Here is a 56,311-nt window from a genome sequence, read left to right on the forward strand (position 1 = left end):
GCTTCCGCCACGCTTCCCGAGGCTGTTATTTTTTCCGCTGCCGCCCTCAGCGCTCGCTATGCAGGGCCGGCCCAGAGCGAAACAGGATTCTGAATGTTCGGTTTTTTGCGCAGCTACTTCTCCAACGATCTCGCGATCGACCTCGGCACCGCAAACACCCTGATCTACATGCGCGGCAAGGGCATCGTGCTCGATGAGCCCTCCGTCGTGTCGATTCGCCAGGAAGGCGGCCCCAACGGCAAGAAGACGATCCAGGCGGTCGGCAAGGAAGCCAAGCAGATGCTCGGCAAGGTGCCGGGCAACATCGAGGCGATCCGCCCGATGAAGGACGGCGTGATCGCCGACTTCACCGTCACCGAGCAGATGATCAAGCAGTTCATCAAGACGGCGCACGAGTCGCGCATGTTCTCGCCGTCGCCGCGCATCATCATCTGCGTGCCGTGCGGCTCGACCCAGGTCGAGCGCCGCGCGATCAAGGAAGCGGCGCACGGCGCCGGCGCATCGCAGGTCTACCTGATCGAGGAGCCGATGGCCGCCGCGATCGGCGCGGGCCTGCCGGTGTCGGAAGCCACGGGCTCGATGGTCGTCGACATCGGCGGCGGCACGACCGAAGTCGGCGTGATCTCGCTCGGCGGCATCGTGTACAAGGGCTCGGTGCGAGTCGGCGGCGACAAGTTCGACGAAGCGATCGTCAACTACATCCGCCGCAATTACGGGATGCTGATCGGCGAGCAGACCGCCGAGGCGATCAAGAAGGAAATCGGCTCCGCGTTCCCGGGCTCCGAAGTCAAGGAAATGGAAGTGAAGGGCCGCAACCTGTCGGAAGGCATTCCGCGCAGCTTCACGATCTCGAGCAACGAAATCCTCGAAGCGCTGACCGATCCGCTGAACCAGATCGTGTCGTCGGTGAAGATCGCCCTCGAGCAGACGCCGCCGGAACTCGGCGCCGACATCGCCGAGCGCGGGATGATGCTGACGGGCGGCGGCGCGCTGCTGCGCGATCTCGATCGCCTGCTCGCGGAAGAAACCGGCCTGCCGGTGCTCGTCGCCGAAGACCCGCTCACCTGCGTCGTGCGCGGCTCGGGCATGGCGCTCGAGCGCATGGACAAGCTGGGCAGCATCTTCTCGTACGAGTGATCGCCGAGTGATCGCCTAAGCAGTCCCGTTTGATATGACGCACCCGCGGCGTGGCCGGATCGCTCGTTCAGAACGAACCGCCACGCCGTTTGCGCGTCTGAGCATTATTTAACCGATCACCACGCGCCCGGCGCCGACCATGGAATACAGTCCGCCGCCCCTCTTCAAGCAAGGTCCGCCCGCGCTCGCGCGGCTCATCTTCTTCGTCGCCCTCGCCATCGCGCTCCTCGTGTCGGACGCGCGCTTCAGCACGCTCGAAATCGTGCGCGGCGTGCTCGGCACCGTGCTGTACCCGCTGCAGCGCGCGGCGCTCGTGCCGCGCGACCTGTTCATGGGCGCGGCCGACATCGCCGTCACGGGCGCGTCGCTGCGCCACGACAACGACGCGCTGCGCAAGCGCAACCTGCAACTGTCCACGCAAGCCAACCAGGCCGCCGTGCTCGCGCAGGAAAACATGCATCTGCGCGCGGTGCTCGAACTGCGCCAGCACATCGCGACGCAGTCGACCCCGGTCGAGATCCAGTACGACACGAGCGACCCGTTCACGCAGAAGATCGTGATCGGCCAGGGTTCGCAGCAAGGCATCCAGGACGGCTCGCCGGTCGTCAGTGAAGACGGCGTGGTCGGCCAGATCACGCGCGTGTTCCCGCTGCAGGCCGAAGTCACGCTGATCACCGACCGCGATCTCGCGATTCCCGTGCAGGTGCTGCGCACCGGCCTGCGCAGCGTGATCTACGGCACGCCGAAGGGCGATTCGCTCGATCTGCGCTTCGTGCCGACGAGCTCGGACCTCGTCGCGGGCGACGAGCTCGTCACGAGCGGCCTCGACGGCGTCTATCCGCCGGGCCTGCCGGTCGCGAAGGTCGTGCACGTCGACAAGCTCGCCGATACCGCGTTCGCCCGCGTGACCTGCGCACCGGTCGCCGCCGTGCGCGGCGCGCGCCAGATGCTCGTGCTGCATTACCAGAACGACGTCCCGCCGCGTCCGGCGGAGCCCGAGCCGGCCGCCGACAAGAACGCGAAGGGCAAGAAGGGCGCGAAGGCCGCCGCGAAAGCGGAGAAGGCCGAGAAGGCCGACGCGAACGCGAAGCCGGCCGCTGCGGCCGCACCCGGCGCGAAACCCGCGCCGGCGGCGCCCGCCGCGCCGGCCCAGCCCGCTGCCGCGCCCGCGAAGCCCGCGGCCGGGCAACCAGGAGCCCCGCGATGAACCGTCCGCAATACATCCTGCAGCCGGTCAACCCGTACTTCATCGTCTTCAGCCTCGCCGCCGCGTTCCTGCTGAACCTGATGCCGTGGGGCCGCCTGCCCGGCGTGCCCGATTTCGTCGCGCTCGTGCTGCTGTTCTGGAACATCCACCAGCCGCGCAAGGTCGGGATGGGCGTCGCGTTCGTACTCGGCATCCTGATGGACGTGCACGACGCGGGGCTGCTCGGCGAGCATGCGCTCGCCTATACGCTGCTGTCGTACGGCGCGATCACGATCCACCGCCGCGTGCTGTGGATGCCGATCGGCGTGCAGGTGCTGTATGTCACGCCGCTGCTCGTCGCCGCGCAGCTGGTGCCGTTCGTGATCCGCCTGATGATGGGCGCCGCGTTTCCCGGCTGGCGCTATCTGGTGGACGGCTTCGTCGAGGCCGCGCTGTGGCCGATCGCGAGCCACCTGCTGCTGATGCCGCAACGCCGCCCGGTCGACCCGGACGATACGCGCCCCATCTGAGCCGCACCGGAACCGACCTTGAACACGCGCCGCCCCCACGCCCGCCGCGCGCCGCGCTCCGGGGCGGCCCCTCGCCCACGCGCGCTCGCCGTGCACAGGCAAGACCGACCGTAACCGCATGACCGAATTCAACGACACCCAACAGCAGCTCTCGAAGTTCCGCCTGCGCGTCGCGGCGGCGGGCGTGTTCGTGTTCGTCTGCTTCGGGCTGCTCGCGAGCCGCTTCTTCTACCTGCAGCTGATGCAGCACGGCAAATACGCGCTGCAGGCCGAGGAAAACCGCATCTCGGTCGCGCCGATCGTGCCGAACCGCGGGATCATCACCGACCGCAACGGCGTGGTCCTCGCGAAGAACTATTCGGCGTATACGCTCGAGATCACGCCGTCGAAGCTCGACGACACGCTCGACAACACGATCGACAAGCTGTCCGAGATCATCCCGATCGACGCGCGCGACCGCCGCCGCTTCAAGAAGCTGCAGGAAGACTCGAAGAACTTCGAGAGCCTGCCGATCCGCACGCGCCTCACCGACGCGGAAGTCGCGCGCTTCACCGCGCAGCGCTTTCGCTTCCCCGGCGTCGACGTGCGCGCGCGGCTGTTCCGGCAGTACCCGCTCGGCATGACGGCCGCGCACGTGATCGGCTACATCGGCCGGATCTCGAAGCGCGACCAGGATCGCATCGATGCGATGAGCGACGAGAACGACAGCGATCAGGAACATTACGATCCGCGTCGCGACGCGAACAACTACAAGGGCACCGACTACATCGGCAAGATCGGCGTCGAGCAGAGCTACGAAGCCGACCTGCATGGCCTCACGGGCTTCGAGGAAGTCGAGGTGACGGCCGGCGGCCGGCCCGTGCGCACGCTGTCGCGCACGCAGGCGACGCCCGGCAACAACCTGGTGCTGTCGCTCGACATCGGGTTGCAGCAGGTCGCCGAGCAGGCGTTCGCCGGCAAGCGCGGCGCGCTCGTCGCGATCGAGCCGAAGACGGGCGACGTGCTCGCGTTCGTGTCGTCGCCGAGCTTCGACCCGAACTCGTTCGTCGACGGCATCGACCAGCAGACCTGGGACGAGCTGAACAACTCGCCCGACAAGCCGCTGCTGAACCGGCCGCTGCACGGCACCTACCCGCCCGGCTCGACGTACAAGCCGTTCATGGCGCTGGCCGGCCTGACGCTCGGCAAGCGCACGCCGGGCTGGGGCTTCCAGGATCCCGGCTACTTCACGTTCGGCGGCCACACGTTCCGCAACGACGTGCGCTCGGGCCAGGGCTGGGTCGACATGAACAAGGCGATCATGGTGTCGAACGACACCTACTTCTACATGCTCGCGCGCGACCTCGGCGTGAACGCGATCGCGAACTTCATGAAGCCGTTCGGTTTCGGCCAGATCACCGGCATCGACATCCAGGGCGAGGCGCGCGGGATCCTGCCGTCGACCGACTGGAAGAAGAAGGCGTTCAAGAAGGCCGCGCAGCAGAAGTGGTTCGACGGCGAGACGATCAGCCTCGGGATCGGCCAGGGCTACAACTCGTACACGATCCTGCAGCTCGCGCATGCCACCGCGACGCTCGCGAACAACGGCGTCGTGATGAAGCCTCACCTCGTGAAGGAAGTCGAGGATCCGATCTCGCGGGCGCGCCACCTGACCGTGCCGAAGGAAAGCGACGTGATCCCGCTCAAGCAGGGCGACATCGACGTCGTGAAGCGCGGGATGGAAAACGTGATCGAGAATCCGTCCGGCACCGCGTACAAGGTGTTCCGCGGCGCGTCGTACCTCGCGGCCGGCAAGACCGGTACCGCGCAGGTGTTCTCGCTGCAGGGTTCGAACTACAAGGGCCACCTGCTCGCCGAGCACCTGCGCGACCACGCGCTGTTCATCGCGTACGCGCCGGTCGACCATCCGCAGATCGCCGTCGCGCTGGTCGTCGAGAACGGCGGCTGGGGTGCGCAGGCCGCAGGCCCGATCGCGCGCCGCGTGCTCGACTACTACCTCGTCGAACGTCAGAACCCGAAGAACGAGGCCGCGGCCGTGGCCGCCGCCGCGTCGGCGACCGAGCCGGTGAGCGCGCCCGTGGTCGGCGACGCATCGAAGCCCGCCGCCGTCGCGGCCGGCTTCACCGCGCTGCCGCAGCCGGTCGTGCCGACCGCGGCGAGTGCGGCGAGTGCGGCAGACGCCGCGTCGGCGCCCGACGCGTCGAGCGCGGCGCAGCCGTCCGACGCGAGCGCCGCGGCGCCGATGGCCGCGAGCCTGCCGCCGATCCGGCGCCCGCACCGGCCGCACCGGCCCGCGAGCGGCGCACAGCCAGTCGCCACCGCGCCGCGCGACGACAACTTCCGTGCCTCGGCCCCCGCGAAAGCGGTGAACGCCGGCACCGCTCATTAACGGAGAAAGGCATGCAATTCGACAAGCGCGCCTGGCTCGACAAGATCAAGCAGATGTTCGCGGGTTTCGACCGCCCGCTCGCCCTCATCGTGTTCCTGCTGCTGTGCGTCGGCATCGTCACGCTGTACAGCGCGGCGATCGACATGCCGGGCCGCGTCGAGGACCAATTGCGCAACATCCTGCTGACGTTCGTGCTGATGTGGGTGATCGCCAACATCCCGCCGACGACGCTGATGCGCTTCGCGGTTCCGCTATACACGTTCGGGGTCGCGCTGCTGGTCGCGGTCGCACTGTTCGGGATGACCAAGAAAGGCGCGAAGCGCTGGCTGAACGTCGGCGTCGTGATCCAGCCGTCGGAAATCCTCAAGATCGCGACACCGCTGATGCTCGCGTGGTACTACCAGCGCCGCGAAGGCGGGCTGCGCTGGTACGACTTCGTCGTCGCGTTCGGGATCCTGCTCGTGCCGGTCGGCCTGATCGCGAAGCAGCCCGACCTCGGCACCGGCCTGCTCGTGTTCGCGGCCGGCTTCTTCGTGATCTACCTCGCCGGCCTGTCGTTCAAGCTGATCGTGCCGGTGCTGGTCGCGGGCGTGATCGCGGTCGGCTCGATCGCCGTGTTCGAGGATCGCATCTGCCAGCCCGAAGTGCAGTGGCCGCTGATGCACGACTACCAGAAGCACCGCGTGTGCACGCTGCTCGACCCGACCTCCGACCCGCTCGGCAAGGGCTTCCACACGATCCAGGCCGTGATCGCGATCGGCTCGGGCGGCGCACTCGGCAAGGGCTACCTGAAGGGCACGCAGGCCCACCTCGAATTCATTCCGGAGAAGCACACCGACTTCATCTTCGCGGTGTTCTCGGAAGAATGGGGGCTCGCCGGCGGCCTCGTGCTGCTGACGCTGTACATGGCGCTGATCGCGCGCGGGCTCTACATCGCCGCGCAGGGCGCGACGCTGTTCGGCCGGCTGCTCGCGGGCTCGCTGACGCTCGCGTTCTTCGTCTACGCGTTCGTCAACATCGGGATGGTGAGCGGCGTGCTGCCCGTCGTCGGCGTGCCGTTGCCGTTCATGAGCTATGGCGGCACCGCGCTGGCAACGCTCGGCGTCGCGATCGGGATGATCATGAGCGTCGGGCGACAGCGGCGGCTGATGAAGAGCTGACGCTGCGGCGCGGCACGCGGCTGCAAGCAGTCGCAGCAAAGGAAAACGGCGCCGCGGGCGCCGTTTTTTCGTTGGGCAGGCCGAATTCAGCCGGCCGCCGTCATTGCGGCGTCGCGCGCGGGCTCGTGTGGTCCGCACCGGCGCCCGATGCCGGCTCCTGCGTCTTCAGTCGCGCGCTCAGCTCCTTGAATTTCAGCTCGGCCGTCTCGTCGCCCTGCGCGGCCGCGGCCGCATAGTACGCGCGCGCGATGTTCAGGTTCTGCGTGACGCCGTCGCCGCCGCGCTCGTAGAACGACGCGGTCACGTACTGCGCGGTCGGCTCGCCCGCGTCGGCCGCCTGCTTGTACCACGCGAACGCCTGCCGGTTGTCGCGCGGCGTGCCGCGCCCGTCGAGGAACTGGTTCGCGAGCGACAGCGCGGCCTGCACGTGCCCCTGCTTCGCCGCGCGCAGGAACCAGCGGTGCGCTTCGGCCGGATTGCGCGCGACGAATTCGCCGTCGTCGAACATCCGTCCGTACACGTACTGCGCATGAGACATGTTCGCGTCGGCCGCCCGCTTCAGCCAGCGCAGCCCTTCGTCGACCTTCGCGGTCACGCCGACGCCGGTGAGCAGCATCATCGCGTAGTTGAACTGCGCGAGCCGGTCGCCGCGTTCGGCTGCGTCGTGGAACTGCACCAGCGCCGCGCGATAGTCGCCGGCGTTGTAGGCGGCCACCGCCGCTTGCGTCTCGTGTGCCGGATCCGGTTTCGCGTGCGGCGCATTCTGCGCCGACGCCGCGATGCTCACGACCCACAGCCCGAGCATCGCGCCGATCCGCCCACGTACACCGGTCGTGCGCCGCGCGCGTCTCGTCCCCGCGCCGTCGTCGTCGTTCATGACCGCACCTCCTGCAGCGCCTGGCGCGTCGCGCGCAGCAGCCAGGTCACGTCGGCCGACAGCGTGATCATCCGGTAGCCGGCCTCGCGATACTGGCGCGCGATGGCCGTATCGCTCGCGAAGATGCCGACCGCGACGCCGGCCTGCTTGCCGGCCGCGAGCACGCGTGCCATCGCGGTCTCGACATCCGGGTGGCGGCTGTCGCCGAGATGCCCGAGGCTCGCCGCCAGATCGGCCGGGCCGACATACAGGCAGTCGACGCCCGGCGTCGCGGCGATCCGTTCGACTTCGTCGATGCCGCGCGCCGATTCGATCTGCACGATCACCGCGATCTGGGCGTTCGCCGTCTGCAGGTAATCGCGGCGCATGCCGAACGCCGCCGCGCGCACCATGCCGGCCACGCCGCGCAGCCCGTCCGGGGCATCCGGCGACGGAAAGCGCGTGAGCCGCACCGCGTGCGCGGCCTCGTCGGCCGTCTCGATGCACGGGAACATCAGCGTGCGCGCGCCGGCGTCGAGCGCGCGCTTCACGAGCCACGGCTCGCGCCCCGGCACGCGCACGACAGGCTCGCTCGGCAGGTGCGCGGCGGCCAGCGCGCGCAGTTGCGACGCGACGTCCCGGCTGTCGTTCGGCGCGTGCTCCATGTCGATGCAGAGCCAGTCGTAGCCGGCGTGCGCGAGCGCTTCAGCCGCCGAATCGCAGCCGAGCGACAGCCACAGGCCGTACAGCGGCTCGTCGCCGTCGTGCAGACGTTGTTTGAGGGAATTGGTGAGCGTGCTCATCGATACGGCCTCCTGACGGACAGGCAATCGAACGGAACAGGCAACGGGGGACGGCCGGACGGCAGCAGCCCGATCGCGGGCGCGCAGGCTGCGCCACGCAACGATCATAGCGCGCCGTCGGGCGAAATGTGGGGAGACAGGCGCAGCGGGCGCGATCGGGCACCGTGGCGCGCGACCGGCTTCAGGTGACCTGCTGGGTGACCGGCGGCCGGCCGCCGAGCGCACGCTCGGGCGGGTAATGCCGCGTCAGCGGGCGGGATCGCGCTCGACGTCGGCCCAGCAGTTCGGCGTTTCGTACAGGCGCACGCGCTCCAGCCGCAGGTTCACGCCGTAGTGCGCGTCGTACACGTTCGCGAGGATGTCGAACGCGATCGCCGCGAGGTTCTCGACCGTCGGGATCCGGTCGAGCACGACCGTCTTGTGGTCGGCCATCTGCTCGAGGAACGAGCGCACGACTTCGTCGCGCGCGTAGACCAGGAACGCGTGATCCCACTTGTTGACGAGGTGCTCGACCGCGAGCGCCTTCACGTCGGCGAAATCCATCACCATGCCGCGGTCCGGCGCCCCCTCGGTATCGACGAGATCGCCGCGCAGCGTGACTTCGAGCACGTAGCGATGGCCGTGCAGGTTCCGGCACTGGCTGCGGTGATCGGGAATGCGGTGGCCCGCGTCGAATTCGAGTTTTCGAGTAATCAGCACGATGTCAAAGGCCGTGGCTCAGGGAATGTTCAGGTATTTGTGGGTCTGCATCGACAGCCGCCACTGCGGATGCCGCTTGCACCAGTCGATCGCGAGCTTCGTGTTGAGATCGCGCGACGGGCCGTCCATCGGCTGCACGAGAAAATACTCGAAATCGAGCTTCGCGTAGTCGGCAAGCCGCTGGTTGTCCTGCGGGATCACGACCTTCAGTTCGTTGCCCTTCGTGACGACGAGCGGCGCGTCGGCCTTCGGGCTCACGCAGATCCAGTCGATCGATTCGAGCACCGGCAGCGAGCCGTTGGTCTCGATCGCGATCTCGAAGCCGGCCGCGTGCAGCGCGTCGACGAGCGGCTGGTCGAGCTGCAGCATCGGCTCGCCGCCCGTGCAGACGACGAAGCGATGCGCTTCGCCGTCCGGCCAGAGGCCGGCGATCGTCGCGACGAGTGCTTCGGCGTCCTTGAACTTGCCGCCGTTCTCGCCGTCGGTGCCGACGAAGTCCGTATCGCAGAAGCGGCACACGGCCTCCGCACGATCCTCTTCGCGGCCCGACCACAAATTGCAGCCGGCGAACCGGCAGAACACGGCCGGACGGCCCGCGTTCGCGCCCTCGCCCTGCAACGTGTAGAAAATTTCCTTGACCGCGTAAGTCATCGTGCTTCGTCCGGCTCGCGCCGCCCGTTGTCGATCAGAATCCGTTATTCATCAAGCGCCGCCGGCGCACCGCGTCACAGCGGCGCTTCGGTCACCCGCTCGCCCTTCAGGTAGGCCTCGTAGCCGCGCTTGCGCAGCTTGCAGGCCGGACATTCGCCGCAGCCGAAGCCCCAGTCGTGCAGTTCCGCGCGCTCGCCCACGTAGCACGTGTGCGTCTCGACGCGGATCAGCTCGACGAGCGCGTCGCCGCCGAGTAGTTCGGCGAGCTGCCAGGTCTGCGCCTTGTCGAGCCACATCAGCGGCGTCTCGAGCACGATGCGCGTGTCCATCCCGAGGTTCAGCGCGACCTGCAGCGCCTTCATCGTGTCGTCGCGGCAGTCCGGGTAGCCCGAGAAATCGGTCTCGCACATCCCGCCGACCAGCACGCGCAGCCCGCGGCGATAGGCAATCGCGGCCGCGATCGTCATGAACAGCAGGTTGCGGCCCGGCACGAACGTGTTCGGCAAGCCATTCGCGGTGGTCTCGATCTCGATCGTGCGCGTCATCGCGGTATCGCTGATCGCGCCGAGCACCGACAGGTCGATCATGTGATCGTCGCCGAGGCGGCCGGCCCAGGCGGGAAACCGATGCTTCAGCGCGTCGCGCACGCCTTCGCGACATTCGAGTTCGACGCGGTGGCGCTGGCCGTAATCGAAGCCGAGCGTCTCGACCGTCTGATAGCGTTCCAGGGCCCAGGCCACGCACGTGGCCGAGTCCTGCCCGCCGGAAAACAGCACGAGCGCGCCGTCTTTAGCGTCTGTCCGAATCACCGTGATACTCCGTGAATGTATAGGCTCGCGTCGCGCTGCGCCCCGGGGCCGGCTGCCGCCGGGCGGCCCGACACGTGCCGACGCGCGCCGGCTCGACCAGTATAGGCAGCGCGGTTGGGCGCGAATGCGGCGGAGCGCTTATACCGCCCATCGCGCGGCATCGGTGCCGCGCGTCACGGCGGCGCCTGCGGGCAGCGCTGCCGTGCGCATGAAGCGATGCGCTAAGTCATTGAGCGGGCACGGATTTTATCACGCTCCGGCGAATACTGCCGGCCGCACCACCGATGCCGCGCAAACCCACCACAAACGAAAAACCCCAAGAACCTTCCGATTCTTGGGGTTGGAACTGCTGGTGGCCTGGGACGGAATCGAACCATCGACACGCGGATTTTCAATCCGCTGCTCTACCAACTGAGCTACCGGGCCAACGAAGAAGGCAAAGTATATCCAGCCCTGTTACTTTGCGCAAGTAGTTTTCGCAAAATATTTTACGCGGCGCCTTCCGACGGCTTCTTGCCGAGCTCGACGCCCAGCTGCTTGAGCTTGCGATACAGGTGCGTGCGCTCGAGGCCCGTCTTCTCCGCGACGCGCGTCATGCTGCCGTTCTCGCGCGCGAGGTGATATTCGAAGTACGCGCGCTCGAACGCATCGCGCGCTTCGCGCAACGGGATGTCGAACGGAATCGCGGCCGTCTGGCCCGCGAGGCCCAGGGCCGCGGCCATGTCGTCGCCGAGCGTCGGCAGCGCGGCCGCGGACGCGACCGCCGCCGGGCCCGAAGCCTGGCCGACGCCGGCCTTCGCCGCCGCGTTGACGGACACCGGCGCCGCGCCGCGCACGAGACCGTGCTCGACCGACTTCAGCAGCTTCTGCAGCGCGATCGGCTTCTCGAGGAAATCGAGCGCGCCGATCTTCGTTGCCTCGACGGCCGTGTCGATCGTCGCGTGCCCGGACATCATGATCACGGGCATCGTCAACAGGCCCTGCGCCGCCCATTCCTTGAGCAGCGTGACGCCGTCGGTATCGGGCATCCAGATATCGAGCAGCACGAGATCGGGCGCCTGATTCAGACGGTATTCCCGCGCGGCCTGCGCGTTCTCCGCCGCCTCGACGACATGTCCTTCATCGCTGAGGATTTCCGAGAGCAATTCCCGGATGCCCATTTCATCATCTACCACCAGGATGGTTGCCATTTACGCTGCCTTTGTCTGCACACTTGCTTTTGTCTTAGCGGGGGCCGTCCCGACCTGCGCGCCGGGTTCGGCGCCTGGCGTATCGCTCGCCATCTGCAGGAACAGGATCGACACCTGCGCACCCTCGACGGTCTCGCCGTGCATGCGATTGCGCAGATCGATCCGCGCGCCGTGCTCGTCGACGATTTTCTTGACCATGGCCAATCCGAGCCCCGTGCCCTTCGCCTTCGTCGTCACGTAAGGCTCGAACGCACGGGTCAGGATGCGTGCCGGAAAACCGGGCCCGTTGTCGGACACGGTAAGACGTACCGCGACGCGCGTTTTGCCCTCGGCGTCGGGATCGCCATATTCTACTGTCTTGGTTTCGATCAACACACGCGGATGCGCGACTTCCGCAACCGAATCCTGCGCATTCTGCAGCAGGTTGTGAATCACCTGGCGCAATTGCGTCGCGTCGCCGCGAATCACCGGCAGCGACGGCGCGAGTTCGGCGACGATCGCGCTCTTGCCTTCGCCGACACCATACAGCCCGAGCACCTCGCTCGCCAGTTCGTTCAACTGCAGGTTGCCGAGCACCGCCGGCGGCGTGCGCGCATATTCGCGGAAGTCGTCCACCATCCGCTTCATCGCGGCCACCTGATTGACGATCATCGTCGCGCCGCGCTTGAGCACGTCCGCATCGGGCGGCGCGAGCTTGTCGGACAGCTTCATCTGCAGCCGCTCGGCCGACAGCTGGATCGGCGTCAGCGGGTTCTTGATCTCATGCGCGAGCCGCCGCGCGACCTCGCCCCATGCAACGGAACGCTGCGCGGAAATCACGTCGGAGATGTCGTCGAACACGACCACGTAGCCGGACGTCTGCGGATCGTCGGCCTCCCCCTCCACCGTCGACACGAGGCGCGTGCCGCGCACGAGCAAGGTCAGCGGATCGGCTTCGCCCGGCACTTCGACCGCGAACTGCTGCTGCCAGTGGCCGCGATCGCCGCTGGCGCCGTCGGAAGCCGCCTCGCGATCGGCGAATGCCTTGCGCACCATCGCGCCGAATTCCGCGACGACGTCGATCCGGTCGAGCGCCGTGCCGATCATCGCGCCGAACGGCTGCCGGAAGATCCGCTCGGCGCCGCGGTTGGCCGTCGTCAGCCGGAACTGGCGGTCGAGCACGAACACGCCGGCGGTCAGGTTCGCGAGGATGCTTTCGAGATATGTTTTCGAGTGCTCGAGCGCGATCCGGTTCTTCTCGACCGCGAGCCGCGCCTCGGACAGCTGACGCGTCATCGCGTTGAACGACTGCGTGAGGAAGCCGAGCTCGTCGCGCGACTTGATCTCGCGTTTCGGCGTGTAGTCGCCTTCGGTGATCTCCTTCGTGCCCTGCGCGAGCAGGAACAGCGGCCGCGCGAGCTGCTGGCCGAGCGCGAGCGCGAGCATCATCGCGATGAAAGTCGCGAGGAACAGCGCGAGCGTCAGCGTGCCGATATACATCTTGCGCAGCCCGGTGCGGCCGAGCGCTTTTTCCTGGTACTCGCGATACGCGCGCTGCACCGCGTCGGCGTTGTGCGCGAGCGTGGGCGGCACCGGCTGCGTGAGCTGCAGGAAGCGCTCCGCCGGCTGCAGCAGCGACGTCGTCGCGTCGGGGATCGGCCGCACGACGCGCAGCCGCAACGCGCCCTTCGCGCCGTGCGCGCGCGGGTCGCCGTCGACTTCGCCCTCGATCGCCGCGTAGGCGCCATGTTCGCGCGCCTGGCTCAGCATCAGCGGCGTGGGCAGGTCGTCCGGAATCAGCACGGCGAAATTGCCCGATGCCTGCGCAACGATGTGCAGGTCGGGCGCCGCACCCGAGCCGCCGCGGCTCGGCTCGACGATCGTCGCGTCCTGCACGCCGAACTGGTCGCGCAGGCGCAAGAGCGTGAGCGTCGTGCCGTTGGTGTTCGCATCGACGCTCGCGAGCTGGTCGGACATCAGGCGCGCCTTCGTCTGCAGGTCGGACAGCGACGCGTCGAGCATCCCGCGGCCGAGGTTCAGGCCGGCCGTCAGCGCGGTCTCGACGTTCACGTCGAACCACGACTCGATGCTGCGCGACACGAACTGGTACGACACGATGTAGATGATCCCGCCCGGCACCACGCCGACGAGCGCGAAGAACACCGCGAGCTTCGCGAGCAGCCGCGTGCCGAACTTGCCCTTCCTCAGGCGCACGACGATCATCCCGATCAGCCCGAGCACCACCAGCAGGAACACGAGCGCGACGATGATGTTCATCGCGTACAGCCACGAGTAGTAGCGATCGAAGAACTCGGTGTTCGCACTCGCGGCCGCGAGCAGCACGAGCAGCAGCAGCGCGGTGAGCGCGACGGTCGCTACGATCACGCGAACGAGGAGGCTCTTCCCGCTGGCCGCGCGGCGCACTTTATTTAGCACGTTCGGTCACCGTGAAGTTGAAGCGCTTCCAGTCCGAGCCGAGCGTCCAGTCGCGGTTGTTCACCGCGTCGACCTGGAACGGCTTCGGCATCAGCGCCGTATCGAGCTGCATGCGCACCGAGGCCATGTAGGTTTCGCCGGCCCGCACCTGGTTGCGATCGATCACGTGCCACGACGTGATGTGGCGGACGACCGCGAGCGCGTCTTTCAGCGACGGGAAGCCGAGTTGCAGCCCGCCCGTCGACACGCGGTACTCGCGCGTGAGCGGCTGGAACGACAGGCGGATCGTCTGCGACACCGACACCGGCTGCTCGTCGAACCAGTACCAGCGCGCGCGGCTCAGTTCGAAGTCGGTCGTGAAGTAGAGCGGGATGCCTTTGTTGACGGCATCCTCGAGGTTCGGGTTCAGCTCGAAATCGAAGCGGGCATCGAGGCTCCAGCCGCTTCCGTCAGCCTGCAGCGATGCGCGCTGCACGGCGATCGACTCGGCGGCGCGCGCCGGCCGAACGACAGTCAGGCACAGCGCCAATGCGACCAGCAGGACGGCCGCAAGCCGAAGTGGAAAAAGGTGTTTGATCGTCACCGTTTCTGAAACCGCGCGTAGAAAAATCCGTCGTGATCGGTGTTCTGGTCGAGTGCGCCGGCCGCTCCGGCGGGCACGCCGCCCGGCAGCAGTTGGCCGGGCGCGTCCAATCGTACCGCATCTTCACAGGCCGCTTCAAACCAGCGGGCCTGCAATTCGCCCTCCTCGGGGAAGATCGAACAGGTCACGTAGAGCAGTTCGCCGCCCGGCTTCACGAGCGGCCACAACGCCGTCAGGATGCGACGCTGTTCCGCGACGAGTGCCGCGATGTCGGCTTCGCGGCGCAGCCAGCGGATGTCCGGATGACGGCGCACGATGCCCGACGCCGAGCACGGCACGTCGGCGAGGATGCGATCGAACGGCCGGCCGTCGTACCACGCATCCGGCGCGCCGGCATCGCCGACGCACACGTCCGCCGCGAGCGACAGGCGCGCGAGGTTCTCGCCGATGCGCGCCGCGCGGGTCGCGTCGCTTTCGAGCGCAACGACCTCAGCGCCGGCCAGCTCGAGGATATGGCCGGTCTTGCCGCCCGGTGCCGCACATGCATCGAGCACGCGCATGCCGTCACGCGCGCCGAGCCATTCGGCGGCGAGCTGCGCGCCGGCATCCTGCACCGACACGACGCCGTCCGCGAAGCCCGGAATGCGATTGACCGGCAGCGCCGATGCGAGCCGCACCGCATGGCGGCCGATCGCGGTCGCGTCGATCCCGTTCGCGCGCAGCGTGTCGAGATACGCGTCGACGCTCGCGCGGCGCGCGTTCACGCGCAGCGTCAGCGGCCCCTGGCGCTCGCCGGCCGCGAGGATCGCCTGCCATGTGTCCGGCCATGCGCGCTTCACCGCATCGATCCACCACGGACGGTAGTTCCAGCGAGCGACCGGATCGTCCTGCAGCGCCGCGACGAGCGCGTCGCGCTCACGCTGGAAACGGCGCAGCACCGCGTTCACCAGCCCCTTCGCGAACGCGAATTCGCGCCGCGCGCCGATCACGGTCACGGCCTGGTCGACGATCGTAAACGCCGGATACGCGGCCGTCTCCTCCGGATCGAGCAGCAGCGCAAGCGCGGCGGCGAGTACCGCCTGCACGTGCGCGGGCGGCGCCTTGCCAACGAGCCGGCCGATCAGCCAGTCCGCGCTGCCGAGGCGCCGCATCGTCCGGTAAGCGACGTCCTGCGTCGCGCCGCGCGCCAGCGCCTGCGCATCGGCCGGCATCTGCGCGAACACCGCGGCCAGTGCCGCCGGCAGCGCGGTACCGCGCCGCACCGCATCGACTGCCTGCGCGGCCGCGTCGAGCGCGAAGCCCAGCGAATCGGGCGCGAGACGCAGCGCGGACAGGCGCGCGGGGCGGCCGGAGGAAGACGGAGCGGAGGAACGGGTTCGTGTCATCGGAGCAAAATCGGCAAACGGGCGCCGCGAGCGGCGGGAACCCTGCGGCCGTGCGCGGCCGCCGCGATTCCAAACCGCGCATTGTAGCGTGAGGCCATGCGGCCCCTTTACGGGACGCACAAATGAAACGCCCCGCAGCGCGAGGCGTGCGGGGCGAGGTGCAAATGCGACGCGAGTTAGTCGAAGCGGCCGGTGCGCGCCATCTCCATCAGACGCGCGATGCGCTCCTCGGTCGCAGGGTGCGTGGAGAACAGGTTCTGCAGGCCGCCGCCGTGCAGCGGGTTCATGATCATCATCTGCGCGGTGGCCGGATGCGCTTCGGCCGCCTGGAACGGGATGCCCGCCGCATAGCGATGGATCTTGTCGAGCGCGGTGGCGAGCGACTGCGGATCGCCGGAGATCTGCGCGCCGCCGCGATCGGCCTCGAATTCGCGCGCCCGCGAGATCGCCATCTGGATCAGCGCGCCGGCGATCGGCGCGAGCAGCGCGACCGCAATCCCCGCGATCGGGTTGGCCGGACGGCCGTTTTCATCGCGGCCGCCGAAGAACATAGCGAAGTTGGCCAGCGCAGAAATCGCGCCCGCCATCGTCGCGGTGATCGTCGAGATCAGGATGTCGCGGTGCTTCACGTGCGCGAGCTCGTGCGCCATCACGCCGCGCATCTCGCGCTCGGACAGCACGCGCAGGATGCCCGTCGTCGCGGCGACCGCCGCGTGCTCCGGGTTGCGGCCCGTGGCGAACGCGTTCGGCGCGTCCTCGTTGATCAGGTAGACGCGCGGCATCGGCAGGTTCGCGCGCGTGGCAAGCTCGCGCACCATCCGGTAGAACTGCGGCGCCGTGTTCTCGTCGACTTCCTGCGCGTTGTACATGCGCAGCACCATCTTGTCGGAGAACCAGTACGAGAAGAAATTCATGGCGAGCGCGAACAGCAGCGCGATCGTCATGCCGCGGGTGCCGCCGATCATGCCGCCGATCACGATGAACAGGGCCGTGATCCCGGCCATCAGCATCGCCGTTTTGACCCAATTGAACATACCCACTCCTTATCCGTCAGGGGACCCGCCGCATCACAGGGCGCGGTGGAAAATTGTAAGCGATTTGTTAGATAAGGTCTTGCGCGAAAAATTCAATCTCAGCGTTGCGATGTTGCAAGACGAAGGCCCAGCCCGACGAAAGCGCTGCCCACCGTACGGTCGAGCCACTTCTTGACGCCCGGCTTGCCGGAAAAGCGCTGCGTGACGCTGCCCGCGACCCACGCGACGAGGCTGGTCCACACCGTGCTCATCGCGACGAATACCGCGCCGAGGGTCAGGAATGCCCAAGCCTTGTGTGGACTGTCGGCCGACACGAACTGCGGGAAGAACGACACGAAGAACAGCACGACCTTCGGATTCAGCACGTTGGTCCAGAAACCCTGCATGAACAGCTGGCGCAGCGGCTTTGCGGCCGTGCCCTGCGCGGCTGCGGCGCCCGACGGCTCGGCGGCCTGCCGCGCGACGATCATCCGCACGCCGAGGTAGATCAGGTAGGCGGCGCCGACCAGCTTGATCACCGTGAACGCGGTGGCCGATGCCGCCAGCAACGCGGTCAGGCCGAATGCGCATGCGAGCGCGTGAACGCAGCAGCCGGCCGAAATGCCGAACGCCGACATCAGCCCCGCGCCGCGCCCCTGGGCGACGCTGCGGCCGACGATGTAGGCCGTGTCGGGGCCAGGCGTGATGTTCAGCAGGAACACCGCGAACACGAAGAAGCCGAAATGGGTGATGCCAAGCATGAAGACCTCGAAACCGGACAGCGCAGGGAAATTCTACGCGCGCCTGCGGCGCCGTGCGACTCGGCCGTTCGGCCGATTGCGCGCGGCCGGCAGGTCAGGTCGAATAACGCTCAGGCCCCGTCGGGCAACGCGAAGCGCTGGCCTGCGGCGAGCGGCGAGCCGGCCAGGAATTCGCGCGCGGGCAACCGCTTGCCGCCCGGCTTCTGCAGTTGCGTGACGCGCAGCGCACCGCTGCCGCACGCGACGATCACGCCTTCGGGCGCCGCGTCGACGATCGTGCCGGGCACCGCGTCGCCGCGCGCCGCCACGGGCTCGGCCGCCCAAAGCTTGATGGCCGCGCCGTCGAGCGTCGCGACGCCGCCCGGGAACGGGTCGAACGCGCGCACCTGGCGCGCGAGCACGTCGGCCGGCTGGCGCCAGTCGAGCGCCGCCTCGTGCTTGCCGATCTTTTCCGCATAGGTCACGCCGTCGGCCGGCTGCGGGGTGGCAGGCAGCGCGCCGTCGCGCTCGAGCCGCACCAGCGCGTCGACGATCAGCCGCGCGCCGTCGGCGGCCAGCCGGTCGTGCAGGGTGGCGGTCGTATCGTCGGGCGCGATCGCGACGCGCGCTTCGTCGATCATCGCGCCGGTGTCGAGGCCGACGTCCATCTGCATCAGCGTGACGCCCGTCTCGGCGTCACCGGCCTCGATCGCGCGGTGGATCGGCGCGGCGCCGCGCCAGCGCGGCAGCAGCGACGCATGGATGTTGATGCAGCCGGCGCGCGGAATGTCGAGCACCTCCTGCGGCAGCAGCAGGCCGTACGCGGCGACCACCATCACGTCGTGCGGGGTCGTGCGCAGCAGCTCGATCGCGTCGGCCGCCTCCGCCGGGTACTTGCCCGCGCGGCGCAGCGACGGCGGCTGCGCGACGGGCATCCCGTGCTCGACGGCATAGCGCTTCACGGCGCTCGCCTGCAGTTTCATCCCGCGCCCGGCAGGGCGATCGGGCTGGGTGAGCACGAGCGGCACCGGAAAACCGGCCTCGTGGATCGCGGCGAGTGCGGCCGCGGCGAATTCCGGCGTGCCGGCAAAAATCACGCGCAACGTATGGGTCATAAAGCGTTCGGGAGCGGGCTTGGCGAATACGCGTCACATCGCGCGTTCGAGTTTCTTCATCTTCGTCTTGATGCGCGTCTGCTTCAGCGGCGACAGGTATTCGACGAACACGCGTCCCATCAGGTGATCCATCTCGTGCTGCACGCACACGGCCAGCAGGCCCTCGCAGTCGAGCTCGAAGGTCTCGCCCTGCTCGTTGAGCGCACGCACGCGCACGTGATCGGGACGCTCGACCTCGTCGTAGATCCCGGGCACCGACAGGCAACCCTCCTCGTAGATCTGCTTCTCGTCGCTCGACCAGATGATCTCGGGATTGATGAACGCGCGCAGCTCGTTCTTCTCCTCGGAGATGTCGATCACGATCACGCGCTCGTGCACGTCGACCTGCGTCGCCGCGAGGCCGATGCCCGGCGCCGCGTACATGGTTTCGGCCATGTCGGCGACAAGCTTGCGAATCCGGTCGTCGACCTTGGCGACGGGCTTGGCGACCTTGTGCAGCCGCTTGTCGGGGTAATGAAGAATGTTCAGCAATGCCATGGTGTTCGGTATTCGGTGGAGCGGCGGGCCGCATCGGCCATCCGGCCGGCTGGCGCCACTGCCGGGATGCAATGAAGATGAGGCGGACGCGCGGCATATCAATGCCGCAGGTCATGCCTCCTGCAAATGGCCGGACGCCGATGGCGCGCGGCCCTGTCAAGTATTTCGGATGATGAAAATTTTATCATGGCGCCACGCCGTTCGCTGGCCGTCGCATTCGAGGGGAACCTCATGTCCCCGCAAGCGCTGACCCCTTCCGCGCTGCGCGCGTGGCTGCAGCTCGCGCATGCGCCGGGCCTCCCGCCTGCCGTGCTGCACGCGCTGCTCGACGCATTCGGCTCGCCGGCCGCGCTGCTGCGCGCATCCGACGAGGCCATCTGCGCGGAGAGCAGCGCAGCCGCCGCGCGGGCGGTGCGCGCCAGCGAGCAGCACGACCTCGACGCGCGCACCGATGCCGCGCTCGCGTGGCTCGATGCACCGGGCAACGCGATCGTCACGCTCAACGATCCGGTCTATCCGCCGCGGCTGCGCGACCTGCACGATCCGCCGCCGCTGCTATATGTAAAGGGCAGGCTCGACCTGCTGCACGCACGGGGGCTCGCCGTCGTCGGCAGCCGCCACGCGACGCCGCAAGGGCTCGCCGACGCAACGCGCTTCGCGCATGCGCTGTCCGATGCGGGGCTCGCGATCGTCTCGGGCCTCGCGCTCGGCATCGACGGCGCCGCGCATCGCGGCGGGCTCGCCGGCCGCGCCAGCACGATCGCGGTGATCGCGACGGGCGCCGACCTCGTCTATCCGGCGCGGCACCGCACGCTCGCGCACGAGATCGCCGCGCGCGGCGCGCTCGTGTCCGAATGGCCGCTCGGCACGCCCGCGCGGGCGTCGCATTTCCCGCAGCGCAACCGGCTGATCGCCGCACTCGCCGTGGGCGCGCTCGTCGTCGAAGCCGCGCCGCGCTCCGGCTCGCTGATCACCGCGCGGCTCGCGAACGAGCTCGGCCGCGACGTGTTCGCGATGCCGGGCTCGATCCACGCGCCGCTCGCGCAGGGCTGCCACGCGCTGATCCGCGACGGCGCGAAGCTCACCGCTGCGCCGCTCGACGTGCTCGAGGAATACGGGCTGGGCGAAGCGGCTGCTCACATCGCCCAGCATTCGGGATCGAGCCCCGATAACGCCGACGCAGCCGGCACCGCAGAGCAACGCATGGGCGAGCCTGCCGCGAAGGCCGGCTCCGCCGTGGCGGCCACCACGTCCGTCGCAAGCGAAGGCGTACCACCCGACACCCCCGCCGAACGATCCGTGCTGGCCGCACTGGGATACGGCCCCGTGACCTACGAGTGGCTCGCCGAGCACAGCGGCCTGTCCGACGACGTGCTGCATAGCGCGCTACTCGCGCTCGAACTGGCTGGCCGCGTCGCGAGCGTGGCCGGCGGACGCTTCGCACGGCTTGACGCGCCCCCCACCCCGCCCCCGTGCGGCGTGCTACATTCCCCCGAATAGGGGCGGCCGTGCCGCCGACGTTACCCAAGGAATTCCATGCCCGCGCTGAATCTCGACACCGATGCCGATCGGATCGCCGAGCGCCTCGCCGATCCCGACACGCTGCTGGTCGCCTGCCTGTGCGCCGAGTGGTGCGGCACCTGCCGCGACTACCAGACGGCCTTCGACCAGCTCGCCGACGCCCATCCCGACGCCTGCTTCGCGTGGATCGACATCGAAACCCACGCCGACCGGCTCGACGATCTCGACGTGGAGAATTTCCCGACGATCCTGATCGAGGACGCGAACACCGCGCGCTTCTTCGGCACGGTGCTGCCGCACGCGGCGATCGTCGAACGGATGCTGTCCGACCTGAGCGCGGTACCCGGCGCGCCGCACGCACCGAAATTGCGCAATATCCTGAACGTCGAGGCGTAAACCGCGCACCGGCCAGGCGGCGTCGCGCGACCTTGCGCGTGCCGCCAGGCCGGGCGCTTGCCGCCATTGCGGGCCCCCTCTATGATGAGCCGCTTTTTACACGCCGCGCCGCCGTCGCCGCGGCGTGTGCTATAAAGCCGTCGTAAAAGGGACCCACGCCGGCGAACCCGGTCTACCAACACACACCTGTCATGTCCAAAGCTCTGATCATTGCGGAAAAGCCTTCTGTCGCGAACGACATCGCGCGCGCTTTGGGCGGCTTTACCAAGCATGACGAATACTTCGAAAGCGACGAATTCGTCCTTTCGTCCGCGGTCGGCCACCTGCTGGAAATCGCCGCCCCGGAAGAGTACGAGGTCAAGCGCGGCAAATGGAGCTTCGCTCATCTGCCCGTCATCCCCCCGCATTTCGACCTCAATCCGATCGCAAAAAGCGAATCGCGCCTGAAGGTCCTTACCAAGCTGATGAAGCGCAAGGACGTCGACCGCCTGATCAACGCATGTGACGCGGGGCGCGAGGGCGAACTGATTTTCCGCCTGATCGTCCAGCACGCGAAGGCGAAGCAGCCGGTCCAGCGCCTGTGGCTGCAGTCGATGACGCCGCAGGCGATTCGCGACGGTTTCGCGCACCTGCGCAGCGACACCGACATGCAGCCGCTCGCCGACGCCGCCCGCTGCCGTTCCGAAGCCGACTGGCTCGTCGGGATCAACGGCACCCGCGCGATGACTGCGTTCAATAGCAAGGGTGGCGGCTTCTTCCTGACGACCGTCGGTCGCGTTCAGACGCCAACGCTGTCGATCGTCGTCGAACGTGAAGAGAAAATCCGCCGCTTCGTCCCGCGCGACTACTGGGAAGTGAAGGCCGCGTTCGCATGCGCGAGCGGCTTCTACGAAGGCAAGTGGTACGACCCGAAATTCAAGCGGGACGAGTTCGATCCGGAAAGGCGCGATTCCCGCCTGTGGAGCCTGCCGGCCGCCGAAACCATCGTCGCCGCATGCCGCGACCAGGTCGGCACGGTCTCCGAGGAATCGAAGCCGTCGACCCAGCTGTCGCCGCTGCTGTTCGACCTGACGAGCCTGCAGCGCGAGGCGAACAGCCGCTTCGGCTTCTCCGCGAAGAACACGCTCGGCCTCGCGCAGGCGCTGTATGAAAAGCACAAGGTGCTGACGTACCCGCGTACCGACGCGCGCGCGCTGCCGGAAGACTACATTTCGACGGTGCAGTCCACGCTCGAGATGCTCAAGGAGAGTCACAACTACCTGCCGCATGCGAAGCGGGTGCTCGACCAGGGCTGGGTGAAGCCGAACAAGCGCATCTTCGACAACTCGAAGATCAGCGACCACTTCGCCATCATCCCGACGCTGCAGGCGCCGAAGTCGCTGTCCGAGCCTGAGCAGAAGCTGTACGACATGGTCGTGAAGCGCTTCCTCGCGGTGTTCTTCCCGGCAGCCGAATTCCGTGTCACGACGCGGATCACCGAAGTCGCCGGCCATCACTTCAAGACCGAAGGCAAGGTGCTCGTCGAGCCGGGCTGGCTGCAGGTGTATGGCCGCGACGCCGAAGGCGCGGACGCGAACCTCGTGCCGGTGCAGAAGGACGAGAAGGTGAAGACGGACGAGATCGCCGCCGTCGCGCTCGTCACCAAGCCGCCCGCACGCTACTCGGAAGCGACGCTGCTGTCCGCGATGGAAGGCGCCGGCAAGCTCGTGGAGGACGACGAGCTGCGCGAGGCGATGGCCGCGAAGGGCCTCGGTACGCCGGCCACGCGCGCGGCGATCATCGAAGGCTTGTTGGGCGAAAAATATCTCGTCCGTGAAGGCCGCGAGCTGATCCCGACCGCGAAGGCATTCCAGCTGATGACGCTGTTGCGCGGGCTCGGTGTGAAGGAACTGACCGCGCCCGAACTCACCGGTGAATGGGAATACAAGCTGTCGCAGATGGAGCGCGGCAACCTCGGGCGCGACGCGTTCATGCAGGAAATCGCCCGCATGACGCAGCAGATCGTCAAGCGCGCGAAGGAATACGATTCCGACACGATCCCCGGCGATTACGCGACGCTCGAGACGCCGTGCCCGAACTGCGGCGGCCAGGTGAAGGAAAACTACCGCCGCTTCGCGTGCACGAAGTGCGAGTTCTCGATCTCGAAGATTCCGGGCAGCCGGCAGTTCGAGATCGCGGAAGTCGAGGAACTGCTGCAGCAGAAGACCATCGGTCCGCTGTCCGGTTTCCGCAGCAAGATGGGCCGTCCGTTCTCGGCGATCCTGAAGCTGTCGTTCGACGACGAAACGAAGAACTACAAGCTCGAGTTCGACTTCGGCCAGGACCAGGGCGGCGAGGAAGGCGAGGCGCCCGACTTCTCCGAGCAGGAACCGGTCGGCGCGTGCCCGAAATGCAACGGCCGCGTGTTCGAACACGGGATGAGCTATGTGTGCGAGCACTCGGTCGCGAATCCGAAGACCTGCGACTTCCGTTCGGGCAAGGTGATCCTGCAGCAGGAAATCACGCGCGATCAGATGGCCAAGCTGCTCGCCGACGGTCGAACGGATCTGATGCCGAACTTCAAGTCGTCGCGCACGGGCCGCAACTTCAAGGCGTTCCTCGTGAAGCAGCCGGACGGCAAGATCGGTTTCGAGTTCGAAAAGAAGGAGCCGAAGGCGGCTGCCGCGAAGAAGACGGCGAAATCGGCGACGAAGGATGCTGAAACCGTGACGGAAGGCGCCGACGAGAAACCGGCACCAGCCCGCAAGACCGCCGCCCGCAAGACAACGGCGCGCAAGACGGGCTCGTAACGCCCCGGCCGCCGGGGAGTTCCCCGGCGCATCGCACGCCGGTCAAACGGCGATAAAAAACGCGGATCGATCGCTCGATCCGCGTTTTTTCTTTTGGCGCCGGGGCCGCGTCAGTGCGCGGCCGCCGCGCCGTTACAGCGGCGACGGCACCGCGACGCGCGGGCGCGCCGAACGCGCGACGCGCGGCTGCAGGTTCGGGTCGGTCGATTCGGGCTGCTCGGCACGCATCTCGACGCCGATCGGCGCCGGCATCGCACTCTGTGCGGCCCACTGTTCGCCAATCACCGCGTCGGTCGCGTGGCTGAAATATTCGACGAGGTGGTCGATGAACGTGCGCACCTTCGCGGGCAGATGGCGCCGGCTCGGGTATGCGATGTTGATCTCGACCTGCGGCAGCCGGAAATCCGGCAGCAACCGCACCAGCGCGCCGCGCGCGATGTCGCCGCCGATCAGGTAGCTCGGCAGGATCGCGACGCCCATCCCGAGCAGCGCGAACTGACGCAGCATCGCGGTGTTATTGGCGACGATCACGTTGGTCGGGCGCACGCGCACCTCGCCGTCGGGCCCCGTGAACACGCGCTCGTCGCCCCAGTATTCGGTCGGCAGGCTCAGCGCCGGGTGCTCGGCGAGTTGTTCCGGATGAGTCGGCACGCCATGCTTTTCCAGGTAGCTCGGCGTCGCGCACACGGTCATGCAGCCCGTGGTCAGGCGCCGCGTGACGATGCTCGCGCTGCGCATCTGGCGCGTGACGACGATGCCGACGTCGAAACCTTCCTCGACGAGATCGACCTGGCGGTCGACCAGCGTCAGATCCGGCACGACTTTCGGGAAATTCTCCGTGTACGACTGCAGGACGGGCGCAAGGTTATGCAGGCCGAACACGACCGGCGCGACGATGCGCAACGTGCCGACCGGCTCGTGATTGCGCGCGACGACCATCTGTTCGACATCCTCGAGCTCATCGAGAATCTGGCGCGCCCGCTCCAGATAGACCTGGCCCGACTCCGTCAGCGAAAGGCTGCGGGTGGTGCGGTTCAGCAACCGTGTGCCGAGGCGGCCCTCCAGATCGGCGACGTGACGTGTCGCGACCGCGTTGGAGATATCCATAGCACTCGCGGCCCGCGCGAAACTGCCGAGATCCGCAACCTTGACGAACACGCGCATCGACTGCAAATGATCCATAAACGACTCCTGCCGCTGTTACAACTTCAAAAAGTTGAAGCCTATGCGTAATTCTCCTACGACAGCGGAAATGATGCAGAGTTGCTCAACAAGGTGGCCGTTGACGATAAAAATAGTCAAAAATCCTCACTCATCGCGAACGGATGATCCAATTATTCTGATCGAAGCAACAATTGGGTGAACCTCGTCGGGTAAACGGGCGAATCAGAAAGGACGTATTTGGTGCGACACAACAGCGCAACCCGCCTCCTGGCACGGGAGCGGCGCCGCATCAGGCCGGCACGATTGCGGCGGAGCGTAACAACCTGTTAAAAAGACACCATGACGGACACCGACGTAGCATCATGTCGGCCCCGGCCGGGCGGGACGGGTGCGCCACACGCGCGCCGCCGCCACCGCCGCCGCTTTCAACGCGCGACTCCCGCTGATCATGAAAATTGCCATTCTCGACGACTACCAGGACGCCGTCCGCAAGCTGAACTGCTTCGAGATGCTCGCCGAGCACGACGTGAAGGTCTTCAACAACACGGTGCGCGGCCTGGGGCAGCTCGCGAGCCGTCTCGCGGAAGTCGAGGCGCTCGTGCTGATTCGCGAGCGCACGCCGATTTCGTCGCAACTGCTCGCCAAGCTGCCGAACCTGCGCATGATCAGCCAGACCGGCCGTATCTCGACCCACATCGACCTCGAAGCGTGTACCGACCGCGGCATCGCGGTGCTCGAGGGCACGGGTTCGCCGGTCGCGCCGGCCGAACTGACCTGGGCACTCGTGATGGCCGCCCAGCGCCGCATTCCGCAATACGTCGCGAACCTGAAGCAGGGTGCGTGGCAGCAGTCGGGCCTGAAGACGTCGGCCATGCCGCCGAACTTCGGCCTGGGCCAGGTGCTGCGCGGCCAGACGCTCGGCATCTGGGGCTATGGCAAGATCGGCCGGCTGGTCGCCGGCTATGGCAAGGCGTTCGGAATGAACGTGCTGATCTGGGGCCGCGAGCATTCACTCGAGGCCGCGCGCGCCGACGGCTACACGGCCGCCGAAAGCCGCGAAGCGCTGTTCGAGCAGAGCGACGTGCTGTCGCTGCACTTGCGCATGCACGACGACACGCGCGGGATCGTCAAGCAGGAAGACCTGATGCGGATGAAGCCGACGTCGCTGCTCGTCAACACGAGCCGCGCGGAGCTGCTCGAGGAAAACGCGCTCGTGAACGCGCTGTCGCACAACCGTCCGGGGATGGTCGCGATCGACGTGTTCGAAAGCGAGCCGATCCTGCAAGGCTACAGCCTGCTGCGGATGGAAAACGTGATCTGCACGCCGCATATCGGCTACGTCGAACGCGAAAGCTACGAGCTCTATTTCAGCGCGGCGTTCCGGAACATCCTCGCGTTCGACCAGGGCGACATGTCGAGCGTGGTCAACCCGGAAGCGCTGACGCCGCGCCGCGTGCGCTGACCGGCGCGGGCCGCGCCCGCCGCGCGGCCCGGTTCTCCCTTCCCGCCTTCAGGCAGCCACGCGGCCGCCTGTCATCGCGTCGACGCGCGTGAGGAAATGCTCGCCGTCGCGCCGCCCGAGATCGTACGCATGCCGCATCTGCGACGGACTCGTGTAATCCCAGCTCGAAATCGGCACCTTGCTCGACGGCTGTACATAGAGCCGCCGCTGCTCGCCGTGCGCGACCGTAAACATCTGCGGGCGCGGATACAGCCGCGTGACGAGCACCAGCACGTCGCCCGGCGACGGGTCGAGCGCGCCGACCGGCACGTTGTCGACCATGCCGCCATCGAGCACCGGCCGGCCGCCGCGACGCAGCACCGGCGTGAACGGCGGCGTGCACGACGACTGCAGGATCAGGTCGGCGAGTTCGTCGACGCTCGTGCAGGCCTGCGCGCGCACGAACTCGGGCCGGAAACCGAGCGTGCGCCCGAGCGTCGGATGCAGCGTCTTGCGCACGTACTTTTCGATGTTGTACGCGACGAGGCCCGCGGCGACCGCGCTGCGCGCGCCGAGCCAGCGCGGCACGTGCGACACGCCGACGCGGATTTCCGGCGCGTCGGCGAGTTGCGCGAACGGCTCGCCGTAGATGTCGAGCAGCGCCTGGCGGTAGATCCGGTAATGCGGAAACACGGGCTCGCGCCCGAACAGGTTGCCCCAGTACGCGTTCTTGCGGTTGTGGCGCAGTGCTTCCTCGTAATAGCGCATCACCCACGCGGCGTCGCGCGTATACAGCATGCAGGCGGTCGCCGCGCCGGCCGAGATGCCGGCGATCACGCGCGGGCGCAAACCGAGCGCCGGCTGCGCGACATCCCAGAAGCCGGCCTGCCACCAGCAGCGATTGCCGCCTCCCGCGAAGACGATCTGGTCGAACATCGCGCCGCTCAGCTGACGAGCGCGTAGGTCGACGTCGCGTGAACGGCCATCTTGCCGTCCTCGTCGAACAGTTCGACTTCGCCGAATACCAGGTTGCGGCCCATCCGCAGCACGCGCGCGGTGACGAGCACGTCGCCCTTGCGCACCGGACGCATGAAGTTCGTGTTCAGCGATACGGTCGTCATCGGCCGGAATTCGCCGAGCGATACGGAGATCGCGACCACCATCGCGGTGTCGGCGGCGGCCGTGAACACCTGGCCGCAGATGATGCCGCCCGAATGACGGAATTCGCCGGAAAACGGCAGACGCATCGTCACGCTGTCGTCGCCGATCGATACGGGGACCAGACCGAGCGAGCGGACCCACGGGGCCAGCAGGCGATCCAGCAATTCGCGGACTGCGTTTTCGTCCATCTTCGAATGTCCAGAAAACGTTGCGCGACCGCCGCGCAACAGGTGTGGACGTCATCATACCGGGAGCGCGCCAACTGCGATCGCTCGCCGCCGCACGGACGGCCGCGGTCGGGGTGACGAAATATTTTCGGGAAATTCGCAGAAAGGTGTTGCAAAGACCGAAATACCCGTGCATAATCTTTCTTCTGTTGGGGGCGTTAGCTCAGTTGGTAGAGCAGCGGACTCTTAATCCGTAGGTCGAGTGTTCGAGTCACTCACGCCCCACCAGGAATTCCGAAGCCCGGTTAGCGAAAGCTAACCGGGCTTTTTCCATTTCCGGGCGCCCGCACGGCGCTCCCGCTGCACGGCATGCGCATACATACATGCCCCGCTCCCGCGCTTTCCCGCTAGAATCGTCCGACAAATATCACACAACCGGCACGGTGATCGCCGTATCGCCGCCGGCACTGAGAGAGCATGGGACGTCGAACATGGAATCATGTGAGCGAGACGCGACCATTCAGAGGCCATGGTCACGCCGATATCGGTGCGCACGTCGAGTCGCACCCTCCACCCGATCGCATCCGGATGCATCACCCGACGCACGAAGCGAAGCCGGTCATGCTGCGTAAGGACGCACTCGTCGCGTTCGCGCTCGGCATTGCGCTGCTCGTGGCCGCGGCCGCGCTCGCCGTCACCGCGGGCGGCGCGGTCGGCCATCTGGTCCGCGCGCCGGGCACGGTCGTGCGCATCGTGCAGGACAGCGACGCGATGCGTGCATATCGCCCGATCGTCGCCTATCTCGCGAACGACGGCCGGCGCCGCGAAGTCGCCGGCAATACCGCGTCGATGGTGCCGGCTTACGACATCGGCGAAAGCGTCGACGTCCTGATCGACCCCGACCATCCGAACCGTCCCGCGCTGATCGACGATTTCGCGCAACGCTGGTTTCCCGTCGCGGCGCCCGCCCTGCTCGCGCTCGCGTCGCTTGCGATCGGCAGCCTGCTGTACGTGAACGAGCGCCGCACCCGGCAAGCCGACGCGTTTTCCGCACCGGCCGACCGCAAGGCGATGCGGCGCCGCTGGAACATCGCGATCGTGCTGATCCCGATCGCGATCGGCACCGGTTTCCTGGCCGGCGCCGGCGCTGTCGGGCTGCGCCAGTGGCAGATCGACCGCCATTACGCGCGCTCGACCGGCCATGTCGTCGAGATCGCCGAAACGGCCCACTCGCCGCCCGCCCGCACGTCGCTCTACTCGGTGAGCATCGCGTTCAAGACCGACAGCGGCCGCCAGGTCACGTTCGCGCAAGGCTCGGCGTCATCGAATCCCGGGCTGTACGAAGGCGAGATCGTCGACGTGCTGTACGACCCCGTCACGCCCGAGCGCGCGGTCGTCGACCGGTTCTGGGATCGGTGGGCGCTCACGGCGATCCTGTTCGCGATCGGCGCGCCGTTCCTGGCGGCCGGGTTGTTCATTGCCGGCACCCTGTGGCCCGACCATCGGCCGCACGAAATCGCTGAATGACCAACAACGAACCGGGCCGCCGACACCGCGGCCCCCGCCTCACCGCTCCCTGAACGCCTCCACCTTCGCGCGGTTCCCACACGTACGCATGTCGCACCAGCGTCGCCCGACGCCGCGGCCGCGATCGATGAAGAACCACGTACAGCGGCCGCACTGCCGCACACGCGCGAAATCGTCACCGCGCAGCAGATGCTCGAACCCGAGCGCGGCCGCGTCGATCCAGCGCGACGCGGCGCGCGCATCGGGGCGCCACGCGAAGCGGCCGTCGATGGCCTCGAACGTGCTGCGCCCGATCGCATCGCGAATCGCCACGGCGAGCCGGTCGGCCGCTCGCGCGCCGACGCTGCCGCCGTCGCCGGCCGTCAGGTACGCGAGCGCCGCATACGCATCCTCGCGAAAGCCGTGCAGCGCAGCCAGCTCGTCGGCGCCGTCCTGCCGCGGATGACGCAGAAACCGTGTCAGGTCGGCCGCCGCCAGCAACCCGGATTTCGCGGCCCACGCACGCACGGCCGGCCAGTCGACGAGTTTGTCCTCGTCGCGCGTCTTGCCCGTGTCGGCCACCGTGTTCAGGAAGTCGAGCGCCGGATGGCCGCCGACGAAGTCAGCCGCGCGCCATGCGTGCGCCTGTCGCGCAGGCTCGTATCGAGTAACCATTTATTTGCACCTATCGGTTTCATATCCGGACGAACCGGCGTAACCTGTTAACAACCAATACAGGTTAGCACGGAGGTACCGATGCTCGATCTCGCCAATCGCTTCAATTTCGAAGGTCACCGGATCGCTTGGGGCACGCTCGGCGAAGGGCCGCCGCTCGTGCTTGTGCACGGCACGCCGTTTTCATCGCAGGTGTGGCGCCGGATCGCGCCGTGGCTCGCGCGGCGCCATCGCGTGTTCTTCTACGACCTGCTCGGCTACGGCCAGTCCGACATGCCCGACGCGGACGTATCGCTCGGCCGGCAGAACGTGTTGTTCGGCGCGCTGCTCGACGAATGGAAGATTTCGCGCCCGCGCGTGCTGGCGCACGACTACGGCGGCGCGACGGTGCTGCGCGCGCATTTCCTCGACGGCATCGCGTATTCCGACCTGACGCTCGTGAATCCCGTCGCGATCGCGCCGCAGGGCTCGCCGTTCGTGCGGCATGTCGCGCAGCACGAGGCCGCGTTCACCGGGTTGCCGGCCTATGCGCATCACGCGCTCGTGTCGGCCTATATCGGCCAAGCGGTCGCGCAGCCGTTGAGCGACGACGTGCTGTCGATCTACCGCGCGCCATGGCTCACGCCCGCGGGCCAGGCCGCGTTCTATCGGCAAATCGCGCAGATGCGCCAGCGCTACATCGAGGAAGCGGAGGCCCGCTACGCGCCGCCGGACTTTCCGGTGCGCATCGTCTGGGGCGAGGACGACCGGTGGATTCCGCTCGAACAGGGGCAGGCGCTGGCCGATCGCATCGCGAACGGCAGGCTGATCAGGGTGCCGCGCGCCGGTCATCTGGTCCAGGAAGATGCGCCGGAGGCGATCGTCGCCGCCGTGCTCGACCGGTAGGCGCATCGGCGCGAGTGCAACGTGCGGTGCCGCTTACCAGGGCAGCGAGTAGGTCTTCGTATTCGTGAAGCTCTTCATCGCTTCCTGCACGCCCTCCTTGTAGCCGAGGCCCGAATCCTTCACGCCGCCGAACGGCGTCAGCTCGAGCCGGTAGCCCGGCACCTCGCGCACGTTCACGCTGCCGACCTCGAGCTCCGTGATGAAGCGCGTGATGCTGTCGAAGCGGTTCGTGCAGACCGATGACGACAACGCATAGTCGGTGCTGTTCGACATCCGGATCGCCTCGTCGATGTCGCGAAAGCGCATGATCGGCGACACGGGGCCGAACGTCTCGTACTTCACGAGCGGCATGTCGGGCGTCACGCGATCGACGACGGTCGGCGAGTACAGCGCACCGTCGCGCACGTTGCCGACCAGCAGCCGCGCCCCGCGCGCAATCGCATCGTTCACCTGCTGCTCGCAGAACTTCGCGGCCGCCTCGTCGATCACCGTGCCCATATCGACCGACGGATCGGCCGGATTCCCGTACGCCCACGCCCGGGTTTTCTCGACGACCAGCTCGGTGAAGCGATCGGCCACCGCCTCGTGCACGAGCATCCGCTTGATCGCCGTGCAGCGCTGCCCCGAGTTCTTGTACGAACCCGACACGGCGAGCGTGCTCGCCTCGTCGAGATCCGCGTCCTCCATCACGATGATCGGGTCGTTGCCGCCCAGCTCGAGCACCGCGCGCCGGTAGCCCATCCGCGCCGCGATCGACTTGCCGATCGACACGCCGCCGGTAAACGTAATCATGTCGATCGCCGGGTTCGTGATCAGCTCGTCCGCGATGTCCTTCGGGTCGCCGGTCAGCACCTGCAGCATTTGCGGCGGCAGGCCGGCTTCGTACAGGATGTCCGCGAACAGGTAGCACGACAGCGGCACCTTCTCCGACGGCTTCACGACGATCCGGTTGTTGGTCGCGACCGACGGCACGACCTTGTGCGCGACCTGGTTCATCGGATGGTTGAACGGCGTGATCGCGGAAATCACGCCGAGCAGCGGCTCGCGCTGCGTGTACACGCGGCGCTTCTTGCCGTGCGGCGTCAGATCGCACGAGAAGATCTGCCCGTCGTCCTTCAGCACTTCGCCCGCGCCGAACGTGAGCACGTCGGCGACGCGCCCGGCTTCATACGTCGAATCCTTGACGCACAACCCGGCCTCGGCCGTGATCAGCGCCGCGATCTCGGCAGTGCGCGTGCGCACGATGTCGGCCGCGCGGCGCAGGATCGCCGCGCGCTCGTGGCGCGTGAGCGACGGCCGGTACGCACGCGCGACCGCAAACGCGCGCCGCACGTCGTCGAGCGTCGCCTTCGGCACGGTGCCGACGAGCGCGCCGTCGTACGGGTTGCGCACCTCGATCACCGCGTCGCGATGGATTCTTTCACCGTCGATTCGCAGTGCTTCATGATGAAGCTCGCGGGCAACCGTCGATGCTGCAATGGCGTTCATGAGTATCTCCCTGGCGGACGCGTCCGCGTCACTGCAGATGGTTGAGCGCGATGTCGATGATGTCGAAGTTGCGCAGCCGCGCGCGGCTCGTGACGTCAGTCGCGACCGGCTTGCTGAAGATCAGCGGCACGATCTGCTCGGAGATCCCGCCGTGCGAGCGCAGCGGCACGTCGAGCCCCGACAGGTCATGCTTGATGCGGCGCGTGCCGAGCACGACGTCCTGCTTCGAGATCACGATCAGGTCGCCCATCCGGTCGGGCGGCAACTCGAAGCGCGCGCAGCCTTCGGCGCCCGTCAGCACGACCTCGATGCCGTCCACCGCGGCGAGCCGCGCGCGCAGCGCGTCGACGTCGGCGGAAGCCGGCACGTAGACGGTCGCGAACGAGCCGAGCGCACCGTGGTGCACGACGTACGGATCGGTGATCGGCAGGATCACGCGCGCCGCGTCGTGGCCGAGCCACGCGTCGAACAGCTCCTGCAGGTAGATCACGTTCGGCTCGCCGGTCTCGCCGTCGTGCTTCGCGTTCATCCCGTGGTCGGCCGTGATCGCGACGATCGCGCCGAGCTCGTCGAGCCGCTTCAGATACGTGTCCATCATCTGGTAGAACGCGTTCGCGCCGTCGGTGCCGGGCGCGCACTTGTGCTGCACGTAGTCGGTCGTCGACAGGTACATCAGGTCGATCGGCCGCGTCTCGAGCAGGCGCACGCCGGCCGCGAACACGAATTCCGACAGGTCGGCGCTGTACACGCTCGGCACCGGCTTGCCGACCAACTCGAGCACGTTGTCGATGCCGTTTTCCTCGATGCTCGCCTCGTCGGCCTTCTCCGACGAGAAGCAGATGCCCTTGAGCCCCTTGCCGAGCAGGCGGCGCAGCTTGTCCTTCGCGGTGACGACCGCGACGCGCGCGCCCCGCTCGGCGAAGGTGGCGAGCACGGTGGGCGCGACGAGGTACTTCGGATCGTTCATCAGCACCTCGGCGCCGGTGTCGCGATCGTAGAAGTAGTTGCCGCTGATCCCGTGGATCGCCGGCGGCACGCCGGTAACGATCGACAGGTTGTTCGGGTTCGTGAAGCTCGGCACCACGCACTCGCCCTTGAGCGCCGTGCCCGGCTTCAGCAGCGTGCGCAGGAACGGCGCGACGCCGGCCTCGGCCGCCATCTCGAGATATTCGTGGGCGCAGCCGTCGACGCACACCACCACCACGGGGCGGCTCATCCAGTTGTAGCGGCGGCCGTTCACTTCCACGGATACAGGCGTTTCAGTCATGACGTTCATTCCTTTCGGTTCGAAGAGGGGGTGAGTCGTCGGCGCCCGCTCCGCGCCGATGGGGGTGTTTTCCATGCTTGACATTAAAATTGAGTATTTGTAGATTGTCAACAATAGGCAGAGAACAGCAAGCAGAATGTGGACGCAACGAGGATGCAGCGCACGACGCAATGGCGCTTCGCGCCGTCGACGCACGTGGTCGCGGCGCGCCACGCGGCCGTTGCGCAATACGTCGACGAAGGGGGCTCGCCGCGCGGGGCGGACGGTTTTATCAGGAGGTCAAAAAGCGCGGCTACATTCTGTATCCGGGCAAGCTGACCGAAGTCGACACGTTCCGCGTCGGCTGCATCGGCCACTTCGGCGAAGCCGGCATTCCGGGCGCGGTCGCCGCGATCGCCGACACGCTGAAGGCGATGGGCGTGCGCCGCGTGTCCGCCGAAGCGCCGGCCTGACGCGACGCACCCGGCCGTATCGCGGCGCGCGCCTCATCGCCGCGCGCCGCCGTGCGGCGGTTTCGCATTCGTTTTCCCGCCGTGCGCGGCACGGCAACCCGACTCTTACCGGCACGACACCCGATGCGACCCTTCTGGATCGAACAAGCACTGTTCAACGACGGCGACCTCGCCCCCGCGCTGCAGGGCGCGACGCAGGCCGACGTCTGTATCGTCGGCGGCGGCTTCACCGGGCTCTGGACCGCGATCCAGGCGAAGCAGCAGAACCCGGCGCTCGACATCGTGATACTCGAGGCCGATCTGTGCGGCGCCGGCGCGAGCGGACGCAACGGCGGGTGCCTGCTCACGTGGTCCGCGAAATTCATGACGCTGCGCCGGCTGTTCGGCGAAGCGGAAGCGATCCGGCTCGTGAAGGCGTCGGAGGCGGCCGTCCAGCACATCGCCGACTTCTGCCGAGCGCATCGCATCGGTGCCGAACTGCGGCTCGACGGCACGCTGTACACGGCGACGTCGCGCGCGCAGATCGGCACGCTCGCGCCGGTGCTCGACGCGCTCGCCGCGTGCGGCATCCACAGCTACGAACCGCTGCCGGCCGCCGAAGTCGCGCGCCGCTCGGGCTCGGCCCGCAATCTCGACGGCGTGTACTCGCCGATCGCCGCGACCGTGCATCCGGGCAAGCTCGTGCGCGGGCTGCGCCGCGTCGCGCTCGACATGGGGATCCGGATCCACGAGCGTACGCCGCTCGTCGACTTCACGCCGGGGCAGCCGGCCGTCGTGCGCACGCCGTCGGGCAGCGTGCGCGCGGGCAAGCTGGTCTTCGCGATCAACGCGTGGATGGCGAGCCGCTTCCCGCAGTTCGAACGCACGATCGCCGTCGTGTCGAGCGACATGGTCATCACCGAAAAATGCCCGGAGCTGCTCGAGCAGACCGGGCTCGTGGACGGCGTGTCGGTGCTCGATTCGCGCATCTTCGTGTACTACTACCGCACGACGGCCGACGGTCGGTTGATGCTCGGCAAGGGCGGCAATACGTTCTCCTGGCGCAGCCGCATCGCGCCGGTGTTCGACCGGCGCTCGCCGTACGAGGCGCAGCTCACGCGGAGCCTGCGCGACTTCTTCCCGTCGCTTGCCGGCGTGCCGATCACCGCGAGCTGGAACGGTCCGTCGGACCGCTCGGTGACGGGCTTCCCGTTCTTCGGCCGCCTCGACGACGCACCGAACGTGTTCTATGGCTTCGGTTATTCGGGCAATGGGGTGGGGCCAACGTACATGGGCGGCCAGATCCTGTCGTCGCTGGTGCTCGGCCTCGACAACGCGTGGACGCGCAGCCCGATCGCGCGCGGCCCGCTCGGCCATTTCCCGCCGGAGCCAATCCGCTATGTCGGCGCGCACGTCGTGCGCAATGCGATTCGACGCAAGGAGCGCGCGGAGGACGAGAACCGGCAGCCGTCGGCTGTCGATACGTGGCTCGCGAAGTTTGCGGGTGCGGCGGGGAAGGCGGATAAGGCTTGAGGCGTGATGAGCCGTCGCCCGCGTTGCCGAGGCGGCTGTCGTGACGTTCACCCCGACGCGGTGATCTGCCGGGCGATGCTGGCAGCACGTCATGCTGCGATATTTATCCGCTGAGTGGACCTACAAGTACGTCGCAAACCTTCAAAGTGGACCGAGACAACTACGATTGTTTGTCGGCACTTTTTCACGAAGTGAGCGCAGTGGTTTTCATTTTTTCAAAAAACACGCTTCAAGACGCCCACGGCTACTTGAACGAGATGTCTTGATGGCTCACGTGCTTGATAAAGCAATCATCTGCCGCCGTCGGGACTTCCGAAACGCTGCTGAACAAGGAGCTCCACCAGAATCGGCACCCGCCGTGCAATTAAATTGAATTTAAATAACGAGATTCGCCATCCCAAAAAAATCCCTTGCTAACATTTATTCCTCGTTATATTAATAAGGAATAGCATGCTACCTTCCGATTGTTTTCTATTAAGCGAGGATCTTTATCGCCTCGGCAATTCAACAAGCCCGAGATTGACTCATATTCGACCTAAAGATATAACTGTCGTTCAGATCAACGGCATCGACGTCGTGCAGTCAAACGGAAGAGGAATCAGTCTCTTCACTGCCGACGGCATCAAGCATCGCCCTGTTGGCGGATGGGTGTGGCGCTTCAAAAAAGGGGCTTATGTTCCCGGCGATTTGAAGATCGTTGCAGATGGAAAGGACCACTATGTTATTGCTCCGTCAAGGAGCATGCCTCTTGACAAATACAAGGGGCTTCTTGAAGAAATGGCCATGTCCGCCACACGGGAATTCAACAAAAAATAGGAGCTTCATATGGAAACCATCAAACTCGAGCTAACAGCCAGTCAGGTCAAAATCCTCCTCGAGGCGCTTGCCGAGACGGACAAGCACTGGGCCGAGATCTGCGACACATCCGACGACGAGGACACCGTGGCCGATTACGGCAACGACCTCGTCCTGCTGAGAATCGTCAGGGACGAAATCACCCCAAAGGCGATTGCCGCATTCGGCTCCGACATCGTCAATTTCGACCGAGGCTGAGCCCGTCAGGCACGACCAAGACAGCGAACCGACCGCACGCGCTGCACCGTTGTTCACCCCCGCGCCACCTCGGTTGCCGGGGGCCACCGCTCGGGTGTACGCCGCATCCGCACAGGCCACACGACCTGTTCGCCAGTCTCGCTCATACCGCTGAAGAAATGACCCGCTTTCTGCTGCTAGCCGCACTGACAGTGATGACCTGCGGAGCGCGCGCCTTCACGGTCTGCCATGCAAGCGGGCGATGCACAGGCCGGTAGCCCCACCCCTTGCAGCGTCACCGTGCGGTGACAACTAACGCGGCGCTCACGCGCGAGCTTTCTCCCGCGCCGCCTTCCCCGTCGCGGGCAGCCCCTGCTCGTGCGTGCGGCGCATCCGCGCGAGGCCGTGTGCGACGTGCTCGCGCACGAGCGCGACCGCCTTCTCCTCGTCGCCGCTCGCGAGCGCCTGCACGATCTTGTCGTGCTCGGCCGCGGACACCGCGATCGCATCCTCTTCCGCCTCGATCGCGGCCTGGCGCAGCAGCCCGAGCTGGCGCACGAGCCGGCGATAGGTATCGATGAGGTGCGTATTGCCGACGCCGACCACCATCGCGTCGTGGAACTGCACGTTCAGCTCGGTGTAGCGCGTGACGTCGTGCGCCTTCGCGGCTTGCTTCATCGACTGGATGATGCCCTTCAGCACCTTCAGCGTGTCGGGCGAAATGCGCTTCGCGAGCGCACGCGCGACCGACTCGTCGAGCATCGCGCGCACTTCGTAGATTTCCTCGGCCTCGCGCAGCGGCACGACCCGCACCGTCACGCCGCGGTTCTTCTCGTTGCGCAGCAGCCCGGCCTGCTCGAGCGCGCGGAACGCTTCGCGCACGGGGCCGCGCGACACGTTCAGCCTGGTCGCGATATCGACTTCGTTGAGCTTCTCGCCCGGTGCGTATTCGCCGGACACGATCGCACGCTCGAGCATGTCCTGCACGATCATCGCGAGCGACTGGCTCTGCAGGAGTTCGATGGCGTTGAGTGCGGTCGGGGCGGTCATGGTCGGGCAGGCAGCGAAGCTGCGGGGAAGAACGATGGCGCCATATCGGCGAACGATCGTTATATACCTTCGGCCCCAACTATTGTCAACAGTTTTCAGTTTCCAAAAACCAATCGCGCGGCCGACGTAAAAAAACGCCGGACCGCGCGGTGTCAGCCCGCCGTCAGACCGTCTGCTTCACCGGTCCCGGGTCGCTCTGGCTCGGCCGGCTCGTCTCGACGTGTCCCGCGAAGCGGCGCACGACCTTGTCGTCGCCGCCGCGCAGCGTCGTCGCGGTGATCGTCAGATCGTACCAGCCGTGGCTCGACGACAGCTCGAAATGATCCTCGATGCGCGCGCCCGGCTCCAGCGTGTAGGTGCGCGCATGCGCATGGCTGTACGCGTTGTCGACGACCACACGGCACGCCGCGCGGCCGCTGTTGCGCAACTGCAGGTACACGTGCCGGTTGCGCACGTCGTAGCCGATTTTCGCTTCGGGGTTCGCGTGGCTGCCATCCGCGGCCAGCCGCGTGTTGCCCTGGAACTCGCACAGATAGCCGTTCGGGCCATACGCGGCGAGATGGTAGTCGCCGCGCGCGGCCGACGTGCTCCAGGTATCGGCGAAGCGGTCGTGCGAGGACACCGCGTAGCGGCGCGGCGGCGTCGCCGGATTGCGGCGGTCGTACACGTAGAACGCGGCGCCCGCGTCACCCGAGTTCGCGAAATCGAGCGACACGCTGTCGTCGCGGCCGTTCACGCGCGCATGCACGAACAGCTCGTACGGCAGCGCGCGCGCCGGACGCGTGCCGGGCTCCTGCGCCGGCATCGACTGCTGCGCGGGCACTTGATACGCGTGGCCGGCGGTGGCGATGTGCTGCGGCACCGTGAAGCTCACCGTGCGCGTATCGGGGCGCGCGGAGAAATCGAACGCCGACGTGAGGTCGCCGCAGACCGACCGGCGCCACGCGCTGATGTTCGGCTCCTTCACGCCGAAGCGCGCTTCGAGGAAACGCAGCACCGACGTGTGGTCGAACGTCTCCGAGCAGACCCAGCCGCCCTTCGTCCACGGCGAGATGATGATCAGCGGCACGCGCGGCCCGAGGCCGATCGGCTGGATGCCGCCCGGGTCCGCGCCCGGCACCAGCGGGCTCATCTCGCCCGGGTACTTGTTCAGGTCGAGCAGTTCGTCGCCGAGGTTCGACAGCAGGTTCGACGACACGATGCCCTGGCCGCCCACGCCGCTCGTAACCGGCGGCACCGGCGGCACGACGTGGTCGAACAGCCCGTCGTTCTCGTCGTAGTTGAGGATGAACACCGTCTTCGCCCATACCTCGGGGTTCGACGTCAGCGCCTCGAGCACCATGTTGATGTAGAACGCGCCGTCGGTCGGTGACGCCTGCGGGTGCTCGCTGTACTTGTACGGCGACACGATCCACGATACCTGCGGCAGCCGGTTCGCCTGCACGTCCGCCTTCAGTTCGGCGAGCGTGTGGTCCGACGCGCCCTTGTCGACCAGCGCGCCGCTCGCACCTTCCTTCACCTGGAAGCGCTTGAAGAACATCAGCGAATTGTCGGTGTAGTTGTCGGTCGGATCGCCCGGAATGCCGGTGCCGCCCTGGTACACCTTCCAGCTGATCTTCGCGTCCTCGAGCCGCTCGGCGTAGGTCGTCCACGTGTAGCCGTTCACGTCGTTGCGCTCGCCGATGCCCGGGCCGTTCGGCGAGCTGCCGTAGATGTTGCGCGGGTCGACCGTGCCGGTCCACAGGTAGATGCGGTTCGGCGCGGTGTCCGCGTGCGCGGAGCAGAAGTACGAGTCGCAGATCGTGAACGCGTCGGCGAGCGCGTAGTGGTACGTGAGGTCCTGACGCTTCAGGTAGCCCATCGTCAGCACGTCCTGCTTCTGGTTCACCCACTGGTCCCACTGGCCGTTGTTCCAGGACAGGTGGCCGCTGCTCCAGCCGTGGTTGGTGCCCGGCTGGAATTCGGTCGTCTGCTTCGGGTCGAGGTAGAACGGCAGCACGTACGGCGCGGCCGGGTCGAGCCCGCGCGAATGGTAGTTCTTCGTGAACACCGACGCCGGCGGCTGCTGCCACACCGGCGCACCGCTCGGCAGCAGGTGCGGACGCGGGTCGTTGAAGCCGCGCACGCCGCGCAGCCCGCCGAAGTAGTGGTCGAACGAGCGGTTTTCCTGCATGAAGATCACGACGTGTTCGACGTCGCGAATCGTGCCGGTGCGATACGCGGCCGGCATGGCCAGCGCCTTGCGGATCGCGGGCGGAAAGCCGGCGTAGGCGGCCATCGCGCCGGCCGACTGGGCGGCGAGGCGCAGGAAATCGCGTCGATTGTTGGCGGACATGAAGAGGATCCTGTGGGTCGGTAAGGGTGGCGCCGGTCGAGCGGGGCGGGCGGTCGTGCGTTGCCGCTATTAGTCCGCACCGGCATGTCCCGGCCGTGACCGGTTCCAGCAGGTTTCTTGCACTTACCCCCAGCTTTTTTTCGAAGCGGCGCACGACGCGCCTTTCATCCGGCCGACACATGCATACGCTACGCTGACGCGCGATGAAGACGGGGGAGAAGCGGAGTCGTGTTCGATCAGCTGAAGGCGTTCCACGCGACTGTCAGGCAGGGCAGCATCACGCGCGCCGCGCGCCATCTGGGCGTGAGCCAGCCGACGATCGCCGCGCAGATCCGGCAGGTCGAGCAGTGGTACGGCGTCGAGCTGTTCTACCGCAGCGGCCGCAAGCTCGAGGTCACCGAGACCGGCATCGAGCTGCTGCCGCTCGTCGAGAAGATGATCGCGCTCGAGGCGCAGGCCGACATCATGCTGCGCAACGTCGGCGGCCTGTTCGAAGGCCATCTGCGGATCGGCGCGACGGGGCCGTACTACATCATGGACGCGGTCGGCCGCTTCTCGCATGCGCATCCGTCGATCGCGCTCACGTGCCGGATCGGCAATTCCGAGGAGATCCTGCAGGCGCTGCAGGAATTTCGCATCGATCTCGCGGTGTCATCGCAGCGCAATGACGCGGACGGCCTCGAACGCAAGGTGATCTCCACCGATCCGCTCGTGCTCGTCGTGCATCGCGATCACCCGCTCGCGCGCTTCGACGCGATCGACGCCGCGCAGCTCGCCAACGTGCGGCTGCTGATCCGCGAGGAAGGGTCGGTCACGCGCCGCTGCACGGAGACGATCCTCGCGGCGGCCGGCGTCGCGGCCACGTCGGTCGCCGAGATCGGCAGCCGTGAAGCGATCCGCGAGGCGATCCTGCATGGCGTGGGCGGGAGCCTGTTTCCACGCGGCGAGGCCGAGCGCCATCCGGACCTGCGCGTCGTCGCGCTGCGAGGCGTCGACACAACGATCGACGAATACGTGTACTACCTGAAGGCGCGCCGCCAGAGCCCCGCGATCGATGCGTTCCTCGCGTGCATCCTGCGGGCGCAGCCGGCCACGCACGACGCGGCAAACGCGGCACGCACGGCGCGGCCGGTGAACGCGCGCTGAGCCGCCGCGCGCTCACCGGTTTCGCGTATTCGCGTCGCACTTCCCTGCCCTTTCCAGCGCGTTTCCCGCGCCTTCCCTCGGTGTCGTCCTCGTGCCTTCCTTGTTGCTTCCCGCCACGCGTTATTTCGGCAGCGCGGGGATCATCCACGTCAGCACGTGCTGCTGCAGGAACACCAGCACGCCGAGCAGCAGCGTGAGGATCACGCTGTGCCAGAAGGTGCGCGCGAACACGACGCCTTCCTGCCCTTTCAGGTCGGTCGTCGACACGCCCGTCGCGATGTTCTGCGGCGAGATCATCTTGCCCATCACGCCGCCCGACGAGTTGGTCGCGGCCATCAGCACCGGATCGAAGCCGAGCTGGCGGGCGGCGACGACCTGCAGGTTGCCGAACAGCGCATTGCCGGACGTGTCGCTGCCGGACAGGAACACCGCGATCCAGCCGAGCGACGCCGACACGAGCGGGAATAACGCGCCGGTCGACGCGACGCCGGTGCCGAGCGTGTAGCTGATCCCCGAGTAGTTCAGCAGGTACGCGAGCCCGACGATCATCATCACCGTGACGATCGCGATCCACGTTTGCCGCCACGTCTTGACCACGCATTCGAAGAACGCGCCGACGCCGGTGCGCGTCAGCGCGGCCGTGATGATCGCCGACAGCAGGATCGCGGTGCCGGTGCCGAGCGGCTGGAAGTCCCAGATCGCCGCATACGGCTTGTGGTACAGCGACACGAACACCGCGTTGTGCAGGCCCGGCCACTTGATCTTCACGTCGCCGATCGCCGCGATGTTCGCGTGCACCCAGACGATCACGACCACCGACACGACGAGCCACGGCAGCCAGCCGCCGAAGCCCGCGCGCGCGGCGCCGGCCGTGGCCGGCACGCTGCGCGCGAGCGCGTACTGCGGATCGGGCTGCGGCTTCCATAATTGCAGGAAGCCGATCGTGACGATCAGCGACGTGAGCGACGACAGCACGTCGGTGAGCTGGTAGCCGAGGAAGTTCGACGTGACGAACTGCGCGATCGCGAAGCTGGCGCCCGACACGAGCAGCGCCGGCCACAGCTTCGCGATCGAGCGCATGCCGCCGTATGCGCCGACCACGTAGAACGGCAGCAGCAGCGCGAAGAACGGCAGTTGCCGGCCGACCATCGCGCCGAGCGTCGCGGGCGGCAGCGACGTGACCGCGCCGAGCACGGTGATCGGCACGCCGAGCGCGCCGAACGCGACCGGGGCCGTGTTGAACAGCAGCGTGTAGGTGAGCGCTTCGAGCGCGGGAAAGCCGAGCGCGATCAGCAGCGCGCTGGTGATCGCGACCGGCGTGCCGAAGCCGGAGATCCCTTCGAGCAGGCAGCCGAACGAGAACGCGACGACGAGCAGCACGAGGCGGCGGTCGTCGGGCAGGTTGTCGAGCATCCACTGCCGGAACTGGTCGAAGCGGCCTGACTTCACCGCGATGTTGTACAGCAGCAAGGCGTTGAACACGATCCACATCACCGGCACGAGCGCGAGCGCCATGCCGGCGCCGACCGCGTTGAACGCGAGGCCGACCGGCATGCCCCACGCGCCGATCGCGACCGCGAGGCCGGCGACGAGCCCGGCCAGCGACGCCTGCCACGCCGGCCGGCGCAGCACGCCGAGCGCGATCAGCGCGACCGCGATCGGGATCACCGCGACGAGGAACGACAGGAGCAGCGAGTTGGCGACGGGCGTCAACGGCTGCGCGAACAGGATGCCGGGCGGCAGGGCTGCGGTGGGATTCATCGTGTCTCGTGTCTCCGTGTCGGCAGGAGTTAGCGCTTTAGCGCTTACTCCTGCCCCATGCTTCGCGGTCGGCGGGGGTTAGCGCTTTAGTACGTTCCACGGCGGCAAAGATCGCCCGACGCTTGCGCATGCAACCATGCCGCGGCGCCGACCGATCGGTCGCTTAAAAGAGGTTAGGAGGCGCATCGCGCTTGTACAAGGAGGGCAAGCCCGAGGCGCGCGGCGCCGATACACGGCGTCCGCCGCACGCTGACGGCCGGCCGGCAGCCCGCTGACACGTGCGCCAGCAAGCCACCGGGGCGCAATGTTGCTCAACCGGCAAAGGTGACTGATGGCGCGCGGGGTGTTTCGTTTGGCGTCCGAAGCCTAGACTCGCTGCATCGATTCCGCCCGTGCCGACGACGGCGCGGCTCTGGAGACTCACGGAGCAAACACGATGAAAACCATGAAGCTTGCGGCCTGCACGTTACTGCTGATCGGCTCGACTATCGCCGCCCAGGCCGAGGCCCATGCCGCGTCGACATTGACGCGCGCGGAAGTTCGCCAGGAACTCGTGGAACTGCAGGCCGCCGGCTACCGGAAGAGTCTCGCCAGCAGTCCCGACTTTCCGCAAAACATGCAGGAGATCATGCAGCGTGCCGCACAGGCGCGCGCCGACGCGGCCGGCTACGGCAGCGACGGCCATGCAAACGTGGAATCGGGAAAGCCGGCGCTGCCGCACGTGGTCGATCGCGACACGTACGCGCATCACTGAAGCGGGTGAACCGGGCCGCTCGCGTGAATACGCGACCAGCCGGCCCGCAGCCGGCTGCCCGCCGCGCGACGCGCAGCGGGTTGCTGCCATCAAACGCTGAAGCGGTTCAGCGTGTACGCACGATAGGCCGCGACGAACGCGTCGAATGATCCGGCCTCCTTCGCTTCCAGCTCGGCCTGCTCGGCCAGCGACTTCGCCGCGAGCGCCTGCTCGGCGCGCATCGTCTCCGCCGACGGCGGGTTCGCACGGAAATGCGCGGCATGCGCTTCGCTGTGCGCGAGCGCGAACGTGAGGAACGACTGCCCGTTCTCGCGCATCTCGCGCAGCACGCGCGCCGACGGCGTGCGCTCCGAATCGGCAAGCTTCTCGCGCTGGGCGGCGATCGCACGCGCATGCTCGTCGCCGCCGCGGATCTCGTCGAGACGGCGCCCGACGGTTTCGATATCGGTCATCAGGTCGTCCGCCCATGCCTGCAGCGTGACCGGCTGGCCGTCGCGCATCAGCGTGAGCCCCGGCATGCGCCCGTCCATCGTCACGCTGGCGAAGTTCGCATTCGCTTCCTTGTACGCGTCGCAGTCGAGCGCGGGGCTCTCGTCGAGCGCGCACGCGAGCAGGAACGCGTCGATGAAGCGGGCGGTCTCGAGCGCGATGCCGGTCGGCTCGAACGGATCGATGTCGAGACAGCGCACTTCGATGTACTGCACGCCGCGCGACGCGAGCGCATGCAGCGGACGCTCGCCCGAATACGTGATGCGCTTCGGACGGATCGTCGAATAGAACTCGTTCTCGATCTGCAGCACGTTCGTGTTGATCTGGATCCACTCGCCGTCGCGGTGCGTGCCGATCGCCTCGTACGGCGGATACGGCTCGCTCACGGCCTTCGACAGCGCGTCGAGATAGCCGGGCAGCGTGTTGTAGTCGACATGCAGCGCGGCCTGTGCGGTCGTGTTCGAGTAGCCGAGGTCGCTCATCCGCAGGCTCGTCGCATACGGCCGGTACAGCGTGTCGGCATCGAACGCATCGAGCTTGTGCGGCTTGCCGCGCAGGAATTTCGTGTCGAGCGCCGGTGATGCGCCGAACAGGTACATCAGCAGCCAGCTGCGACGGCGGAAGTTGCGGATCTGCGCGAGATAGCGCTCCGACTGGTAATCGACGAGCGTGGCCGTCGAGCCTTCGTCCGCATGCAGGCGCCGCCACACTTCCTCGTGCAGCGAGTAGTTGTAGTGGATGCCGGCGATGCACTGCATCGTGCGGCCGTAGCGATGCGCGAGGCCGCGGCGGTACACCGTCTTCAGGCGGCCGATGTTCGACGTGCCGTAGTCGGCGATCGGGATTTCATCGTCGGCCGGCAACAGGCCCGGCATCGATTCGTTCCACAGCATCTCGTCGCCGAGCGACGCATACACGTAGCGGTGCAGATCGTCGAGACGTTCGAGCGTGAGCGACGCGTCGGGCTCCGCCGGCGTGATCAGTTCGATCAGCGCTTCGGAATAGTCGGTCGTCAAGGACGGATGCGTGAGGGCCGAGCCGAGCGCGCGCGGATGCGGCGTAAACGCGATCATCCCGTCGCGCGTCACGCGCAGGCTTTCCTTTTCGATGCCGCGCAGGCCGTCGGGCAGATGCTGCCGCGTCGGGCCCGAGCTCAGCGCTTCGAGACGATTCAGCAGCAGTTCGGACTGGCGGTGAGTCATGGTGTTCGACATGGAGACGCAAGTGCGTGACGGACGCGCGCGGAACGCCGCGCGCGGCCGGCTGGATTATTGGTCGCTTCGTTGGTAGCGGGCACTTTAACATCTCGCCGAAACACGCGCTTGAGGTGGCTCCGGGCGGTGCGCGCCCGCCGCAGCGGGCCGCCGGGCGGACCGATGGCGACGATCGCAGCGTTCGCGCCCGAGGGGCCATCGGCACCGCCGCACGCGGCGATCACGTGAAATTCGTCGGATGGAATGCGAACGGGCCGAACGGCTCGAACAGTGCGCGAAGCAGCGCCGACAGGTGCAACCCGCGCTGCCAAATCCGCCGGGTGATATCGTCGAGCCTCGGTCGATCGCACGCCGCTGGCGACAGGCGGCAGAGCGGCTTGATCGCCGTCAGGCGTCGCAACCGTGAGGACGACCGACTGATCGCTGCCCGCCCCACGCCCGCCGCGGGTTGCATCGCGGCGTTGCCCGGCCGCCCTACGCGACCGTCATCCGCCGCGCGCGCCGCTGGCCCGGTCCGCCACGTCGTTCCACAGATGAAGCGCCGCATACGCGCGCCACGGCCGCCAGCCTTCGGTGCGGTGCTTCTGGCTCGCGAGCCGGTCGAGCGACGGATCGCGTGCGGTGATCGACTGCATCAGCACGAGGTCGGACGCCGGCCACGCGTCGGGGTCGCGCCACGCCCGCATCGCGATGTATTCGACGGTCCACGGGCCGATGCCGGGCAAATCGAGCCACGCGCGGCGCAAGGTCCCGAGGTCGGCCTGTGCGGGATCGAGCGGCACGTGGCCGGCCGCCACCGCGCGCGCCATGCCCGTCAGCGCCGCGGCCCGCTTGCCGGGCATCCCGATCTTCTCCAGATCGCATGCGGCGAGCGCGTCCGGCGTCGGGAAACGCCAGGCCGGCGCGCCGTCCGGCGCGGGCATGCCGTCGTCGTGCACGACGCGCTCGCCGGCCCGTTGGACGAGCCGGCCGACGATCGTCGTGGCCGCCTTCACGCTCACCTGCTGGCCGACGATCGCGCGCACCGCCAGCTCGAACCCCGACCACGCGCCCGGCACGCGCAGCCCCGGCGCGGCCGCGACGAGCGGCGCGAACCACGGGTCGCGCGCGAGGCCGCCGCCGATCGCGGCCGGATCGGCGCCGAGATCGAACATCGACGCGACGCGACGCGAGAACGCGTCGTCGACATGGCGCGCGGCCGCCCCTTCGACCGTCGCGATCAGGCAATGCCGGCGCGGATGCTTCGTGACGGTGAGGCGGCCCGCGTCGCCGTTCAGATCGACGATGCGGCGATACACGCCGTCGACGACCTGTTCGACACCCGGAATCGCACGTCCGCTGAAAAAGCGCAGCACGCGCGCCCAGTCGTACGGCGCCTTGAAGCGCAGCTCCATCTGCGCGGACGGCGGCACCTGGCCGCCGTCCGCGATCGACGTAATCGTGGTTGTTTCGATGCTCAAACTACGTTGCCCTCCGCAACGGCTTCGGTTTCATCGTCGCGCACGTGGCGCGCCTCGGACGCGAGCAGCGTCGCCTTGCGGCGCACGCCCCAGCGATATCCGGCCAGCGCGCCGCCCTTCTGCACGACACGATGGCACGGAATCGCGAGCGCGACCGGGTTCGACGCGCAGGCCGATGCGACGGCGCGCACCGCACGCGGCGAGCCGAGCGCCTCGGCGATCTCCGAGTAGCTGCGCGTTTCGCCGTACGGGATGCGCGTCAGCGCTTCCCAGACGCGCTGCTGGAACGCGGTAGGCGCGATGTCGAGCGGCAGGTCGAACGCGTGCCGCGTGCCGTCGAGGTACGCGCGAATCTGCGCGACGAACGGCGCAAGCCGCGATGGCGCCTCAATCAGCTCGGCGCGCGCGAACGCTGCCTTCAGTTCGTCGACGAGCGGCGCCGGTTCGTCGCCGAACGCGATCCGGCAGATGCCCTGTTCGGTCGCGGCGACGAGCACCGTGCCGAGCGGCGTCGACGCGGTCGCATAGTCGATCCGCAGGCCGGCGCCCTGGCGACGGAACGCGGACGGCGCCATCCCCAGCTCGCGCGGCACCGATGCGTAGAGCCGCGACGGTGAATTGAAACCCGCGTCGACGGCCGCCTGCGTGACCGGCTGCCCGCTTTGCAGCGCCTCGCGTAGCGCGGCGCCGCGCTGCGCGGCCTGGTACTGCCGCGGCGACACGCCGACCACGCGCTTGAACAGCCGCTGCAGGTGGAATGGGCTCACGTGCACGGCATCGCTCAACTGCTGCAGCGTGAGCCGCTCCGGATGCGCGTCGAGCACCGCGCATGCGCGATTGACGATGTCGAGCTCGCGCGGCAGCCCTTCCGGCTGGCAGCGCTTGCACGGCCGAAAGCCTGCCGCGCGCGCCGCGGCCGAATCGGCGAAGAACGACACATGCTCGCGCCGCGGCAGCCGCGACGCGCAGCTCGGGCGGCAGAACACGCCGGTCGTGCGCACGCCATAGAAGAACGCGCCGTCCGCGTGCGGATCGCGGGCGGTCACGGCGCCCCAGCGGGCGTCGTCGGTCGGATAGGCGGTTTTCATCTGAACCTCGCACTCTCTAGTGTAGATGGTGCCTACTCTAGACATCGGCATGGGCCGTCGCGCCCTGAATCTTGCTCTGTGATTCGCGTCGGCGAAATCGGGGACGCATCCCGATCGATCAATCGGACGAAAAGCCGCGTGAGCGCCGCCCGGACGCCGCTTTCGTCATCTTCCCGTCACCCTTTTGCTGCAGTGCGGCTGCGACAAATCGCCGTCCTGACCATTTTTTACACTCGGAATATTGCAATGCACCATCGCCGTGTGTATAGTTGGAACTGTCTCCTCCATGTCTCCTCCTGATATGGATTAAGCCCGTTCCGCTCTGCGTGAACGGGCTTTTTTTCGTCCGTCGATCGGTGCGCGTCCCGGCCCGCGCCGGCGCGGTCTACACTCGGGGCACGCCATCCATGAAGGAGTGCCTGCTCATGAAACCGACCATCCGCGCGATCGATCACGTCGTGCTGCGCGTGACCGACATGGCTGCGATGACGCGCTTTTACTGCGACGCCGTCGGCTGCCACGTGGAGAAGGAACAGCCCGACCTGGGCCTCGTGCAACTGCGCGCCGGCGACGCGCTGATCGACCTGCTGTCGGTCGGCGGCCCGATCGATCGTCCCGACAGCGGCCCGCCCGGCACCGGCCGCAATCTCGACCATCTATGCCTGCGCGTCGAGCCGTTCGACCCCGACGCGCTGATCGCGCATCTCGCCGCGCACGGCGCGCGCCCCGGCGCTCCCGCCGAGCGCTACGGCGCCGGCGGCTACGGGCCGTCGATCTATCTGTTCGATCCCGAAGGGAACATGCTGGAATTCAAGGGGCCGCCCGCCGAGATCGGCTGAGCGCCGGCCGTCACGCGCCGGCGCGCGCCTTCAGGACGGTCCATTCGACCGCAACCGGATCGTGGTCGGCGCTCGAGATCCACGCGGCGCCGTCCTGCACCGTGCATTGCAGACGCATCGTGCGCTCGGCGAGGCGCCCGAGCGCGGCCGCGACGCCGTCGGCCAGCGACAGCACCTGCACGTTGCGCAGCCGCTCCACCTTGCTGCGCACGCCCTGCCACCAGATGTCCGACGCCTTGCCGCCGTATGCGATCACCGTGACCTGCCCGGCGCGGCCGGCCGCCTTCGAGATACGCCGTTCGTCGGGCTGGCCGGCCTCGATCCAGACGTCGATCGCGCCCGTCAGGTCCTTTTGCCACAGATCGGGCTCGTCGACGTCAGACAGCCCCTTGGAGAATTCGAGACGCTCGTGCGCGAACAGCGCGAACGCGACGATGCGCACCATCATTCGTTCGTCGGTTTCCGACGGGTGACGGGCGACCGTCAATGCGTGATCGGCGTAGTAGTGCCGATCCATGTCGGCGATTTGCAGCTCGGCTTTGTAGATCGTGGATTTCAGCGCCATGCGGATACGGCCCGGGCGGGCATTCGGTTCGGTGGGTCGTGATGATACCGAATGCACGCGGCCCGGCACGCGACGGGCGCTCCACAGCACGACGGCCCGGCATCGGCCGGGCCGCGTTTTGGCCGCGCCGCCGGCGTATCGGGCCGGCGCGCGGGGGCGCGAGAGGTGCGCGTGCGGTTACTGCTTGACGAAGCGCGAATCGGTCCAGAGACCTTGCTGATCGCTGTTGTCGGCGCTGACGAACTGAACGTCGCCCTGGTCGACCGACACCACGCGGAAGCGCTGGCCTTCCGGCACCGACAGGCAACGGAAGTCGTCGAAGTACTGCTGCTTCGCCTGCGACTTGCCGTCACGCTCGTGGTTCAGTACGGAGTCAAGATTGTCTTTCGACAGACAACCCCATGCATTCTTCGTCAGCTGGATTTCCTGCTTCGGCTGGACAGCCGCATCGCCGCCCGCTTGGGCGATCGACACCACGGAAAATGCACCGACAAGGGCAACAAGGACACCGATTCGCTTCATCATGTTTTTTTGTCTCCAGGCTTGCGGACACCAGGCTCGGTTAGCTATGTGTTTAAAGGTGATCGTGAACCCGCGTTTTTCACTTTAGAAGACCGGTGAGCGATATCAAGCACATTTGTTGTGCGATCGCAATAGCGGCGAATTGTCGCACCCTGCGCGCACCCTGTTTTTCGCGTGTGACGCGTTTGGCGCGGATGTCTCCCGGCTCGCGGTCGGGCTCCCATCCCCGCGCGCAAAGCGTTGCGGGGCAAGGCTTTCAGCCAAGTTACAATGAGCCGATTGAACGGTTTGGATAATTCATTTCGATATCCGGATTATTTTGGTGCACCGCACACAAAGTCATCCGAAACGATATGAATTTACCGCAGTGCGGGATCGTATTTACGTGATACAAGAAAAATGCCAGGTATAAGCGCGTGCGTATTAACCCGTATTTTCCCGAGAGGGCCGGGCACCCGCGGCAAACGGGGGCCGCGGGGGGTTTTCATCCGTGTTTTTTACCCGGCGTTATTCAGTCTGATTGCGGGCGCTCGAAATAATCGCGCTGGAAAATGCACATGCGATATGCGTTGTGATACGCGCCGTTCCCGAAAAATTCTTCCTTCAATTCCGCCTCGTGCTGGAATCCGCATTTCTCGTACACGTGGATGGCCGCCGCATTCGACGTATCGACGATCAGGTACAGCTTGCGCATGTTCAGCACCTTGAACGCGTATTCGATCGCGAGGCGCGTCGCCTGCCCGGCATAGCCGCGCCCCTGGCGTTGGGGCGCGATGATGATCTGGAACTCGCCGCGACGATGGATGTAGTCGAGCTCGATCAGCTCGACGAGGCCGACGAGTTCGTCCTGCGGATCGACCGCGACGAAGCGGCGCTCGCGCTGGTCGTGCACGTGGCGATCATACAGTTGCGACAGCTCGGAGAAGGTTTCGTACGGCTCCTCGAACCAGTAGCGCATGATCTTCGCGTCGTTGTTCAGTTCGTGAACGAAGCGCAGGTCCTGGCGCTCCAGCGGCCGCAATGCAAGCGTGTGCTTGTCGTTCTGGAGTTGCATGTTGGTGTCCTTTTTGGATGCCCGCGGGTGCGTGAAACACCCGTGACGCGCTACCGCAAACGGGGGTATTCCGCGGTGCAAGAAGTTGACCGCGGGCGAAGTTCAGAGCCTAGAATGGGAGCAAGGGTTCCTGCCACCGCAAGGAGGCTATCGTGATCGAGCAAGTCATACTCGGCATCTTCCTCGTGCTGCCACTCGTGATCGTGGCTGCGCTGTTCTCGGACGAACTGTGGCAGGAACATCGGCGCCAGCATCCGCGCGACGAAAACGCACCGCATATCGACTGGAAGCATCCGTGGCGCCGCGTGCGGCGCGGGCACTGAGTCGATCGCCTTTCCCGCAGTGCTGCCGTCCGGGCGGGCCGCCCCGGCGGGTCGCCCCGAACGGTGCCGACTTCCGCTACGAACCGATTCCCGCTCAACCAGCGAGACGCCGACGTGAACGATAAACCTGCCCTCCCTCCGCACGATATCCCCGGCGAAGCGATCGACCTGCAGATCGCCGACGTGCTGGCCGCCGTCCGCTACCCCGCGAACAAGGATGCGATCGTCGACGCCGCGCGCGATGCCGGCGCGAGCAACGAAGTGCTGTCGATGCTCGACGGCCTGCCCGAACAGGACTACGCGGATGTCGATGCCGTCACGCGCTGGGTCGCCGGCAACTTCGGCCCCGGCCTCGGTATTTGAGCGCACGCCAATAACGAGATAGGATCGGGCCGCACCGATCGCATCGCGGCCGGATGCATGTCGCCCGGCGCCAAGACCGGGCGTTTCCGCACGAGCGCCCGGGGGAGTCCATGGAAGGTATCCTGATCCAGCATACGACGCGTCGTCAGCTGTGGTTCGGCGCGCTCACGGCACTCGTGATCGTGCTCGCGCTCGGGATCGCCGCGCCGCACGCGAACGTCGCGCTGCCGGCCGTCGAGCCGTTCATGCCGATGTGCGCGCTGACCGTGTTCACCACCGCGAGCATCGCCGCATTCTTCCTTGGCGCGCAGTTCACCGTGACGCGCCAGCCCGTGCTCGGCGCGCTCGGCGGCGCCTATGCGTTCACCGCGCTCGCCGTCGCGCTGCAGCTGCTGACCTTTCCCGGCGTGTTCGCGCCGCATGGGCTGTTCGGCGCACAACCGCAAAGCGCCGCGTGGATGTGGATCTTCTGGCACGCCGGCTTCCCTGGTTTCGTCATGGTCGCGCTGCTCGCGCGTGCTCGGCTGGCGCGCGCGCCGATCGGAGCCCGGCAGACGCGCTGGTGGACGCTCGCGCTGGTCGGCGGGCCCGCTGTCGCCGCCGGCGTGCTGTGCCTGTTCGCGCTGAACGTGTCGCTGCCGCCTGCGTTTCGTCCGCCGGGCAACGCGGCCGTGCTGCCCGTCAACGGTGTCGCGCTCGTCGTGTGGATGCTCAATGCGCTGGCGCTCATGGCCGTGCTGGTCTCCGGCCGGCTGCGCACGACCCTCGACCTCTGGCTCGCGATCGCGGTGCTTGCGTGCCTGACCGATACGACGCTGAACCTGTTGAGCACCAATCGCTTCACGATCGGCTGGTATCTTGCGCGCGTGTTCAGCATGTTCACGCCGGGCATACTCGTGTGCGTGCTCGCGTGGGAAGTGACGATGCTGTATCAGCGGCTGTTCGAGGCGCACACGATGCTCATCCGTTCGTCCGCACGTGACGGGCTGACGGGCGCGTTCAACCGCAGCCACTTCAACGATCACTTTCACACGCTGTTCCTGCAGGCACGGCGACAGGGCGAACCGCTGTCGCTGCTGATGGTCGACGTCGATCACTTCAAGGCATACAACGACGCGTTCGGTCACGTGAAGGGCGATGCGTGCCTGATCGCGGTCGCGAATGCGCTGGCCGGCGCGGTGCGGCGCCCGGCGGATATCGTCGCGCGCTACGGCGGCGAGGAGTTTGCGATCGTGCTGCCGAACACCGGCGCGCGCGGTGCGCGGCTCGTTGCCGAGGAAGTGCGCGAAGCCGTGCTGCGGCTCGATCTCGCGATGCCTTCGTCGCCGGCAGGACGCGTGAGCGTCAGCGTCGGCTGCGCGACCGTGTCGGCCGACGAGCTGTCGACGCCCGATGCGTTGATCGAAGCCGCCGATGCCGCGCTGTACCGCGCGAAGGATGGGGGGAGAAACCGCGTCGTCGCGGCGTGAAATCGTCTGCGGATTCGGGATTTGTTACGGTCATTGTGACCGGAATAATCCGCCGTTACCGAATCCGGCACGGGGATACGATCGCTTACACGCGGTGTTGAGCGCGCTCGCTATGCTCGGTTCATGTCGAATCCGAGCAGGTGAACGCGATGAAAAAAACCCTTTTACTGATTGCCGGTGTGGCCGTGCTGTTGAGCGGCTGCATCGTGGTGCCGGATGGCGGCGGGTATTACGGTGGTGGCGGGTATTACCATCATCATCGGCATTGGGATTGATGGCGGGGATGGGTTCGGATGCGTCGACTGCGGGTGTAGTGTCGACGGTCCGGGCTGCAACCCGATCTGCGCTCACTTCCCGATACAAAACCGGCTAAAGATCACCCCCAGCAGATCATCGGAAGTGAATTCCCCGGTAATCGCATTGAGTTGCTCTTGAGCGAGCCGCAGCTCCTCCGCGAACAGATCGAGTGACTGCGCCCGCTGCTCCGCATGATCCGCCGCCTGCGCAAGATGCTCCTGCGCGGCCCGCAGCGCGATCAGATGCCGCTCGCGCGCGAGATACACCCCTTCGGCCCCTGCCTGCCACCCCGCGATCCGCAGCAGCTCCGCGCGCAGCATGTCGATTCCGTCGCCGCGCTTCGCCGACAGATGCACCTCGGTCAGATCGCCTGCCGCCGCCGGATGCTCGACGCACGCCGGCACGCCGGTGAGGTCCGTCTTGTTCAGCACGCGCACCACCGGCACGCCGCCCGGAAACCGCGCGGCGATCACCTCGTCGTCCGCCGTCATCCCCGTGCGCGAATCGAGCAGATGCAGCACGACGTCCGCGCGCTCGATCTCGCTCCAGGTTCGCGCAATCCCGATCCGCTCGACTTCGTCCTCCGTCTCGCGCAGCCCGGCCGTATCGATGATGTGCAGCGGAATCCCCTCGACCTGGATCGTCTGCGCGACCTTGTCGCGCGTCGTGCCCGCGATCGGCGTGACGATCGCCAGCTCCGCGCCGGCGAGCGCATTCAGCAGCGACGACTTGCCGACGTTCGGCTGCCCCGCCAGCACGACCGACAGCCCCTCGCGCAGCAACGCACCCTGCCGCGCGTCGCCGAGCACGTGCGCGAGTTGCTCGCGAATCTTCGCGAGCTTGCCGCGCGCATCGGCCGCTTCGAGGAAGTCGATTTCCTCTTCCGGGAAATCGAGCGTTGCCTCGACCAGCATCCGCAGCGTGATCACGTCCTCGACCAAAGCATGAATCTGCCGCGAGAACGCGCCGTCGAGCGAGCGCCCGGCCGAGCGCGCCGCCGCTTCGGTGCTCGCCTCGATCAGGTCGGCGACAGCCTCGGCCTGCGCGAGATCGAGCTTGTCGTTCAGGAACGCGCGCCGCGTGAACTCGCCCGGCTGCGCGAGCCGCAGCCCGAAGCCGCGCCCTGCATCCAGACAGCGTTGCAGCAGCAGCTGCATCACGATCGGCCCGCCATGTCCCTGCAACTCCAGCACGTGCTCGCCGGTGTACGAATGCGGCGCAGGGAAATACAGCGCGATCCCACGGTCGAGCGGCGCGCCGTGCTCGTCGACGAACGGCACGTAGCTCGCATGGCGCGGCACGAGCCGCTGGCCGCACAACGCGTCGATCAGCGGCAGCGCGGCCGCCTCGCCGCCGCGCCCGAACGACACGCGGACGACGCCGATGCCGCCCCGGCCGGCAGCAGTGGCAATGGCGACGATCGGATCGGAGTCGGTAGCGAGCATGGGAATCGGACGAATCGGGTAGGCAGACAGTGAATGGTGCGCCCGCACAACAGTCGGGCATCGGGACGCCGGCATTGTAGCGTGCCGGCCCGCACGCCACCGGACACCGCACCGGCTTCGAACTCGGCCTAATTTATCCCGACAGAGCTAAGTCAAGTATCAATCCCGGCCCGCCGCGTACTGTCCGTTTCGGACGAATATGCCTGTCGGAGTGGCTCAACGCTGGGGCCCTCAAATCCGCCGCACGCGCCGTCGCAAGTTGGGATTCATCTGAACAGGCTATGTTTATCTTATATGGTTGTCTGAAACGCGTCGGCGGAATTGCACAATCACCCCCATGCCGACACCCGAAGAAAAAGCAGCGTTCTCGGAACGCCTGAAATTCGCCTTGCGGCGCAGCCCGGAGAAGATCACCGGTGCGACGGAACTGGCGAACCGGTTCAATCTGCGTCACCGCGGCGCGCAGCCGGTTTCGCCGCAAACCGCGCACAAATGGCTGACGGGCCGCACGATTCCGACGCCGGACAAACTCGAAACGCTCGCCAGCTGGTTGCGCGTGGAACTGCACTGGTTGCACTACGGCCCGTCGCCGAGCGTGAGCGAGCACACGACGCCGCAACCGCTGCCGCGCGACGAGCGCTATCCGCCGACACCCGAGACGATCGAACTCGCGTCGAAGATCGAGGCGCTCCCGCCGCATCAGCGTTACCTCGTTCAGGAACTGATCGAGCAGTTCTACGGCGGCGAACCGAAAATCGACGCGAAGAAGGCCTGAACGGCAGCGGCCCACGTACGCACACGCCACCGCACCACCTGCCGGAAACGAAAAAGCCGCATGGTTCGCACCATGCGGCTTTTTCACGTGCATCGCGGGCGGCTGGCCGCCCGCGTGTGCCACGGGCGTCAGGCCGGCTTCTTCTTGACCCCGCCGAGCTTGCGCGTGATGTAGTACTGCTGCGCGATCGACAGCACGTTGTTCACGACGTAGTACAGCACCAGGCCAGCCGGGAAGAAGAAGAACATCACCGAGAACGCGATCGGCATGAACTTCATCATCTTTGCCTGGACCGGGTCCGGCGGCGTCGGGTTCAGGCTCGTCTGCACGAACATCGAGACGGCCATCAGCACCGGCAGGATGAAGAACGGATCGCGCTGCGACAGGTCGTGAATCCACAGAATCCACGGCGCACCGCGCATTTCGACCGACGCGAGCAGCACCCAGTACAGCGAGATGAACACCGGGATCTGGATCACGACCGGCAGGCAGCCGCCGAACGGATTGACCTTCTCGGTCTTGTACAGCTCCATCAGCGCGGCGTTCATCTTCTGCGGATCGCTCTTGAAGCGTTCGCGCAGCGCCTGCATGCGCGGCGTGATTTCCTTCATGCGCGCCATCGACTTGTAGCTCGCGGCCGACAGCGGGAAGAACACGGCCTTGATCAGCACCGTCAGCAGCACGATCGCCCAGCCCCAGTTGCCGACG

52 protein-coding genes, 2 tRNA genes and 1 pseudogene (1 of these 55 cut by a window edge) are annotated in these 56,311 nt (G+C 67.1%); 24 read left to right on the plus strand and 31 right to left on the minus strand.

What is annotated here, in order from left to right; all coding sequences use genetic code 11:
* The first annotated feature begins 93 nt into the window (after positions 1-93).
* From FFI87_RS16510 to rodA, 5 genes are all read left to right on the plus strand, one after another.
* Complete coding sequence (locus FFI87_RS16510; protein ID WP_004189550.1) at positions 94-1,137, plus strand: rod shape-determining protein; 1,044 nt, start codon at positions 94-96, stop codon at positions 1,135-1,137.
* Positions 1,138-1,276: 139 nt separating this feature from the next.
* A complete protein-coding gene (mreC, locus tag FFI87_RS16515) occupies positions 1,277-2,344 on the plus strand; it encodes a rod shape-determining protein MreC (RefSeq protein ID WP_138846967.1) in 1,068 nt (355 codons plus the stop codon).
* Positions 2,341-2,853, plus strand: a complete 513-nt coding sequence (gene mreD / locus FFI87_RS16520) for a rod shape-determining protein MreD (RefSeq protein WP_011658224.1) — start codon at positions 2,341-2,343, stop codon at positions 2,851-2,853. The genes mreC and mreD overlap by 4 nt, the downstream gene beginning before the upstream one ends.
* 118 nt (positions 2,854-2,971) lie before the next feature.
* Positions 2,972-5,242, plus strand: coding sequence for a penicillin-binding protein 2 (mrdA, locus tag FFI87_RS16525; protein WP_012364993.1), 2,271 nt, complete (start codon positions 2,972-2,974; stop codon positions 5,240-5,242).
* An 11-nt stretch (positions 5,243-5,253) separates the two neighbouring features.
* Positions 5,254-6,402: a rod shape-determining protein RodA gene (gene rodA, locus FFI87_RS16530; protein ID WP_012364994.1), complete on the plus strand. Its 1,149-nt coding sequence runs from the start codon at positions 5,254-5,256 to the stop codon at positions 6,400-6,402.
* Between the two features lie 100 nt (positions 6,403-6,502).
* Here the strand turns inward: rodA and FFI87_RS16535 are convergent, their stop codons facing one another.
* The 14 genes from FFI87_RS16535 to def form a co-directional block, all read right to left on the minus strand.
* Positions 6,503-7,279: a tetratricopeptide repeat protein gene (locus FFI87_RS16535; protein ID WP_138846966.1), complete on the minus strand. Its 777-nt coding sequence runs from the start codon at positions 7,277-7,279 to the stop codon at positions 6,503-6,505.
* Positions 7,276-8,061, minus strand: coding sequence for an HpcH/HpaI aldolase family protein (locus FFI87_RS16540; protein WP_012364996.1), 786 nt, complete (start codon positions 8,059-8,061; stop codon positions 7,276-7,278). Before FFI87_RS16540 ends, FFI87_RS16535 begins: the two co-directional genes overlap by 4 nt.
* Positions 8,062-8,307: 246 nt before the next feature.
* Complete coding sequence (gene queD / locus FFI87_RS16545; protein WP_006755431.1) at positions 8,308-8,760, minus strand: 6-carboxytetrahydropterin synthase QueD; 453 nt, start codon at positions 8,758-8,760, stop codon at positions 8,308-8,310.
* Between the two features lie 18 nt (positions 8,761-8,778).
* Positions 8,779-9,411 (minus strand): 7-carboxy-7-deazaguanine synthase, encoded by a 633-nt coding sequence (gene queE / locus FFI87_RS16550; protein ID WP_048244690.1) that lies wholly within the window; start codon positions 9,409-9,411, stop codon positions 8,779-8,781.
* A 74-nt stretch (positions 9,412-9,485) separates the two neighbouring features.
* Complete coding sequence (gene queC / locus FFI87_RS16555; protein ID WP_138846965.1) at positions 9,486-10,220, minus strand: 7-cyano-7-deazaguanine synthase QueC; 735 nt, start codon at positions 10,218-10,220, stop codon at positions 9,486-9,488.
* 350 nt (positions 10,221-10,570) lie between these two features.
* Positions 10,571-10,646 (minus strand) — tRNA-Phe (locus tag FFI87_RS16560).
* Between the two features lie 62 nt (positions 10,647-10,708).
* Entirely contained in the window at positions 10,709-11,410 is a 702-nt protein-coding gene (gene esaR, locus FFI87_RS16565) for a response regulator transcription factor EsaR (RefSeq protein ID WP_011658230.1), read from the minus strand.
* Positions 11,411-13,825, minus strand: a complete 2,415-nt coding sequence (esaS, locus tag FFI87_RS16570) for a sensor histidine kinase EsaS (RefSeq protein WP_105834808.1) — start codon at positions 13,823-13,825, stop codon at positions 11,411-11,413. It abuts the gene before it with no gap.
* On the minus strand, positions 13,815-14,408 hold the full coding sequence (locus FFI87_RS16575; protein WP_011658232.1) for a DUF4390 domain-containing protein: 594 nt from the start codon (positions 14,406-14,408) through the stop codon (positions 13,815-13,817). Before FFI87_RS16575 ends, esaS begins: the two co-directional genes overlap by 11 nt.
* On the minus strand, positions 14,405-15,793 hold the full coding sequence (gene rsmB, locus FFI87_RS16580; RefSeq protein WP_138846964.1) for a 16S rRNA (cytosine(967)-C(5))-methyltransferase RsmB: 1,389 nt from the start codon (positions 15,791-15,793) through the stop codon (positions 14,405-14,407). The genes FFI87_RS16575 and rsmB overlap by 4 nt, the downstream gene beginning before the upstream one ends.
* Positions 15,794-15,969: 176 nt before the next feature.
* The gene (gene htpX, locus FFI87_RS16585; RefSeq protein WP_006750073.1) at positions 15,970-16,827 is read right to left on the minus strand and encodes a zinc metalloprotease HtpX; all 858 of its coding nucleotides are present in this window, start codon (positions 16,825-16,827) and stop codon (positions 15,970-15,972) included.
* Between the two features lie 98 nt (positions 16,828-16,925).
* A complete protein-coding gene (locus FFI87_RS16590) occupies positions 16,926-17,567 on the minus strand; it encodes a LysE family translocator (protein ID WP_012365000.1) in 642 nt (213 codons plus the stop codon).
* Between the two features lie 110 nt (positions 17,568-17,677).
* Entirely contained in the window at positions 17,678-18,661 is a 984-nt protein-coding gene (gene fmt / locus FFI87_RS16595) for a methionyl-tRNA formyltransferase (RefSeq protein ID WP_138846963.1), read from the minus strand.
* Positions 18,662-18,694: 33 nt separating this feature from the next.
* Positions 18,695-19,198 (minus strand): peptide deformylase, encoded by a 504-nt coding sequence (def, locus tag FFI87_RS16600; protein WP_012365002.1) that lies wholly within the window; start codon positions 19,196-19,198, stop codon positions 18,695-18,697.
* Between the two features lie 186 nt (positions 19,199-19,384).
* Between def and dprA the strand changes: the two genes are divergently transcribed.
* From dprA to FFI87_RS16615, 3 genes are all read left to right on the plus strand, one after another.
* Complete coding sequence (gene dprA / locus FFI87_RS16605) at positions 19,385-20,698, plus strand: DNA-processing protein DprA (RefSeq protein ID WP_186381708.1); 1,314 nt, start codon at positions 19,385-19,387, stop codon at positions 20,696-20,698.
* A 36-nt stretch (positions 20,699-20,734) separates the two neighbouring features.
* A complete protein-coding gene (locus tag FFI87_RS16610) occupies positions 20,735-21,115 on the plus strand; it encodes a thioredoxin family protein (RefSeq protein WP_138846961.1) in 381 nt (126 codons plus the stop codon).
* Between the two features lie 191 nt (positions 21,116-21,306).
* Positions 21,307-23,904 carry a DNA topoisomerase III gene (locus tag FFI87_RS16615; protein WP_138846960.1) on the plus strand — a complete coding sequence of 866 codons (2,598 nt, stop codon included), beginning with the start codon at positions 21,307-21,309 and terminating at the stop codon, positions 23,902-23,904.
* A 132-nt stretch (positions 23,905-24,036) separates the two neighbouring features.
* Here FFI87_RS16615 and FFI87_RS16620 read toward each other — a convergent pair whose 3' ends face one another.
* Positions 24,037-25,086 carry a LysR family transcriptional regulator gene (locus FFI87_RS16620; protein ID WP_011658239.1) on the minus strand — a complete coding sequence of 350 codons (1,050 nt, stop codon included), beginning with the start codon at positions 25,084-25,086 and terminating at the stop codon, positions 24,037-24,039.
* Positions 25,087-25,516: 430 nt separating this feature from the next.
* Here FFI87_RS16620 and FFI87_RS16625 point away from each other — a divergent pair, with 430 nt between their 5' ends.
* Positions 25,517-26,530, plus strand: coding sequence for a D-2-hydroxyacid dehydrogenase family protein (locus tag FFI87_RS16625; RefSeq protein ID WP_011658240.1), 1,014 nt, complete (start codon positions 25,517-25,519; stop codon positions 26,528-26,530).
* A gap of 48 nt (positions 26,531-26,578) precedes the next feature.
* Here the strand turns inward: FFI87_RS16625 and FFI87_RS16630 are convergent, their stop codons facing one another.
* Together FFI87_RS16630 and FFI87_RS16635 are read right to left on the minus strand one after the other, a co-directional pair.
* Positions 26,579-27,445 (minus strand): patatin-like phospholipase family protein, encoded by an 867-nt coding sequence (locus FFI87_RS16630; protein ID WP_012365005.1) that lies wholly within the window; start codon positions 27,443-27,445, stop codon positions 26,579-26,581.
* Between the two features lie 8 nt (positions 27,446-27,453).
* Positions 27,454-27,858, minus strand: coding sequence for a PaaI family thioesterase (locus FFI87_RS16635; RefSeq protein WP_011658242.1), 405 nt, complete (start codon positions 27,856-27,858; stop codon positions 27,454-27,456).
* Between the two features lie 191 nt (positions 27,859-28,049).
* On the opposite strand from FFI87_RS16635, the gene FFI87_RS16640 reads away from it, so the two are divergent.
* Together FFI87_RS16640 and FFI87_RS16645 are read left to right on the plus strand one after the other, a co-directional pair.
* Positions 28,050-28,125, plus strand: a tRNA-Lys gene (locus tag FFI87_RS16640).
* Between the two features lie 189 nt (positions 28,126-28,314).
* The gene (locus FFI87_RS16645; RefSeq protein ID WP_138846959.1) at positions 28,315-29,364 is read left to right on the plus strand and encodes a DUF3592 domain-containing protein; all 1,050 of its coding nucleotides are present in this window, start codon (positions 28,315-28,317) and stop codon (positions 29,362-29,364) included.
* A gap of 39 nt (positions 29,365-29,403) precedes the next feature.
* Here FFI87_RS16645 and FFI87_RS16650 read toward each other — a convergent pair whose 3' ends face one another.
* The gene (locus tag FFI87_RS16650) at positions 29,404-30,018 is read right to left on the minus strand and encodes a CGNR zinc finger domain-containing protein (protein WP_138846958.1); all 615 of its coding nucleotides are present in this window, start codon (positions 30,016-30,018) and stop codon (positions 29,404-29,406) included.
* Between the two features lie 81 nt (positions 30,019-30,099).
* Between FFI87_RS16650 and FFI87_RS16655 the strand changes: the two genes are divergently transcribed.
* Positions 30,100-30,903 carry an alpha/beta fold hydrolase gene (locus tag FFI87_RS16655; protein ID WP_138846957.1) on the plus strand — a complete coding sequence of 268 codons (804 nt, stop codon included), beginning with the start codon at positions 30,100-30,102 and terminating at the stop codon, positions 30,901-30,903.
* 33 nt (positions 30,904-30,936) lie between these two features.
* On the opposite strand, the gene phnY is transcribed toward FFI87_RS16655, so the two are convergent.
* Both phnY and phnA read right to left on the minus strand, forming a co-directional pair.
* Positions 30,937-32,391, minus strand: a complete 1,455-nt coding sequence (gene phnY / locus FFI87_RS16660) for a phosphonoacetaldehyde dehydrogenase (RefSeq protein WP_138846956.1) — start codon at positions 32,389-32,391, stop codon at positions 30,937-30,939.
* 28 nt (positions 32,392-32,419) lie between these two features.
* A complete protein-coding gene (gene phnA, locus FFI87_RS16665) occupies positions 32,420-33,658 on the minus strand; it encodes a phosphonoacetate hydrolase (protein ID WP_138846955.1) in 1,239 nt (412 codons plus the stop codon).
* Positions 33,659-33,811: 153 nt separating this feature from the next.
* Between phnA and FFI87_RS16670 the strand changes: the two are divergent.
* The 4 genes and pseudogenes from FFI87_RS16670 to FFI87_RS16685 form a co-directional block, all read left to right on the plus strand.
* Positions 33,812-34,110 (plus strand): annotated as a pseudogene (locus tag FFI87_RS16670) (2-aminoethylphosphonate--pyruvate aminotransferase); the annotation flags it as partial.
* Positions 34,111-34,233: 123 nt separating this feature from the next.
* Positions 34,234-35,622, plus strand: a complete 1,389-nt coding sequence (locus tag FFI87_RS16675) for an FAD-dependent oxidoreductase (RefSeq protein ID WP_138846954.1) — start codon at positions 34,234-34,236, stop codon at positions 35,620-35,622.
* Positions 35,623-36,072: 450 nt separating this feature from the next.
* Positions 36,073-36,438, plus strand: a complete 366-nt coding sequence (locus FFI87_RS16680; protein WP_012365012.1) for a hypothetical protein — start codon at positions 36,073-36,075, stop codon at positions 36,436-36,438.
* Positions 36,439-36,447: 9 nt separating this feature from the next.
* The gene (locus FFI87_RS16685) at positions 36,448-36,675 is read left to right on the plus strand and encodes a hypothetical protein (RefSeq protein WP_012365013.1); all 228 of its coding nucleotides are present in this window, start codon (positions 36,448-36,450) and stop codon (positions 36,673-36,675) included.
* A 303-nt stretch (positions 36,676-36,978) separates the two neighbouring features.
* Here FFI87_RS16685 and FFI87_RS16690 read toward each other — a convergent pair whose 3' ends face one another.
* Together FFI87_RS16690 and FFI87_RS16695 are read right to left on the minus strand one after the other, a co-directional pair.
* The gene (locus FFI87_RS16690; protein WP_138846953.1) at positions 36,979-37,704 is read right to left on the minus strand and encodes a phosphonate utilization associated transcriptional regulator; all 726 of its coding nucleotides are present in this window, start codon (positions 37,702-37,704) and stop codon (positions 36,979-36,981) included.
* Positions 37,705-37,867: 163 nt separating this feature from the next.
* Complete coding sequence (locus tag FFI87_RS16695) at positions 37,868-40,039, minus strand: phosphocholine-specific phospholipase C (RefSeq protein WP_138846952.1); 2,172 nt, start codon at positions 40,037-40,039, stop codon at positions 37,868-37,870.
* A 228-nt stretch (positions 40,040-40,267) separates the two neighbouring features.
* Here FFI87_RS16695 and FFI87_RS16700 point away from each other — a divergent pair, with 228 nt between their 5' ends.
* Complete coding sequence (locus tag FFI87_RS16700) at positions 40,268-41,185, plus strand: LysR family transcriptional regulator (protein ID WP_138846951.1); 918 nt, start codon at positions 40,268-40,270, stop codon at positions 41,183-41,185.
* Positions 41,186-41,305: 120 nt separating this feature from the next.
* Here FFI87_RS16700 and FFI87_RS16705 read toward each other — a convergent pair whose 3' ends face one another.
* Positions 41,306-42,946 carry an L-lactate permease gene (locus FFI87_RS16705; RefSeq protein WP_012365017.1) on the minus strand — a complete coding sequence of 547 codons (1,641 nt, stop codon included), beginning with the start codon at positions 42,944-42,946 and terminating at the stop codon, positions 41,306-41,308.
* Between the two features lie 436 nt (positions 42,947-43,382).
* Between FFI87_RS16705 and FFI87_RS16715 the strand changes: the two genes are divergently transcribed.
* A complete protein-coding gene (locus FFI87_RS16715; RefSeq protein WP_138846949.1) occupies positions 43,383-43,700 on the plus strand; it encodes a DUF4148 domain-containing protein in 318 nt (105 codons plus the stop codon).
* 89 nt (positions 43,701-43,789) lie between these two features.
* Here FFI87_RS16715 and gshA read toward each other — a convergent pair whose 3' ends face one another.
* The 3 genes from gshA to ada all read right to left on the minus strand — a co-directional run bounded on the left by gshA (position 43,790) and on the right by ada (position 47,951).
* Entirely contained in the window at positions 43,790-45,403 is a 1,614-nt protein-coding gene (gshA, locus tag FFI87_RS16720) for a glutamate--cysteine ligase (protein ID WP_186381709.1), read from the minus strand.
* A gap of 485 nt (positions 45,404-45,888) precedes the next feature.
* A complete protein-coding gene (locus FFI87_RS16730; RefSeq protein ID WP_138846946.1) occupies positions 45,889-46,863 on the minus strand; it encodes a DNA-3-methyladenine glycosylase family protein in 975 nt (324 codons plus the stop codon).
* Entirely contained in the window at positions 46,860-47,951 is a 1,092-nt protein-coding gene (gene ada, locus FFI87_RS16735; protein ID WP_138846945.1) for a bifunctional DNA-binding transcriptional regulator/O6-methylguanine-DNA methyltransferase Ada, read from the minus strand. The genes FFI87_RS16730 and ada overlap by 4 nt, the downstream gene beginning before the upstream one ends.
* A 425-nt stretch (positions 47,952-48,376) precedes the next feature.
* Here ada and FFI87_RS16745 point away from each other — a divergent pair, with 425 nt between their 5' ends.
* Complete coding sequence (locus FFI87_RS16745) at positions 48,377-48,790, plus strand: VOC family protein (protein ID WP_138846943.1); 414 nt, start codon at positions 48,377-48,379, stop codon at positions 48,788-48,790.
* A gap of 10 nt (positions 48,791-48,800) precedes the next feature.
* Here the strand turns inward: FFI87_RS16745 and FFI87_RS16750 are convergent, their stop codons facing one another.
* The 3 genes from FFI87_RS16750 to speG form a co-directional block, all read right to left on the minus strand.
* On the minus strand, positions 48,801-49,355 hold the full coding sequence (locus FFI87_RS16750; RefSeq protein ID WP_006750100.1) for a YaeQ family protein: 555 nt from the start codon (positions 49,353-49,355) through the stop codon (positions 48,801-48,803).
* A gap of 177 nt (positions 49,356-49,532) precedes the next feature.
* Entirely contained in the window at positions 49,533-49,880 is a 348-nt protein-coding gene (gene sap1 / locus FFI87_RS16755; RefSeq protein ID WP_175710716.1) for a surface attachment protein Sap1, read from the minus strand.
* Positions 49,881-50,388: 508 nt separating this feature from the next.
* Positions 50,389-50,931: a spermidine N1-acetyltransferase gene (gene speG, locus FFI87_RS16760; RefSeq protein ID WP_126228759.1), complete on the minus strand. Its 543-nt coding sequence runs from the start codon at positions 50,929-50,931 to the stop codon at positions 50,389-50,391.
* A 152-nt stretch (positions 50,932-51,083) separates the two neighbouring features.
* On the opposite strand from speG, the gene FFI87_RS34495 reads away from it, so the two are divergent.
* The 4 genes from FFI87_RS34495 to FFI87_RS34870 all read left to right on the plus strand — a co-directional run bounded on the left by FFI87_RS34495 (position 51,084) and on the right by FFI87_RS34870 (position 53,361).
* Positions 51,084-51,254, plus strand: coding sequence for a hypothetical protein (locus FFI87_RS34495; RefSeq protein WP_006489933.1), 171 nt, complete (start codon positions 51,084-51,086; stop codon positions 51,252-51,254).
* Positions 51,255-51,368: 114 nt separating this feature from the next.
* A complete protein-coding gene (locus FFI87_RS16765; RefSeq protein WP_006756942.1) occupies positions 51,369-51,617 on the plus strand; it encodes a DUF2795 domain-containing protein in 249 nt (82 codons plus the stop codon).
* A 110-nt stretch (positions 51,618-51,727) separates the two neighbouring features.
* On the plus strand, positions 51,728-53,086 hold the full coding sequence (locus FFI87_RS16770; protein WP_012365024.1) for a sensor domain-containing diguanylate cyclase: 1,359 nt from the start codon (positions 51,728-51,730) through the stop codon (positions 53,084-53,086).
* Positions 53,087-53,235: 149 nt separating this feature from the next.
* The gene (locus FFI87_RS34870; RefSeq protein WP_006750105.1) at positions 53,236-53,361 is read left to right on the plus strand and encodes a hypothetical protein; all 126 of its coding nucleotides are present in this window, start codon (positions 53,236-53,238) and stop codon (positions 53,359-53,361) included.
* Positions 53,362-53,433: 72 nt separating this feature from the next.
* Here the strand turns inward: FFI87_RS34870 and mnmE are convergent, their stop codons facing one another.
* Positions 53,434-54,828 carry a tRNA uridine-5-carboxymethylaminomethyl(34) synthesis GTPase MnmE gene (gene mnmE, locus FFI87_RS16775; RefSeq protein WP_138846942.1) on the minus strand — a complete coding sequence of 465 codons (1,395 nt, stop codon included), beginning with the start codon at positions 54,826-54,828 and terminating at the stop codon, positions 53,434-53,436.
* A gap of 337 nt (positions 54,829-55,165) precedes the next feature.
* On the opposite strand from mnmE, the gene FFI87_RS16780 reads away from it, so the two are divergent.
* The gene (locus tag FFI87_RS16780) at positions 55,166-55,603 is read left to right on the plus strand and encodes a helix-turn-helix domain-containing protein (protein ID WP_138846941.1); all 438 of its coding nucleotides are present in this window, start codon (positions 55,166-55,168) and stop codon (positions 55,601-55,603) included.
* A 128-nt stretch (positions 55,604-55,731) separates the two neighbouring features.
* Here the strand turns inward: FFI87_RS16780 and yidC are convergent, their stop codons facing one another.
* A protein-coding gene (gene yidC, locus FFI87_RS16785; RefSeq protein WP_138846940.1) for a membrane protein insertase YidC crosses the window boundary here: on the minus strand, positions 55,732-56,311 show its 3' end. It continues 1,085 nt past the right edge of the window; the window shows 580 of its 1,665 coding nt (coding positions 1,086-1,665); its start codon lies beyond the right edge, outside the window; its stop codon occupies positions 55,732-55,734.

The sequence above is a fragment of the Burkholderia sp. KBS0801 genome (genome assembly GCF_005937855.2).
In the GTDB taxonomy this organism is placed as follows: domain Bacteria; phylum Pseudomonadota; class Gammaproteobacteria; order Burkholderiales; family Burkholderiaceae; genus Burkholderia; species Burkholderia ambifaria.

Excerpts from the sequence above, each read along its gene's own strand:
- FFI87_RS16510 (WP_004189550.1), top strand. The coding sequence starts at position 94 with ATGTTCGGTTTTTTGCGCAGCTACTTCTCCAACGATCTCGCGATCGAC.
- mreC (WP_138846967.1), top strand. The coding sequence starts at position 1,277 with ATGGAATACAGTCCGCCGCCCCTCTTCAAGCAAGGTCCGCCCGCGCTC.
- mreD (WP_011658224.1), top strand. The coding sequence starts at position 2,341 with ATGAACCGTCCGCAATACATCCTGCAGCCGGTCAACCCGTACTTCATC.
- mrdA (WP_012364993.1), top strand. The coding sequence starts at position 2,972 with ATGACCGAATTCAACGACACCCAACAGCAGCTCTCGAAGTTCCGCCTG.
- rodA (WP_012364994.1), top strand. The coding sequence starts at position 5,254 with ATGCAATTCGACAAGCGCGCCTGGCTCGACAAGATCAAGCAGATGTTC.
- FFI87_RS16535 (WP_138846966.1), bottom strand. The coding sequence starts at position 7,279 with ATGAACGACGACGACGGCGCGGGGACGAGACGCGCGCGGCGCACGACC.
- FFI87_RS16540 (WP_012364996.1), bottom strand. The coding sequence starts at position 8,061 with ATGAGCACGCTCACCAATTCCCTCAAACAACGTCTGCACGACGGCGAC.
- queE (WP_048244690.1), bottom strand. The coding sequence starts at position 9,411 with ATGACTTACGCGGTCAAGGAAATTTTCTACACGTTGCAGGGCGAGGGC.
- esaR (WP_011658230.1), bottom strand. The coding sequence starts at position 11,410 with ATGGCAACCATCCTGGTGGTAGATGATGAAATGGGCATCCGGGAATTG.
- rsmB (WP_138846964.1), bottom strand. The coding sequence starts at position 15,793 with ATGACACGAACCCGTTCCTCCGCTCCGTCTTCCTCCGGCCGCCCCGCG.
- htpX (WP_006750073.1), bottom strand. The coding sequence starts at position 16,827 with ATGTTCAATTGGGTCAAAACGGCGATGCTGATGGCCGGGATCACGGCC.
- FFI87_RS16590 (WP_012365000.1), bottom strand. The coding sequence starts at position 17,567 with ATGCTTGGCATCACCCATTTCGGCTTCTTCGTGTTCGCGGTGTTCCTG.
- fmt (WP_138846963.1), bottom strand. The coding sequence starts at position 18,661 with ATGACCCATACGTTGCGCGTGATTTTTGCCGGCACGCCGGAATTCGCC.
- def (WP_012365002.1), bottom strand. The coding sequence starts at position 19,198 with ATGGCATTGCTGAACATTCTTCATTACCCCGACAAGCGGCTGCACAAG.
- dprA (WP_186381708.1), top strand. The coding sequence starts at position 19,385 with ATGGCGCCACGCCGTTCGCTGGCCGTCGCATTCGAGGGGAACCTCATG.
- FFI87_RS16610 (WP_138846961.1), top strand. The coding sequence starts at position 20,735 with ATGCCCGCGCTGAATCTCGACACCGATGCCGATCGGATCGCCGAGCGC.
- FFI87_RS16615 (WP_138846960.1), top strand. The coding sequence starts at position 21,307 with ATGTCCAAAGCTCTGATCATTGCGGAAAAGCCTTCTGTCGCGAACGAC.
- FFI87_RS16620 (WP_011658239.1), bottom strand. The coding sequence starts at position 25,086 with ATGGATCATTTGCAGTCGATGCGCGTGTTCGTCAAGGTTGCGGATCTC.
- FFI87_RS16625 (WP_011658240.1), top strand. The coding sequence starts at position 25,517 with ATGAAAATTGCCATTCTCGACGACTACCAGGACGCCGTCCGCAAGCTG.
- FFI87_RS16630 (WP_012365005.1), bottom strand. The coding sequence starts at position 27,445 with ATGTTCGACCAGATCGTCTTCGCGGGAGGCGGCAATCGCTGCTGGTGG.
- FFI87_RS16635 (WP_011658242.1), bottom strand. The coding sequence starts at position 27,858 with ATGGACGAAAACGCAGTCCGCGAATTGCTGGATCGCCTGCTGGCCCCG.
- FFI87_RS16645 (WP_138846959.1), top strand. The coding sequence starts at position 28,315 with ATGGGACGTCGAACATGGAATCATGTGAGCGAGACGCGACCATTCAGA.
- FFI87_RS16650 (WP_138846958.1), bottom strand. The coding sequence starts at position 30,018 with ATGGTTACTCGATACGAGCCTGCGCGACAGGCGCACGCATGGCGCGCG.
- FFI87_RS16655 (WP_138846957.1), top strand. The coding sequence starts at position 30,100 with ATGCTCGATCTCGCCAATCGCTTCAATTTCGAAGGTCACCGGATCGCT.
- phnY (WP_138846956.1), bottom strand. The coding sequence starts at position 32,391 with ATGAACGCCATTGCAGCATCGACGGTTGCCCGCGAGCTTCATCATGAA.
- phnA (WP_138846955.1), bottom strand. The coding sequence starts at position 33,658 with ATGACTGAAACGCCTGTATCCGTGGAAGTGAACGGCCGCCGCTACAAC.
- FFI87_RS16675 (WP_138846954.1), top strand. The coding sequence starts at position 34,234 with ATGCGACCCTTCTGGATCGAACAAGCACTGTTCAACGACGGCGACCTC.
- FFI87_RS16680 (WP_012365012.1), top strand. The coding sequence starts at position 36,073 with ATGCTACCTTCCGATTGTTTTCTATTAAGCGAGGATCTTTATCGCCTC.
- FFI87_RS16685 (WP_012365013.1), top strand. The coding sequence starts at position 36,448 with ATGGAAACCATCAAACTCGAGCTAACAGCCAGTCAGGTCAAAATCCTC.
- FFI87_RS16690 (WP_138846953.1), bottom strand. The coding sequence starts at position 37,704 with ATGACCGCCCCGACCGCACTCAACGCCATCGAACTCCTGCAGAGCCAG.
- FFI87_RS16695 (WP_138846952.1), bottom strand. The coding sequence starts at position 40,039 with ATGTCCGCCAACAATCGACGCGATTTCCTGCGCCTCGCCGCCCAGTCG.
- FFI87_RS16705 (WP_012365017.1), bottom strand. The coding sequence starts at position 42,946 with ATGAATCCCACCGCAGCCCTGCCGCCCGGCATCCTGTTCGCGCAGCCG.
- FFI87_RS16715 (WP_138846949.1), top strand. The coding sequence starts at position 43,383 with ATGAAAACCATGAAGCTTGCGGCCTGCACGTTACTGCTGATCGGCTCG.
- gshA (WP_186381709.1), bottom strand. The coding sequence starts at position 45,403 with ATGTCGAACACCATGACTCACCGCCAGTCCGAACTGCTGCTGAATCGT.
- ada (WP_138846945.1), bottom strand. The coding sequence starts at position 47,951 with ATGAAAACCGCCTATCCGACCGACGACGCCCGCTGGGGCGCCGTGACC.
- FFI87_RS16745 (WP_138846943.1), top strand. The coding sequence starts at position 48,377 with ATGAAACCGACCATCCGCGCGATCGATCACGTCGTGCTGCGCGTGACC.
- FFI87_RS16750 (WP_006750100.1), bottom strand. The coding sequence starts at position 49,355 with ATGGCGCTGAAATCCACGATCTACAAAGCCGAGCTGCAAATCGCCGAC.
- sap1 (WP_175710716.1), bottom strand. The coding sequence starts at position 49,880 with ATGATGAAGCGAATCGGTGTCCTTGTTGCCCTTGTCGGTGCATTTTCC.
- speG (WP_126228759.1), bottom strand. The coding sequence starts at position 50,931 with ATGCAACTCCAGAACGACAAGCACACGCTTGCATTGCGGCCGCTGGAG.
- FFI87_RS16770 (WP_012365024.1), top strand. The coding sequence starts at position 51,728 with ATGGAAGGTATCCTGATCCAGCATACGACGCGTCGTCAGCTGTGGTTC.
- FFI87_RS34870 (WP_006750105.1), top strand. The coding sequence starts at position 53,236 with ATGAAAAAAACCCTTTTACTGATTGCCGGTGTGGCCGTGCTGTTGAGC.
- mnmE (WP_138846942.1), bottom strand. The coding sequence starts at position 54,828 with ATGCTCGCTACCGACTCCGATCCGATCGTCGCCATTGCCACTGCTGCC.
- FFI87_RS16780 (WP_138846941.1), top strand. The coding sequence starts at position 55,166 with ATGCCGACACCCGAAGAAAAAGCAGCGTTCTCGGAACGCCTGAAATTC.